The sequence below is a fragment of the Sphingomonas sp. URHD0057 genome (assembly GCF_000620665.1).
Taxonomy (GTDB): Bacteria; Pseudomonadota; Alphaproteobacteria; order Sphingomonadales; family Sphingomonadaceae; genus Sphingomicrobium.
Genome location: NZ_JIAU01000009.1, coordinates 1 through 57,671 on the forward strand (window position 1 = coordinate 1; position 57,671 = coordinate 57,671).

General features: G+C 64.7%; 44 protein-coding genes and 1 tRNA gene (1 of these 45 running past the window's edge). 31 read left to right on the top strand and 14 right to left on the bottom strand.

Features of this window, described 5'->3' with window-relative positions; translation table 11 throughout:
• The 4 genes from N539_RS16035 to N539_RS0107880 all read right to left on the bottom strand — a co-directional run.
• Positions 1–2,225, bottom strand: a 2,225-nt coding sequence (locus N539_RS16035; protein WP_197018374.1) for an Ig-like domain-containing protein, incomplete at its 3' end; no start/stop codon positions are given.
• 149 nt (positions 2,226–2,374) lie between these two features.
• Positions 2,375–3,109, bottom strand: coding sequence for a haloacid dehalogenase type II (locus tag N539_RS0107870; protein ID WP_028969835.1), 735 nt, complete (start codon positions 3,107–3,109; stop codon positions 2,375–2,377).
• A gap of 35 nt (positions 3,110–3,144) precedes the next feature.
• The gene (locus N539_RS0107875; RefSeq protein WP_028969836.1) at positions 3,145–4,227 is read right to left on the bottom strand and encodes a sulfotransferase family protein; all 1,083 of its coding nucleotides are present in this window, start codon (positions 4,225–4,227) and stop codon (positions 3,145–3,147) included.
• A 212-nt stretch (positions 4,228–4,439) separates the two neighbouring features.
• Positions 4,440–6,638, bottom strand: coding sequence for a TonB-dependent receptor (locus tag N539_RS0107880; RefSeq protein ID WP_051531625.1), 2,199 nt, complete (start codon positions 6,636–6,638; stop codon positions 4,440–4,442).
• 180 nt (positions 6,639–6,818) lie between these two features.
• On the opposite strand from N539_RS0107880, the gene N539_RS16040 reads away from it, so the two are divergent.
• Together N539_RS16040 and N539_RS0107890 are read left to right on the top strand one after the other, a co-directional pair.
• The gene (locus N539_RS16040; protein WP_081774260.1) at positions 6,819–7,454 is read left to right on the top strand and encodes a helix-turn-helix domain-containing protein; all 636 of its coding nucleotides are present in this window, start codon (positions 6,819–6,821) and stop codon (positions 7,452–7,454) included.
• Positions 7,455–7,553: 99 nt separating this feature from the next.
• Entirely contained in the window at positions 7,554–8,504 is a 951-nt protein-coding gene (locus N539_RS0107890; protein ID WP_231462964.1) for a dipeptide epimerase, read from the top strand.
• 31 nt (positions 8,505–8,535) lie between these two features.
• Here N539_RS0107890 and N539_RS0107895 read toward each other — a convergent pair.
• Positions 8,536–8,611: transfer RNA gene (locus N539_RS0107895), tRNA-Ala, on the bottom strand.
• Positions 8,612–8,838: 227 nt separating this feature from the next.
• On the opposite strand from N539_RS0107895, the gene N539_RS16045 reads away from it, so the two are divergent.
• Complete coding sequence (locus N539_RS16045; protein WP_051531627.1) at positions 8,839–9,831, top strand: DUF2171 domain-containing protein; 993 nt, start codon at positions 8,839–8,841, stop codon at positions 9,829–9,831.
• Between the two features lie 129 nt (positions 9,832–9,960).
• Positions 9,961–10,947: an NADP-dependent oxidoreductase gene (locus N539_RS0107905; RefSeq protein WP_028969839.1), complete on the top strand. Its 987-nt coding sequence runs from the start codon at positions 9,961–9,963 to the stop codon at positions 10,945–10,947.
• On the opposite strand, the gene ypfJ is transcribed toward N539_RS0107905, so the two are convergent.
• Positions 10,944–11,831 (bottom strand): KPN_02809 family neutral zinc metallopeptidase, encoded by an 888-nt coding sequence (gene ypfJ / locus N539_RS0107910; protein ID WP_028969840.1) that lies wholly within the window; start codon positions 11,829–11,831, stop codon positions 10,944–10,946. The genes N539_RS0107905 and ypfJ overlap by 4 nt on opposite strands.
• An 80-nt stretch (positions 11,832–11,911) precedes the next feature.
• Here ypfJ and N539_RS0107915 point away from each other — a divergent pair, with 80 nt between their 5' ends.
• Together N539_RS0107915 and N539_RS0107920 are read left to right on the top strand one after the other, a co-directional pair.
• Entirely contained in the window at positions 11,912–12,679 is a 768-nt protein-coding gene (locus N539_RS0107915) for a 3-hydroxybutyrate dehydrogenase (RefSeq protein ID WP_028969841.1), read from the top strand.
• Between the two features lie 10 nt (positions 12,680–12,689).
• A complete protein-coding gene (locus N539_RS0107920) occupies positions 12,690–13,310 on the top strand; it encodes a DUF4893 domain-containing protein (protein WP_037552641.1) in 621 nt (206 codons plus the stop codon).
• Between the two features lie 121 nt (positions 13,311–13,431).
• On the opposite strand, the gene N539_RS0107925 is transcribed toward N539_RS0107920, so the two are convergent.
• Complete coding sequence (locus N539_RS0107925; protein ID WP_028969843.1) at positions 13,432–14,394, bottom strand: aldo/keto reductase; 963 nt, start codon at positions 14,392–14,394, stop codon at positions 13,432–13,434.
• A gap of 123 nt (positions 14,395–14,517) precedes the next feature.
• Between N539_RS0107925 and prsK the strand changes: the two genes are divergently transcribed.
• From prsK to N539_RS16055, 4 genes are all read left to right on the top strand, one after another.
• A complete protein-coding gene (gene prsK / locus N539_RS16050) occupies positions 14,518–16,608 on the top strand; it encodes an XrtA/PEP-CTERM system histidine kinase PrsK (RefSeq protein ID WP_037552643.1) in 2,091 nt (696 codons plus the stop codon).
• Entirely contained in the window at positions 16,605–17,966 is a 1,362-nt protein-coding gene (gene prsR, locus N539_RS0107935) for a PEP-CTERM-box response regulator transcription factor (protein WP_028969844.1), read from the top strand. The genes prsK and prsR overlap by 4 nt, the downstream gene beginning before the upstream one ends.
• Before the next feature lie 80 nt (positions 17,967–18,046).
• Positions 18,047–19,894 carry a DUF885 domain-containing protein gene (locus N539_RS0107940; RefSeq protein WP_028969845.1) on the top strand — a complete coding sequence of 616 codons (1,848 nt, stop codon included), beginning with the start codon at positions 18,047–18,049 and terminating at the stop codon, positions 19,892–19,894.
• 77 nt (positions 19,895–19,971) lie between these two features.
• On the top strand, positions 19,972–21,828 hold the full coding sequence (locus N539_RS16055) for a DUF885 domain-containing protein (protein WP_051531628.1): 1,857 nt from the start codon (positions 19,972–19,974) through the stop codon (positions 21,826–21,828).
• On the opposite strand, the gene N539_RS0107950 is transcribed toward N539_RS16055, so the two are convergent.
• Complete coding sequence (locus N539_RS0107950; RefSeq protein ID WP_028969846.1) at positions 21,825–23,624, bottom strand: ABC-F family ATP-binding cassette domain-containing protein; 1,800 nt, start codon at positions 23,622–23,624, stop codon at positions 21,825–21,827. The genes N539_RS16055 and N539_RS0107950 overlap by 4 nt on opposite strands.
• A 124-nt stretch (positions 23,625–23,748) precedes the next feature.
• Between N539_RS0107950 and N539_RS0107955 the strand changes: the two genes are divergently transcribed.
• Positions 23,749–24,084, top strand: coding sequence for a hypothetical protein (locus N539_RS0107955; RefSeq protein WP_028969847.1), 336 nt, complete (start codon positions 23,749–23,751; stop codon positions 24,082–24,084).
• A 4-nt stretch (positions 24,085–24,088) separates the two neighbouring features.
• On the opposite strand, the gene N539_RS16060 is transcribed toward N539_RS0107955, so the two are convergent.
• The gene (locus tag N539_RS16060; RefSeq protein WP_051531640.1) at positions 24,089–25,450 is read right to left on the bottom strand and encodes a S41 family peptidase; all 1,362 of its coding nucleotides are present in this window, start codon (positions 25,448–25,450) and stop codon (positions 24,089–24,091) included.
• A 181-nt stretch (positions 25,451–25,631) separates the two neighbouring features.
• Here N539_RS16060 and N539_RS0107965 point away from each other — a divergent pair, with 181 nt between their 5' ends.
• From N539_RS0107965 to N539_RS0108015, 10 genes are all read left to right on the top strand, one after another.
• The gene (locus N539_RS0107965; protein WP_028969848.1) at positions 25,632–26,306 is read left to right on the top strand and encodes a response regulator transcription factor; all 675 of its coding nucleotides are present in this window, start codon (positions 25,632–25,634) and stop codon (positions 26,304–26,306) included.
• 98 nt (positions 26,307–26,404) lie between these two features.
• Positions 26,405–27,718, top strand: coding sequence for a sensor histidine kinase (locus N539_RS0107970; RefSeq protein WP_028969849.1), 1,314 nt, complete (start codon positions 26,405–26,407; stop codon positions 27,716–27,718).
• Between the two features lie 83 nt (positions 27,719–27,801).
• Positions 27,802–29,820: a M13 family metallopeptidase gene (locus N539_RS0107975; protein ID WP_028969850.1), complete on the top strand. Its 2,019-nt coding sequence runs from the start codon at positions 27,802–27,804 to the stop codon at positions 29,818–29,820.
• Between the two features lie 38 nt (positions 29,821–29,858).
• On the top strand, positions 29,859–30,872 hold the full coding sequence (locus N539_RS0107980; RefSeq protein ID WP_028969851.1) for a polyprenyl synthetase family protein: 1,014 nt from the start codon (positions 29,859–29,861) through the stop codon (positions 30,870–30,872).
• Between the two features lie 49 nt (positions 30,873–30,921).
• Positions 30,922–31,203: an ETC complex I subunit gene (locus N539_RS0107985; protein WP_028969852.1), complete on the top strand. Its 282-nt coding sequence runs from the start codon at positions 30,922–30,924 to the stop codon at positions 31,201–31,203.
• A 103-nt stretch (positions 31,204–31,306) separates the two neighbouring features.
• Entirely contained in the window at positions 31,307–32,380 is a 1,074-nt protein-coding gene (gene wecB / locus N539_RS16065; RefSeq protein WP_231462971.1) for a non-hydrolyzing UDP-N-acetylglucosamine 2-epimerase, read from the top strand.
• Positions 32,381–32,580: 200 nt separating this feature from the next.
• On the top strand, positions 32,581–37,965 hold the full coding sequence (locus N539_RS16070) for a HAMP domain-containing protein (RefSeq protein ID WP_197018375.1): 5,385 nt from the start codon (positions 32,581–32,583) through the stop codon (positions 37,963–37,965).
• A gap of 2 nt (positions 37,966–37,967) precedes the next feature.
• A complete protein-coding gene (locus N539_RS16075; RefSeq protein ID WP_081774267.1) occupies positions 37,968–40,040 on the top strand; it encodes a response regulator in 2,073 nt (690 codons plus the stop codon).
• A gap of 100 nt (positions 40,041–40,140) precedes the next feature.
• Positions 40,141–40,317 carry a hypothetical protein gene (locus tag N539_RS18460; RefSeq protein ID WP_156029832.1) on the top strand — a complete coding sequence of 59 codons (177 nt, stop codon included), beginning with the start codon at positions 40,141–40,143 and terminating at the stop codon, positions 40,315–40,317.
• 394 nt (positions 40,318–40,711) lie between these two features.
• The gene (locus tag N539_RS0108015; RefSeq protein WP_197018376.1) at positions 40,712–41,812 is read left to right on the top strand and encodes a tyrosine-type recombinase/integrase; all 1,101 of its coding nucleotides are present in this window, start codon (positions 40,712–40,714) and stop codon (positions 41,810–41,812) included.
• Positions 41,813–42,126: 314 nt separating this feature from the next.
• Here N539_RS0108015 and N539_RS0108020 read toward each other — a convergent pair whose 3' ends face one another.
• Positions 42,127–42,378 (bottom strand): CopG family ribbon-helix-helix protein, encoded by a 252-nt coding sequence (locus N539_RS0108020; RefSeq protein ID WP_028969855.1) that lies wholly within the window; start codon positions 42,376–42,378, stop codon positions 42,127–42,129.
• Positions 42,379–42,720: 342 nt separating this feature from the next.
• On the opposite strand from N539_RS0108020, the gene N539_RS0108025 reads away from it, so the two are divergent.
• Both N539_RS0108025 and N539_RS16080 read left to right on the top strand, forming a co-directional pair.
• Positions 42,721–43,245, top strand: coding sequence for a PilZ domain-containing protein (locus tag N539_RS0108025; protein ID WP_028969856.1), 525 nt, complete (start codon positions 42,721–42,723; stop codon positions 43,243–43,245).
• 202 nt (positions 43,246–43,447) lie between these two features.
• On the top strand, positions 43,448–44,974 hold the full coding sequence (locus N539_RS16080; protein ID WP_051531630.1) for a putative bifunctional diguanylate cyclase/phosphodiesterase: 1,527 nt from the start codon (positions 43,448–43,450) through the stop codon (positions 44,972–44,974).
• A 509-nt stretch (positions 44,975–45,483) separates the two neighbouring features.
• On the opposite strand, the gene N539_RS0108040 is transcribed toward N539_RS16080, so the two are convergent.
• Positions 45,484–45,909, bottom strand: coding sequence for a JAB domain-containing protein (locus N539_RS0108040; protein WP_197018378.1), 426 nt, complete (start codon positions 45,907–45,909; stop codon positions 45,484–45,486).
• Positions 45,910–46,117: 208 nt separating this feature from the next.
• On the opposite strand from N539_RS0108040, the gene N539_RS16085 reads away from it, so the two are divergent.
• Positions 46,118–48,073: a polysaccharide biosynthesis protein gene (locus N539_RS16085; RefSeq protein WP_081774262.1), complete on the top strand. Its 1,956-nt coding sequence runs from the start codon at positions 46,118–46,120 to the stop codon at positions 48,071–48,073.
• On the opposite strand, the gene N539_RS18465 is transcribed toward N539_RS16085, so the two are convergent.
• Entirely contained in the window at positions 48,038–48,271 is a 234-nt protein-coding gene (locus N539_RS18465; protein WP_156029833.1) for an NAD-dependent epimerase/dehydratase family protein, read from the bottom strand. The genes N539_RS16085 and N539_RS18465 overlap by 36 nt on opposite strands.
• Positions 48,272–48,424: 153 nt before the next feature.
• On the opposite strand from N539_RS18465, the gene N539_RS16090 reads away from it, so the two are divergent.
• Genes N539_RS16090 through N539_RS16105 form a run of 7 tightly spaced genes read left to right on the top strand, consistent with a single transcriptional unit; the run spans position 48,425 to position 56,067 of the window.
• A complete protein-coding gene (locus N539_RS16090) occupies positions 48,425–49,159 on the top strand; it encodes a TylF/MycF/NovP-related O-methyltransferase (RefSeq protein WP_051531632.1) in 735 nt (244 codons plus the stop codon).
• Positions 49,156–50,730: an O-antigen polymerase gene (locus N539_RS18760; protein ID WP_028969859.1), complete on the top strand. Its 1,575-nt coding sequence runs from the start codon at positions 49,156–49,158 to the stop codon at positions 50,728–50,730. Before N539_RS16090 ends, N539_RS18760 begins: the two co-directional genes overlap by 4 nt.
• Positions 50,727–51,914, top strand: coding sequence for a glycosyltransferase (locus tag N539_RS18765; protein WP_028969860.1), 1,188 nt, complete (start codon positions 50,727–50,729; stop codon positions 51,912–51,914). Before N539_RS18760 ends, N539_RS18765 begins: the two co-directional genes overlap by 4 nt.
• A complete protein-coding gene (locus N539_RS16095; protein ID WP_051531633.1) occupies positions 51,911–53,038 on the top strand; it encodes a glycosyltransferase family 4 protein in 1,128 nt (375 codons plus the stop codon). The genes N539_RS18765 and N539_RS16095 overlap by 4 nt, the downstream gene beginning before the upstream one ends.
• Positions 53,038–54,357: a lipopolysaccharide biosynthesis protein gene (locus N539_RS0108075; protein WP_028969861.1), complete on the top strand. Its 1,320-nt coding sequence runs from the start codon at positions 53,038–53,040 to the stop codon at positions 54,355–54,357. The genes N539_RS16095 and N539_RS0108075 overlap by 1 nt, the downstream gene beginning before the upstream one ends.
• Entirely contained in the window at positions 54,347–55,063 is a 717-nt protein-coding gene (locus N539_RS16100) for a hypothetical protein (protein ID WP_051531634.1), read from the top strand. The genes N539_RS0108075 and N539_RS16100 overlap by 11 nt, the downstream gene beginning before the upstream one ends.
• On the top strand, positions 55,060–56,067 hold the full coding sequence (locus tag N539_RS16105) for a class I SAM-dependent methyltransferase (protein WP_081774263.1): 1,008 nt from the start codon (positions 55,060–55,062) through the stop codon (positions 56,065–56,067). The genes N539_RS16100 and N539_RS16105 overlap by 4 nt, the downstream gene beginning before the upstream one ends.
• Here the strand turns inward: N539_RS16105 and N539_RS0108090 are convergent.
• Both N539_RS0108090 and N539_RS0108095 read right to left on the bottom strand, forming a co-directional pair.
• On the bottom strand, positions 56,048–56,770 hold the full coding sequence (locus tag N539_RS0108090; RefSeq protein ID WP_051531636.1) for a class I SAM-dependent methyltransferase: 723 nt from the start codon (positions 56,768–56,770) through the stop codon (positions 56,048–56,050). The two genes, N539_RS16105 and N539_RS0108090, sit on opposite strands and share 20 nt — an antisense overlap.
• On the bottom strand, positions 56,767–57,671 hold the 3' portion of the coding sequence (locus N539_RS0108095) for a hypothetical protein (protein ID WP_028969863.1). Its footprint extends 529 nt past the window's final position; only the last 905 of its 1,434 coding nucleotides appear in the window; its start codon lies off the right edge, out of view — the gene reads right to left on this strand; the stop codon is at positions 56,767–56,769. Before N539_RS0108095 ends, N539_RS0108090 begins: the two co-directional genes overlap by 4 nt.

Here is a 57,671-nt window from a genome sequence, read left to right on the forward strand (position 1 = left end):
ACCACATCGCCATCGACCGTGATCACCCGGCTCGCATCCGCATCGAGCGCGCTGAACGTCAGCGACCCGTCGTTGGTCAGAAGGTCGGCGCCATTCGCCCCGCTGTCGTTGCTCAGCGCCAGGCTCGCCGGGCTGATCGTCGTGTCGATCTCGATCGAAAGCGGTCCGGAAACCGCACTGACATTGCCGGCAGCATCGGTCGCGCTCGCCGTGAAATTGTAACTACCGTCGACCAAGTCCCCGCTGGTGAAGGCGAACACGCCCGGAGTGGAAGTCTCCACGGCGAACCCGACCGACACGCCACCCCGGAACACCTCCACCGTGGCGCCGTGCTCGGCGCTGATCGTCAGGCTCGGGCTCTTGTCGTTGGTGAGGTTGTCGGGCGTGACTCCGCTGTCGTCGGCGTAGCCGGTGATCAGTGGCGCATCAGGTTCCTTAGTGTCGATCGCGACCGAGTCGGTCGCGCCCGTCGCGCCCACGTTGAGGGCGAGATCGGTGTAGCTGCCGGTGACCGTCACCGAGCCATTGCCCTCAAAGCCGTCGGCGGCCGTGAACGTCCCCGTCCAGGTCACTCCGCCGTCGTTCGAGCTGAGTCCGCTCAAGGTCCCGCCAACCACCGTCACATCGGCGTTCGAGAATCCCGTCACCGCCTCACTGAACGTGATCGTCACTTCAGAGCTGGGGTCCGCGTCCGCCAGATTGGTATCCGCAATATCTACGCTCGCCGTCGGGTTCTTGGTGTCGATCGCGACCGAGTCCGTCGCACCCGTCACGCCCACGTTGAGCGCGAGATCGGTGTAGGCGCCGGTGACCGTCACCGAGCCCGAGACCTCGACCCCGTCGGTCGCCGTGAACGTCCCGGTCCAGGTCACCCCGCCGTCGCTCGAGCTGAGCGCGCCCAAGGTCCCGCCAACTACTGTCACATCGGCGTTCGAGAACCCCGTCACCGCCTCACTGAACGTGATCGTCACTTCAGAGCTGGGATCCGCGTCCGCCAGATTGGCATCCGTAATCGCCACGCTCGCCGTCGGGTTCTTGGTGTCGATGACAACGCTATCGCTGCCGCTGCCGCCAGCATTGCCCGCGGCGTCATTGTAGCCGCCCGCATTGACCGTAACCGAGCCGGTCGTCTCAACCCCGTTCGTGGCGGTGAACGTCCCCGTCCACGTGATCCCGCCGTCGCTAGAACTCAGCGCCGAGAGAGTCCCGCCCAGAACGGTCACGTCGGCATTGCTGAAGTTCTGAACGGCTTCGCTGAATGTGATCGTCACGACCGAGCTGTTGTCGCTGTCGGACAAATTCGCATCGACGATATTCACGGTTGACGTTGGGTTCTTGGTGTCGATTGCGACGCTGTCTGAAGCACCTGTCGCGCCGACGTTAAAAGCTGCATCCGTGTACGTACCGGTTACCTTCACGGACCCAGTGGTCTCGACCCCGTCCGTCGCGGTGAACATCCCGGTCCAGGTCACTCCGCCATCGCTGCTGGTCAGCGTGCCAAGTGTGCCCCCGACGACCGTAACGTCGGAGTTGTCGAACCCCGTAACAGCTTCACTGAACGTGATCGTGACGACCGAGCTGTTGTCGCCGTCGCTCAACGATGCGTCGACGATGTTCACCGCCGCGGTCGGGCGGACGATGTCCGAGTAACCGAACTCATTCTTGATCTGGAGGGTCTCGACCTGGGTAATCTGCAGGTTGAGCGTCTTGAAGGTATAGGTGGCGGTGCCCGCCTGGCCAGTGTTCGAGTTCAGCTGAGCGGCAACCCAGGCTTGGGCATATGCGATCTCGGCCATGATTGCCGGATCTGCGAGCTGATCGGCGTTCAGCCAGATCTGAACGACGTCCTTGTCGACCACGCTGTTGGTCTTCGAGCTAGCCGAACCCACGGCACCGGACCCGCCGTCGTAATTGTCGTAGCCGCTAAAACCGGACGTGCCGGCGTTTTGGTACGATCCGCCGGACACCGAAAAGGACGTTGAAGTCGAGGTTGCCGTGGCACCTACCCGCCACTGGTTCTCCCACGCCTTATAGATCAGTGTGTCGGCGCCAGAGCCGCCCAGGAGTTTGTCGATTCCGGACCCGCCATCCAGTACATCGTTGCCCGAGCCGCCGTTGAGCGTGTCGCTGCCGGCTCCTCCGCTTAGGAAGTCGTCGCCCGAACCGCCGACCAAATTATCGTTGCCACTGCCGCCATTAAGCGTCGTCGTACCACTCGCGCCCATGTCACATGCCCCCAACCGCCCTGACCCGCTCCCCGCGAGTCGTTAAAGAACCGTTTACCCTAACCAAAGTTAAGGTGGTCTGCCAAGGGTTTAGTAAAAGCCGCTGTCCCAAAGCGGGACAGCGGCTCAGAAGGGGACTGGACTTTTAGCTACGCCGACTCAGCGTCGGCCGAGTCCGCCAGCGCGACCAGCGTTGGGAAAGTGAAATCGGGACGGACCTCGGCTTTCGGCCTCAGGGTCGCGCCCCGGCCCTGCTGTCCGGCGCGGCGGTCGATCCATGCGGTGGCCAGGCCCATCGCCTTGGCCGGGACATGATCGTGGTAGAGGCTCTGGGCGACATGCAGCAGCTTGCCGCGCGGCACGCCCATCGCCTCGACGGCCTCGACCAGCGCTTCGAAGTTCCGGGGGTCGGGCTTGTACGAACCGAGGTCCTGCGCGGTGATGATGCGGTCGAACTCGATCCCCAGCCGCCGGTTGCTCTCGGCGAAACTCGCGCGGTCGACGTTCGACAGGATGACGAGCTGGTAGCGCGCCTTGAGCTGCCGCAGCGCGCCGGGGCTGTCGGGAAACGCCGGCCAGTCCCGGACCGATTGGCCGAAGCGCCGGCGTTCCTCAGGATCGTCGGCAACACCCCAGCGGGACGCGAGTGCGACCCAGGCCCGCGACAGGATCTCGGGATAAGGTTCGGCGGGATGCGCGGCTTCCGCGTCGCCCTCGGCCTCGGCATAGGCCTCGAGCGCGACCTGCGCGGTCGGCCGCGCCGACGCGCGGGCTAGCAGCGGCTCGAGCGCTTCGAGCAGCCCGGTCTCCCAGTCGATGAGGGTACCGTAGCAATCGAAACTCAAGGCTTCGAACTGTCCCAGCCTGGCTTGGGTCTCGGTCACTCGGCGCTCCACGAAACGGACGCGCGCGGCCTAGCTCACTGCGAGTAGGCGCGTCGATAGGGCTCCGCTCTCGCGCTCGCCGGTCCGCCGTTGGCCAGTTTCGCACCGAGGTCGCGGCTTGGCTGCAACCAGTGCGACAGGTCGCGCCCGACCAGTGCGCCGAGACGCTCGACCTCGCCCGTGAAATGACCGGCGATCTCGCGCTGCAGCGCCATCGGCATCGGATAAATGGGCGCCGACGTGCGGTTCCAGCGCAGCAGCCGGCGGCGCACCGCCATCAGCATTTCGAACGCGCCGTTCCCGGCGCCGTCCCGGGAATGGTGCTTGCGAAAGAACTCGGAGCCGAGGCGCTCCTTGATTGGTCCCGGCGGTTGCTTGAGAACCCGCTGCAGCCAGCGAAACTTGACCGACTGCCCCTCGCGGCTCGGTGAAAAGTCGACCGCGGGCTGGGGCTCGAGCCCGGCGAAGTCCATCAGTCGGCCATACTGCTCGGCCGGATTGGCAGCTAAATCGTCGAACACGAGCACCAGGCATCGCTCTCGCCCGACAGCTTTGAACAGTCGCTCGACATAGGTGCCGAAACGCGCCGCCTCGTCATAACGGAGGAGGCGCGCGTCCTGGCATGCGCGGGGCACTTTGCGTCCCTCCGCCCGGTCGGCCACCGCGGCCCATGCATTGGCGAAATCCGGGATTGTCTCCTGCCCTACATAGATCAGCCGGCGATGGAGCGAGGGGAGCATGGTGAGCGGATCGCGGACCGACACCACGAACCGGCTGTCGGGCCACAGGCGCAGGATAGGCTCGAGCCGCTCGGGCGAATAGAGGTAGGAGACCGAACCATCGACGCCGATCGAGCGATGCCCGTCGGCGCTGAAGAAGCGCCGCAAATAATCGCGCTCGACGCGCCGTTCCAGCTCCCGGTCCGGCAACCTCCTGAGGTCGTGCTGGGTGAAAAAGTGCGGTTCCTTGAGCGCCGGGAAGCGCACCGCCGGGTGGTCCTTGAGGAAGCGCGACAGGGTCGTGGTGCCGCACCGCGGGGCACCGGCGATGAACAGGAATCGCTCGAATCCGGCGGAGCTCGCCATCGGAAGCTTCAGGTCGTGCACTGCCATGTTCATGACCGAATATTACATTCCATTCATATTGGAAGCATCGCGGGAAAACCCGCGGCCAGCGGTTCCGATCCAACGGCTGAAAGGACGCCTAGGCACGCGCCAGGCTTAAAGCCCGTTAATCATCGGAGGATGGGGCTGGCGGAGCTGAGGGGAACCGAACCCCTGGCCTCTGCAGTGCGAACGTGTGCGACACACAAGGGTGGCGCATGATCAACTCAGTAGCGCGCGCCCAGCGACAGGCCGACGGTGCGCGGCATGATCACCGCTGCCGCTACATCGCCGTTCGTAGCCCCAAAGAAGCCGAGGTTCACAATACCCTTCGCGCCGGTGAGATTGCGCACAAATGCGTTGACCCGAAATTTGCCGACATCGACGCCGGCGTGGGCGTCGATCTGGCTGAATGAATCGAGCCGTCGTTGACCGGGAGGGGCGGGTGGCGGCGTAAAGTCGGAGGAGCGCCCGCCGGTATAATGCCAGCTGATCCCGGCCCGGCCAGTCAACGAACCGCTCAGCGGATGCTGATATTCGGCGCCGATCGTGCCCTGCCATTTCGGATTGTAGGGCAGCGGATCGCCCTTGAAGCCGCCAGCGAGCGGAGCGTCATCCGTGAGATAGGCGTCGACATAGGACCCGTTGGCATAAAGGGACAGGAAACGACTGGGGTTCGCACCGGCGGTGAACTCGATGCCCTTGCTGCGCGCGCCGTCGCCGTTCGCGTTCACGCCGATGCCTGCGATCTGGACAAGCAATTGGACGTCCTTCCAGTCGATCTGGAAGGCGGTCACCTCCAGCGACAGGAGATGGTCGGCGGTCTGGGTTTTCACCCCCACCTCGTAATTGGTCGTCGAGTCGGGGCCGAATTCGCGCGGAACCGCGTCAGGGGCTAACGGCGACACGGCATTCGGCCCGCCGGGCCGGTAACCCTTGGCGACCCGAGCATAGATCGTCGTGTTCCGGTTGGGCTTGAATTGCGGCGCAACCGAATAAGTGAAAGCACTGTCGGACGATTTGCCACCGAAGCTGATTGGGGGGCCCACAATGAAACCGCTCGTGTTCTGCTCCGAGCTTTGGCGATTGTGGCTGTAGCGGCCGCCGGCAGTCAGATCGAACCTCGGCGCAATATGCCAGGTCGCATTGGCGAATCCGGCGAGCTCACGATAACGCGACGGCAAGGCGGCAATGAGCAGCCCGTCGAGCGACGCGATGCGGTCGCCGCTGAGCGCGTCGATACCGAACAAATTCTGCGCGAGACGGTTGCTCTCATGCGTGTAGAAGCCGCCAAGCGTCCATTCGATCATTCTTCTATCCGTCGAGGCGAGCCGGACTTCCTCGGTGAACCGCCGCTGCCTCATTCCCTGGTCGAGTCCGGCGCCGAGCGGGACTCCCAATATCTGGGTGAGAAGCGCGCCATAGACGCCACTGGCATCCACCACTCCGGCCTGCTTCAGCGTTCCGTAGCTGGTGGCGGAGACCAGCGCGACGGGTCCGAAGTCATAGTCGATGGTCGCGTTGTATAGCCGATAGTCGATGTCGTTAGGCTCGTCGATCACGCGCTGGTGCGTGTATTTGCCGAGCGTCGGCTCGAGCGTGACCGGATCGAGGTCGACGATGTTCGTGCCGTTGCTGCGAATGTTCTGCATCAGTGCCGATGCGCGAATGCGAAGCGCCGGACTGGGCCGGGCCATGATTGACAGCCGTCCGCCGTAGGTCTTGCCGTCGTTGACGTCGGACCCATGCGCCGGGTCGTCGATATAGCCTGGATCGCTGCGATAGAAGCCGGTGGCGCGCATGGCGGCGTCGGTCCCAAACGGGATGTTCGCGGCGAGCCGGCCGTCATAGCCGATATCGCCGTGCGCCACGCTTTCGACGCCGATCTCGCCAGCGGCGGCGAACTCCCTCGGATTCGGAGTGACGGTCACGAACTTGACGAGACCGCCGAGCGAGTTGGCGCCATACAGCGTCCCCTGGGGGCCGCGCAGCACTTCGACGCGGTCAAGGTCGAACGGATCCAGGTCCGGCGCCAGCACTCCGCCGTTGGCCAAGGCGGTCGCCGATCCGAATGGCGCTTCGTCGATATACGTCGCGACCGTCGCACCGACGCCGCCCGTATTGATGCCACGGAGCACGATCCGGGACGAACCAGACTGGCTTTCGACGACGTTCGCGCTAGGGATTCGGGTCAGATAGTCCGACAATCGTTGAGCGTGCTGGTTCTCCAGCGTCTCGCTGGAGATCACCGACACGGATTGTGGCACGTCGAGCAGGCGTTGGCTGCGCTTCTGCGCGGTAATGATGATGTCGGGCTGGACCGCATCTTCGTTTGCAGCGGCCGGCGATTTCTCCGCGGATGTGGCTGCCGGCGCAACCGGCGGCTCGGCCGTCTGCGCAAACGCCGGAGCGCTGATCGCACTCAAGCAACAACTCGCTAACGACGCGGCGCCGCGGTATGTCATCGGTATGGCCCTCCTCGCCCAACGGTGACATCATGGCATTTGTTTCAAGAATGGCAACTGGTTTCTAATTTGGCGAAAGCCCGTCCTAACTCCGAGTTCGGCGCCGCCCCGGCGGCGGACCCTCCCTCGTCCAAGGGGCTGATGTCCGCGCCCAGCAGGGCACTGCGCAGCGCTCGCCTTGCGCAAGGTCTCAGCTTGCGCGCGCTCTCGGCCCGCGTCGGGATGCCTTATTCGACGCTGTCGAAGCTCGAAAACGGCAAGATGGCGCTCACCTATGACAAGCTCATCCGGCTCGCGCAGGCGCTCAACGTCGACATCAAGGACCTCGTGTCCGAAGGCGAGCAAGCGGCTACGCCGGCGGCGATCGGGCGCCGGAGCGTGACCCGTGCGGGTGAGGAACTCGACGCCGAATCCGAGCGCCACATTCATCATTATCCCGCCGCCGACCTCCTCGGGAAAATGATGATTCCGATCATCATCGACATTCAGGCGCGCAGCGTCGAGGAACTCGGCGGCCTCGTGCGGCACGCTGGCGAAGAATATCTCTATGTCCTGCGCGGCATGATGGAACTTCATTCGGATCTCTACGAGCCGCTTCGGCTCGGTCCTGGCGATTCCGTGTATTTCGACAGCGGAATGGCTCATGGCTACGTGCGCGTCAGTCCCGACTCGTGCACCGTTCTGACGGTGTGCGCAGGCGCCGGCATGCAGCAGCTCGCCGGCGCCGCCGGCAAGAGCTGGCGCTTTTCGACCGAAGGCGTCCAGCGCTCCAAATAATGTTTCGATATTTGAAACATAGTCTGTCTCTGCTATGCCAACGGAATGACATCGATCACCCACAGGCGAACGCTCGGCGTACAGCGAGCGGCGGCGCGAATGACGGAACCCTTTCGGATTTCCGGTTACGTTTTCGAGGCGATGCCTGCGGTGATCGCGGCCATAAGCGACGGACGGCACATCGGCCGCGGAGAGGCCGCGGGCGTCTATTATCTCGGTGACGATCAAGATCGCATGGTTTCGACGATCGAAGAGATGCAGCCGTATATCGAAGGCGGTCTCTCAAGGCTGGAATTGCAGCAGGCATTACCCCCGTGCGGCGCGCGCAACGCGCTCGATTGCGCTTTGTGGGAGCTTGAATCGAAGCTCGCCCGCATGCCCGTTTGGACGCTGGCGGGCGTTCCCGAGCCGAGGCCGTTGACATCGACCTTCACGCTGCCAGCAGACGATCCGCAAACATTGGCTGAAAAGATCCCGCGCCTGTCCTTCGCCAAGGCGATCAAACTGAAGCTCGAAGGCGACATTGCGATCGATCGAGAACGGATCGCAGTCGTCAGGAAGGCGAGGCCGGACGCATGGCTCGCGGTCGATGCCAATCAGGGGTTCGCGGCGAGCGATCTGGACGACCTTGCCCAAATCGCGAGCGAGTTCTCGGTCGCGCTCATTGAGCAGCCGGTCAGGCGGGGCGAGGAATCCGCTTTGGAGGGCTGGCGCCCGGGCGTCCCCGTCGCCGCCGATGAAAGCATCGTTGATCTCAATGAGTTTTACGAGCGAGCCGCCTATTTCGATGTCGTCAACATCAAGCTCGACAAGTGCGGCGGCCTGACCGAGGGCCTGAAGATGGCGGACGCTGCGCGATCCGCGGGGAAACAGATCATGGTCGGGAACATGGGCGGATCGACGCTCGCGATGGCGCCCGCCTTCGTCCTTGGCCAGCTCTGCCAGGTGGTGGATCTCGACGGACCGATCGCGCTTGCGGATGATCCGCTCGCGAGCGAGATCTACCGCGATGGCGAGATTTTCGTCAGCGAGGCAATCTGGGGCGGGTAGGCTAAGTGCCTGGTTTCACATAAGCTTAGGCTGGTGGAGCTGAGGGGAATCGAACCCCTGACCTCTGCAGTGCGATTGCAGCGCTCTCCCATCTGAGCTACAGCCCCGCGCCAGCCATTCAGGTAGACCCGACGTCATGTTCGGGCCCTGGGAGGCGGCTCCCTAGCCGCGATTTTCCACCCTTGCAATCGCTCGTCTCGCCAGGCGTTCGCCTTGCCGTTTTGGCGCAGCAGACGGCCTTCCGTGCAGGAACGTCTTCGAGCGCGCGATTGTTTTTCCTTCGGTTTCCAAAGCCGGCATCTGGCCGGCCGGTTCACGTACTGGAGGACGAACGATGGCATATGACCGCTACGATACACGCAACGAACGTGGGCGATGGTCGAACGACCGCACCGGCGAGCGCGGCCGCTTTCGCGATGACAATTACGGCCCCTGCGCCGGCGGGCCGTCCAGAAACGACCAGGACCGCGGCTTCTTCGAGCGGGCGGGCGACGAGATCGCCTCCTGGTTCGGCGACGACGATGCCGAGCGGCGCCGCGACCGCGACCGCCGCTTTGAGGAGCGCGGCTACGGCCCCTCACGTTTCGGCCGCGACGATGACCGCGGCCGCGACTGGGATCGCGGACGCGACGAGGACCGCGGCTTCCTGAGCTCGGGCGGCTACCGCGGGCATGGTGGCGGCGGCGCGCTTCGCGACCGTTCGCGCCAGGGCGACCTCAGCCACGCGCCCGGGTTCGAAGGTGGGTCGCAGCCGATATTCGGTGGTTACACCGCAGCGGAATCGCTCGGCGACCGCAGTCACGATTATCGGCCCATGACCGGCGACTACGGCCGGAACGAGAGCCAGCGCGAGCACGGCGGCTCAGGGCACATGGATCCGCACTATCATTCGTGGCGGCGCCGCCAGATCGACGAACTGGACAGCGACTACGAAGATTATCGCCGCGAGAACCAGTCGCGCTTCGACCAAGACTTCTCCGACTGGCGCACGCGCCGCCAGGCCAAGCGCGGCCTGCTCGTCCAGGTCCGCGAACATATGAAAGTCGTCGGCAATGACGATGAGCATGTCGGCACAGTCGACCGCGCCGCCGGCGACCGGATCATCCTCACCAAATCCGATCCGGAAAGCGGCGGCGCGCACCATTCGCTGAGCTGCGCGGACATCGACCGCGTCGAGGGCGATCGGGTGATCCTCGATTGCTCGGCCGACCAAGCCAAACAGCGCTGGCGCGACGAAAGCCGCAGCCGCGCATTGTTCGAGCGCGAGGACCAGGGCGAGATGGGCCCGCGGACGCTCGATCGCAGCTTCGAGGGCACCTACCGCTGACAAGACGGTAGTTGATCAGCCTCCCGTTCGAAGGGAGGCATTCCAGGCCCGGCCGGGCCGTCCCCTTCCCGGCCGGGCCTTTTTCGTGCGCCGCAAGCGGCCTATGCCAATGCCGGAAGGAGATCTCGCATGGTCCGTGCCTGGCATCTCAAGAGCCGCCCGCATGGCCTTCCCGCCGCCGACGATTTCGAGCTGAAAGACGTTGCGCTTCCCGAGCTCGGCGAGGGCATGGTTCGCGTGCGCAACCGCTGGCTGTCGGTCGACCCCTACATGCGCGGCCGGATGAATGACGCGAAGAGCTATATCGCGCCGTTCCAGCTCGGGGAGCCGATGGATGGCGGCGCGATCGGCGAGGTGCTCGAAAGCAGGGCCGACGGCTTCGCCCCCGGCGACCTCGTCCAGCATATGGCCGGCTGGCGCGATGAGGCCGTGGTGCCCGCGCGCGCGGTGAACAAACTGCCCGATTTCGCAGTCGAACCGCAGCAGTTCCTCGGTGTCCTTGGCGTTCCCGGCGCCACGGCATGGTTCGGCCTGCTCGACGTTGCTGCTGCCAAACCGGGAGAAACGGTATTCGTGTCGGCGGCGGCCGGCGCGGTCGGATCGGCGGTGGTCCAGATCGCCAAGGCCAAGGGGATGACGGTCGTCGGCTCGGCCGGAGCCGCGGACAAGTGCAACTATGTCCGGTCGCTCGGCGCTGATCACGTGCTCGATTATAAGGCCGGCCCGATCCGCAAGTCGCTCGCCGCCGCTGTGCCCGACGGGATCGACGTCTATTTCGACAATGTCGGCGGCGATCATTTCGACGCGGCGCTGGCCCTCGCCCGCAACCACGCTCGGTTCGCAATCTGCGGGATGATCGGGGACTATAACTCGGCTGAACCGCCGAGCTTCCGATTCATGACCCGGATCATCGCCGCGCGGATCCGCATCCGAGGCTTCCTCGTCATCGATTATATGGGCCGGATGGGGGAGTTCTACGCCGGCATGGCCCCGTTGGTCGCGAGCGGCGCGGTCACTTCACGCGACACGGTTTACGACGGGCTGGAGGCCGCGCCCGATGCTTTCCTCGGCCTGTTCAGCGGCGCGAACACGGGGAAAATGCTGGTCCGCCTCTAGAATTTGCAGACGCTCGGATTGCCGCTCTTATAGCCGCGCTGGAGCGCTTCCATGCGTTGCGCCGAGGTGCCGTGCGTAAAGCTGTCGGGCACGACCACACCCTGGCTCTGCTTCTGCAGCGTATCATCGCCGATCGCTTCCGCGGCACGCAAGCCTTCCTCGAAGTCGCCTGGCTCCATCACCGACCGGCCTTGCGAATCCTTCGCGTTCGCGGCCCATACCCCGGCGTAGCAATCGGCTTGCAGCTCGACCTTGACCTGAACGGCATTGCCTTCCGCCTCGCTCCCCCTCGCCTGTAGATTATGCGCCTGTTCCAGCGTGCCTTCGAGGTCCTGGACGTGATGGCCGACCTCGTGCGCGATCACATAGGCCTGCGCGAAGTCGCCGGGCGCCTGGAAGCGCTGCGACAGTTCATTGAAGAATTCGGTGTCGAGATAAATCTTGCCGTCCGTCGGACAATAGAAGGGGCCCATCGCCGACTGGGCCTGGCCGCAACCGGAAGGATATCCTTGGGAGTAAGCGACCAGAGTCGTCGGCTGATATTTGCCGCCGAGCAGCTTGCTCCACGTGTCCTCGGTCGAGGCAAGCACCTGTCGGACAAAATGCGCGGTGTTCGGATCGAGCGTGCTCTTGCCTGCCGGCGCGCTCTGCTGCGTGCCCGGGACCAGGCTTCCGCCACCCCCTCCGCCGAGGCCGCCGAGCGAGCTTAGCAGGAAGTAACCGATGACCAGCACGACCACGCCGCCGATCCCGAAACGGCTGGCGACCATCGGCAGCAGGCACCCCAGCGCATTGCCGCCACCGCCGCCCAAGCCGAACCCGCCGCCGCTTCGACCGGTGACATCCTCGAAATTGCTGCTTTCGCGCTCGTCGCCGAACCGCATGACTATCCTCCTGCTTCACCGCCCAATGCTCCGCTGCCGTTACGGTTGCAATTGTCCGCCCAGCCGCCATTGCAGCAGCCATGATTCTGACTGGAAAAGCGGCACTCGTGACCGGCTCGACCTCGGGCATTGGACTGGCCATCGCCAAGGCGCTTGCGGCCGAAGGCGCGAAGCTGATGATCAACGGCTTCGGCGATCCGGGGGAGATTGAGCGCGAGTGCGCGGAGCTCGGCGCCATCCACGACGGCGCCGATATGTCGAAACCCGACGAGATCGAACGCATGATGAAGCGCTGTGCCGACGAGCTCGGCGGGCCCGATATCCTCGTCAACAACGCCGGCATCCAGCACGTTGCGCCGGTCGAGGACTTCCCGCCGGAAAAGTGGGACGCGATCATCGCCATCAACCTGTCAGCCGCGTTCCACACGACGCGGCTCGCGATCCCGGCAATGAAGGCGAAAGGCTGGGGCCGGATCATCAACACGGCGAGCGCGCACAGCCTCGTCGCCTCGCCCAACAAATCGGCCTATGTCGCCGCCAAGCATGGTATCGCCGGCCTGACCAAGACGGTCGCGCTGGAGGCCGCGCGCGACGGAGTCACCGTCAACTGCATCTCGCCGGGCTATGTCTGGACGCCGCTGGTCGAGCAGCAGATCCCCGACACGATGAAGAGCCGCGGCCTGACGCGCGAGCAGGTGATGAACGACGTCCTCCTCGCCGCCCAGCCGACCAAGCGCTTTGTCACGCCGGAGGAGGTGGCCGCGCTGGCGGTCTTCCTGTGCCGGGACGAAGCGGCGTCGATCACCGGCGCAAATCTCAGCATGGACGGCGGCTGGACGGCTGCCTAGGCTGGCGCAGATGCGCTGTTCCGTTCTCCTCGCCGCAATCCTGTTGCCGGCCTGCAGCCTCATCGAGCAGCCGGCCACGATGATCCCGCGCTGGACCGTGGCGTGGCGCGAAGCTGCGAAACCGAGCGACGAGAAGCGGCTCCACGATTGGCGAAAAACGTTCGTCGCCGCGCTCGACGCCGCCCGCAAGTCGGGTCATTCGGCGGACATCGCGCGCGAAGGAGCGTTGCTCGACCCCGATGCGGCGCTCGGGCCGCCGCCGATCCCCGACGGGACCTACCGCTGCCGCGTCATCAAGCTTGGCACGAAGAGCCCCGGCATGCTCGATTACGTCTCCTACCCGGCCTTCACCTGTGTGGTTCGGGCCGAACGAAGCCTCCAGAGCTTCACCAAGACCGGCGGCTCGCAGCGCATCGTGGGGCTGATCTTCCCTGGCGATGCGATGCGGCAAGTCCTGCTCGGCACCTTGGTGCTCGGAGATGAAGAACGAGCGATGCAATATGGCCAGGACGAAACTCGCGATATCGCCGGCTATGTCGAACGCATCGGCCCGAGCCGGTGGCGGCTGGTGATGCCGCAGCCGCATTTCGAATCGCAGCTCGACGTGATCGAGTTGGTTCCCGCCGGCTGACGTTGCCAAACAGCATTGGGAACCCCGCCGTGCGATCTGGGTTTGGGGTGGCGCATCCCTCCCCCGGATGCCTGTGGAGCGGTCCGACCCCTTGCCCCTCCACAGAGCGGTCGGGCCGCTTCTAGCCTGGAATAGCCGGTTCGACCTCCACGCTCGCGGCGTCGAGCCGCGACATCTGACCGGCGGATAGCTTGAGATCGATCGCCGCGGTCAGTTCCGCGAGCTGATCGAGGCTGGTCGCGCTCGCCAGCGCGGCGGTGATTCCCGGCTGGGCCATGGTCCAGGCCAGCGCAACCGTCGCCAGCGGTTCGCCGGTCTCGCCTGAAACCGCGTCGAGCGCGTCGAGCACATGCTGGCCGCGCCCTTCGAGATAGGCGATGTTGCGGAGCCCCCGCGGGCTTTTGTCGAGATCGGCCTTGTTGCGATACTTGCCGGTCAGGAATCCGTTGGCGAGGCTGTAGAAAGGGAAAATGCCGAGGCCGTATCCGAGCGCGGTGTCGCGCAGCTCGCCTTCGAGCTTCCCGCGCTCGACCATATTGTACCAGGTCTGCAGGCAGCACGGCTTGTGCAAGCCGTTCGCGGCCGCCGTCTGCATCGCTTCCCGCAGCCGCGGCGCGGTGAATTGCGACAGGCCGATTTCACGGATCTTGCCGGCTTTGACGAGATCATCGAACACGCCGAGGCTGTCGGCGAGCGGCACGCTTTCGTCGTCCTTGTGCTGATAATAAAGGTCGATCGTGTCGATCCCGAGCCGCTGCAGCGAGGCGTCGCAAGCCGGTCCGATCGTCTCGGGCTTGAGACCCGCCATGAACCCGACCTTGGTGGCGATGACCACTTTATCGCGCTTTTCCGGGTTACGCTTAAGCCAGCGGCCGATCACGCTCTCGCTCTCGCCGCCCTGGTTGCCGGGCACCCACGCCGAATAGACATCGGCGGTGTCGATCATCGTCCCGCCCGCGTCGACAAAAGCGTCGAGGATCGCGAAGCTCGTGGTTTCGTCCGCGGTCCAGCGGAACACGTTGCCGCCGAGCGCGAGCGGCGCGATCTCGATCGGGCTGTCGCCGATCCTTCGCTTTTCGACCATTTCACGCCTCCTCGAGGATCCGGCGCTGCTGTGCTTTCCGCGCGATTTGCGCAAGCGTTCACCACTTATTTGTAAAATTTAGCGACACCCTTCACCCATGTCGGTCGATTTGACAGTGACGCGATGACCTCGCTCGCCTCCTTCTGGAGCTACGCGCTCGCCGCGTGCCTGTTCGCGTCGCTCATCCTGTGGCGGTTGCGCGGACGCGTCGAGGGCACCGCGCGCCTGCTGGTCGCGGGTTATTTCGCGACGGCGGTGTGGGCGTCGGTCAGCGCCATGCGTGGCCCGACGGACCTGCTGACCATGCCGGCCGAAACGCTGCGGAATCTCGTCTGGCTGGTGATGCTTCATGCGATGTGGAGCGACATCAAGGATGAAGCGCGATCGGCTCTGCGCCTGGTGTTCGGCGCGGTGGCGCTGGTGATCGGCACGCAATTGGCGCTCAACCTGCTGATGCTGCTGACGCCGCTCGGCGCGGACCTGTCGCAGGATGTGCTGATGAGCGAGCGACTGTTGCGCATCACCATGGCGTCGGGCGCGCTGGTCCTGCTCCACAATCTCTATGGCCAGGCGACCCCCGCCAGCCGGGTCGCGATCCGCGGGCCGATGCTCGGGCTCAGCCTGATGTGGGGTTACGACCTCAATCTTTACACGCTCGCGTACCTCCATGCCCCGGGGGCAGCGCAGCTGTTCGATTGGCGCGGCGTCGTCGTCGCGATTGCCGGGGCGCTGTTCGTCGTCAGCCAGCCGAGCCGCGACACGCTGCGCATCCGACTTTCGCGCGCCGCGACCTTCCAGTCGCTGTCGATGCTCGGCATCTGCATCTATTTCGCGGTGATGGCGCTGGTCGCGACCGCGCTTCGCCGCAGCCACCTCGACTGGGCGGCCATCGGCACCGCGATCGGACTTTGCGCGATGATCGTCGCCACCGCCGTGCTCGCGCTGTCGCATTGGGCGCGAGGCTGGGCGAAAGTGAAGATCGCCAAGCATCTCTTCGAGCATCGCTATGACTATCGCAGTGAGTGGCTGCGCTTCGCGGACACGGTCGGCCGCTCGGACGGCGACGCGCTGCCCATCGGCGAGCGGCTGATCAAGGCCTTCGCCGATATTCTCGAAGCGCCCGGTGGGCTGTTGCTGGTTCCCGACAGCAGCGGCGCATTGACCGCCGCGGCCGCGTGGAACTGGACCGGCCAGACGCCGGCGCAGTGCGGTCCGGATGAAAGCCGACCCTTTTGGTCGTCGGTCGAACATGCCGGCCGCATCCTCGACCTCGATGCCTATCGACGCGGCGTCCTGGGCGACACCGACCGGCAGGTTCTGATGCCTGAGTGGCTGGCCAATGACGGCAACGCCTGGGCGGGCGTGCCCCTAATCCACCACGAGCGCCTAATCGGCCTCGTGCTGCTCGGCGCGCCTGAATATCGCCGGCCGCTCGACTGGGAGGACTTCGATCTTCTGCGCACCGCCGGGCGCCAGGCGGCCAGTTCGCTCGCCGAATCGTTTAGCCAGGAAGCGCTTGCCGACGCGCGCCGGTTCGAGGAATTCAACCGCCGCTTCGCCTTCATCCTGCATGACGTGAAGAACCTCGTCAGCCAACTCTCGCTGCTCGCCCGCAACGCCGAGCGCCACGCCGACAACCCCGACTTCCGCGCCGACATGGTCGCGACGCTTCAGGGTTCGGTGGGCAAGATGAACGAGCTGCTCGCCCGCCTCGCTCCGCACTCTCCGGCGCGGGTCCAGCGCCTTGCGCCCGAGCCCTTGCGCGTCGTGCTGACGGCGGCGATTGCTGCACGCCGCGGCGACCATGACGTCCGCCTGCTCGGCGACACCAACCAATGGGCGCTGTTCGATGCCACTGCGCTCGAGCAAGCGATCGGGCACCTCCTGCAGAACGCCGTCGAAGCCTGCTCGCCCGCGCTGCCGGTCACGGTCCGGGTCGGCAATACCGCCGACAATGTCTCGATCGCCATCACCGACAAAGGCGTCGGCATGGATTCCGATTTCCTTCGCAACCGACTGTTCCAGCCTTTCGCCTCGAGCAAGCCGGGCGGCTTCGGCATCGGCGCCTTCGAGGCGCGCTCGCTGATCACCGCGATGGGCGGCCGTCTCACCGTCAACAGCCAGCCCGGGCGGGGCACAACCTTTACTATCATGCTGCCGACCGCAGAGGCGAACTCTGGGCCGGCCAAACAACCCGAACGGAAACGCGCATGACCGATAAAATCCCACTCCCCGTGCTGCTCGTCGTTGAGGATGACGAGGGTCTGCAGCGGCAGCTCAAATGGGCCTATGAAGGCTATGAGGTGGTCTGCGCCGGAGACCGCGAGGCGGCCATCGAAGCGCTTCGTGCCCATGAGCCCGCGGTCGTCACCCTCGACCTCGGCCTTCCGCCCGACCCCGACGGCACCACCGAGGGTTTCGGCACGCTCGAGGAGATTCTTCGTCTCAAGCCCGACACCAAGGTCATCGTGGCGACCGGACACGGCGCGCACGAAAGCGCGCTGAAGGCCATCGCGCTCGGCGCCTACGATTTCTACCGCAAGCCGGTCGACATCGACGCGCTCGGGATGATTGTCTCCCGTGCCTTCCACCTCCACGGCATCGAGACCGAGAACCGCCGGCTCGAAGGCAATTCCGCCAGCACGGTGCTTGGATCGATTGTCACCGCTGCCCCCGAAATGCTGACCGTCGGCCGCACGATCGAGCGCGTCGCCAGCGCCGACGTCTCGGTCATGCTGCTCGGCGCCAGCGGCACCGGCAAGGAGCTGCTCGCCCAGGCCGTGCACGAAAAGAGCGGCCGCAAGGGCGCCTTCGTTGCGATCAATTGCGCCGCGATCCCCGAGAACTTGCTCGAGGCCGAGCTGTTCGGCTATGAGCGCGGCGCCTTCACCGGCGCGGTCAAGTCGAACATCGGCAAGATTGAGCTGGCCCAAGGCGGGACCCTGTTCCTTGATGAGGTCGGCGACATCCCGCTGCCGCTCCAGGTCAAGCTGCTGCGCTTTCTCCAGGAGCGCGTGATCGAGCGCATCGGCGGGCGCCAGCCGATCGCCGTCGACACCCGGATCGTCTGCGCGACCCACCAGGACCTGGAGGCGATGATCGTCGACGGACGCTTCCGCGAAGACCTCTACTATCGCCTCGCCGAAATCGTCGTGAAGATCCCGTCGCTGGCCGAACGGTCGGGCGACGCCGTCCTGCTCGCCCGTCATTTCGTCAACCGCTTCAGCCGCGAGCTCAACCCGGCGGTGCAATCCCTGTCGCCCGACGCGCTCGCCGCGATCGATGCTTACGCCTGGCCGGGCAACGTCCGCGAGCTCGAAAACCGCATCAAGCGCGCGGTGATCATGGCCGATGGGCGCAGCATCGGCGCCGGCGATCTCGACCTCCGTCCGACCGCCGACGAGCAACCGGTGTTGATCAACCTGCGCGCCGCGCGCGAGACCGCCGACCGCAGGGCGATCCGCCAGGCGATGAGCCGCACCGACAACAACATTTCGGGCGCGGCGAAGCTGCTCGGGATCAGCCGCCCGACGCTCTACGACCTGCTCAAACAATATCGTCTGCAAGCGTAAGGCTGCCTTCGACGAACGTGCTTGCCGGGGTGCCGCCCGCCCCTATCGTTCCACGCCGCAATCAGCGCGAGGAGCGGGGAATGGATCGTCGCGAATTCATGGTCACCAGCGGTGCTGCGCTCAGCGCAACGCTGCTCAGCACGGTATCGGCGCGGGCCTTCGCCCAGGCGAGCGGCAATGACGCGGCGCTCAACGCGACGTTCGAGCGCATCTTTCAAGAGCAAGTCCGGACCAACCCGACCTACGCAACCTTTCTCGGGCTCGACAAAGGCGACCTCGCGCCGCTGCGCTCCAGGCTCGACATCCGGCCCACGGTTCAGGCCCGCGCCGAGGAGACGGCGCGCACCCGCAAGTTCATTTCATGGCTCGAAGCGGTGCCGGAGGCCGGGCTCACCGACTTCGCCAAGCTCAATCGCGAAGTCGTCATCTGGGACTTGAAGACCGGCATCATGGGCGCCGAGCGGTTCGACATCGCCGACCCGCAGCAGCCCTACGTGATCACGCAGCAGAACGGCATCTACTTCTCCCGGCCCGATTTCCTGAACAGCGCGCACCCGATCGGCGATGCGAGCGACGCCGAAGCCTATCTCTCGCGCCTCGCCCAATTCGCGACCGAGCTCGACAATGACACGGCGGAGCAGCGGCGGCAGGCGGCGCGCGGATTCCTCGCGCCGGGCTGGTCGCTCGATCTCGCGCTCAAGCAGATGGCGGAGCTGCGGTCGTCCGCGCCGGAGCAGAGTTCGATGGCGGACTCGGTCGCCAGCCGAGCTGCGGCCAAGTCGATCCCAGGCGACTGGCGCGGCCGGGCGGCGAAGATCCTCGCCGGCCAGGTGTATCCGGCGCTCGACCGGCAGATGGCGGCAATCCAGGCGCTTCGCCCGACCACCCCGGCTGGCGATGGCGAGTGGCGGGTGCCCAATGGCGACGCCATCTATTCCGCCGCGCTCGTCGAGGCGACGACCACCAACTACACGCCGGACGAAGTCCACGAGATCGGCTTGCAGCAAGTTGCCGACGTCACCGCCAGACTCGACAAGATCCTGCGCGGCGCCGGTTATACCTCCGGAACTGTCGGCGAGCGCCTGGTCGCCCTCAACAAGGCGCCCGATCAGCTTTACCCCAACACCGACGCCGGCCGCGCGCAACTGATCGCCGACCTCAACGCCGGCGTGCAGGCAATGACCGCCAAGCTGCCGCAGGCGTTCGCGACTCTGCCCAAGCAGCCGCTCGAAATTCGCCGCGTCCCGCCCGAAATCCAGGACGGCGCATCCAACGGCTATTACCGCCAGGCATCGCTCGACGGATCGCGGCCGGCGATCTACTTTATCAACCTCAAGAGCACCGAGGATTGGCCGAAATATACTCTGCCCTCGCTCACCTATCATGAGGGGGTGCCCGGGCATCACCTCCAGCTCAGCATCGCCCAGCTTTCGACCGAGTTGCCGATGCTCCGCCGCATCGCTTTCTATTCGGCCTATGGGGAAGGCTGGGCGCTTTACTCCGAGCAGCTGGCCGACGAGCTCGGCGGCTACAAGGGCATCGAAAGCGCCGGCTACCTTCAGAGCTTCCTGTTCCGCGCCGAGCGCCTCGTCGTCGACACCGGCCTGAACCACAAGCGCTGGAGCCGCGAGCAGGCGATCGATCACATGATGACGACCACCGGCTTCGCGCAGGGCCGCGTCCAACGCGAGATCGAGCGCTATTGCGCCTCGCCCGGCCAGGCCTGCAGCTACAAGATCGGCCACCTCGCCTGGCTTCGCGCCCGCGACGAAGCGCAAAAGGCGCTCGGTGCGAAGTTCGACCTGCGCCAGTTCCATGAAGTGCTGCGCGAAGGTGCGATGCCGCTGTCGATCCTCGAACGCCGCATCCGTGAACGCACCGCGGCGCAGCTGGCGGGTGGCGGCGCGAGGCCGGGCGAGCGCGGCTAACCGACGATCCGGTTTGCGGCTGCGCGACCGCGCGTTAAGGGCTCGCGTCCGTTCTTTTCGAAGCTTGGGGAATTTGCATGGACCGCCGCTCGTTCCTGACCGCCAGCGCCACCGTCGCGCTCCTTCCACTCACCGAAGTACCCGCCTTTGCCGCCGCGCCGGGAAGTGGGGACGCGCGGCTCAACCAGCTGTTCGAGGACATTTTCCAAGACCGGGTGCGGACCTCGCCCGAGCTCGCCTCACAGCTCGGGCTCGACAAGGGCCCGAACGCCGCCCTCAAGTCGAAACTCGACACCCGGCCCAATGCCGTCGCGCGGCAGCAGAATCTCGCGCGCGATCGCCGCGGCATCGCCCAGCTCAACGCGATCAGCCCGGCGACCCTGTCCGATGCGGCGAAGCTCAATCGCGAGGTGGTGCTCTATTCGCTCGACACCAACACCCACGCCCCGGCGCGCTGGGACATCGACAGTGCGCAGCGGCCGTATCCGATCTTCCAGCAGGGCGGCGCCTATTTCAGCACGCCGGACTTCCTCAACACTGCGCACACCGTTGAAACCGCGGCCGACGCCGAGGCCTATCTGTCGCGGCTCGGCCAATTCGCGACCACGCTCGACAACGACACCGCAGAGCAGCGCGCCCAGGCCGCGCGCGGTTTCCTTAGTCCCGGCTGGTCGATCGACCTGACGCTCGGCCAGATGCGCAAGCTGCGCAGTGTCGCACCCGAGCAGAGCACGATGGTCGACTCGATCGTTCGCCGAACCGCCGAAAAGGGCATCGCGGGCGATTGGGGACGGCGCGCCGCCGCGATCGTCGGCGGCAACGTCTATCCTGCCCTCGACCGGCAAATTGCCGCAATGGAGCAGCTCCGGCCGACGACGCGGCCGGGCGACGGCGCGCAGCGCTTGACCGAGGGCGACGCCATCTATGCCGAGGCACTTCACCAGGCGACGACCACCAACTTCACGCCCGCCGAAGTGCACCAGATGGGCCTCGCCCAAGTCGCGGAAATCTCGAGCCAGATCGATGTGATCCTCAAGAGCCAAGGCTACACCCAGGGCAGCGTCGGCGAACGCCTCGCCGCGTTGAACCGGGACCCGCGCCAGCTCTATGCGAACAGTGACGCCGGGCGCGCGGAGCTTCTCGCCAGCCTCAATACCGGCGTGAAGGACATGTACGCCCGTCTGCCGCAAGATTTCGCGACGCTGCCGAACTCGCCGCTCGAGATTCGCCGGGTGCCGCCGGAGATCCAGGACGGGGCATCGAATGGCTATTACCGCCGCGCATCGCTCGATGGCAGCCGGCCCGCGATCTACTTCATCAACTTGAAGGACGTCGGAGACTGGCCGAAATATTCGCTGCCGACGCTCAGCTATCACGAAGGCGTCCCGGGGCACCATTTGCAGATCAGCATCGCCCAGGAGTCGAAGGACATTCCGACGCTCCGCAAGGTCGGTGGATTCTCGGCCTATTCGGAAGGCTGGGCGCTCTACGCGGAACAGGTCGCGGATGAGCTTGGGGTCTACGCGAACGACCCGTTGGGCCGCGCCGGCTACCTGCAGTCGTTCCTGTTCCGCGCAGCCCGGCTGGTCGTCGATACCGGTCTCCACTCCAAGGGGTGGAGCCGCGAGCAGGCGACCGACTACATGGTTGCGACCACCGGCTATGCTCGCCCGCGTTCACAGCGCGAGGTCGAGCGCTATTGCACGCAGATCGGCCAGGCCTGCAGCTACAAGGTCGGGCATACGGCTTGGGTACGGGCCCGCGCGGAATCGCAACAGGCGCTCGGCCCGCGCTTCGATATCAAGGAGTTCCACGAAATCCTGCGCGAGGGCGCGATGCCGCTGTCGATCCTCGAGCGGCGGATTCGCGAGCGAACTGCGATGCTGGCCGGGGGAACGACATCGCCGGCACCCCGCCCCGGCGAACGGGGTTAGCGGGCCAGCGCTTCGGCCATCTCGGCAACATCCAGCCAGCGCAGCTCCGCGGCCTCGATCTCGGCGCGGTTGCGCGCGATGCGTTCGGTTAGCCGGGCGAAACGGTTCGGATCGCGCGCATAAAGGTCGGCATCGTGCAGCGCCGCCTCGTCGGCGGCGACCTCGGCCTCCAGCCGCTCGATCTCGCCGGGCAAGCGGTCGTAGTCGCGCTGGTCCTTGTAGGTGAGCTTGTTCCCCGGCGAAGCCCGAGGTCCAGGAGCGGCAGCTGACTTCGCCTGGACCCCTGCCTTCGCCGGGGAACGCGGGCGGTGATCCTGATATCTCTTCCTGACCCAATCCTCGTACCCACCGGCGACCACATCGACCCTGCCTGAGCCGTCGAGCCCGAGCGTGATCGTCACCGTCCGGTCGAGGAAGTCGCGGTCGTGGCTGACGATCAGCACCGTGCCCTCGTAATCGGCAATGACCTCCTGAAGCAGGTCGAGCGTCTCGAGGTCGAGATCGTTGGTCGGCTCGTCGAGCACCAGCAGGTTGGCTTCGCGCGCGAACTCGCGCGCCAGCAGCAGCCGCGACCGCTCGCCGCCCGACAGCGAACCGATCGGAGCGTCGGTTAGCCCGGGATCGAACAGGAACTCCTTCAGATAGCCCTTGATGTGCTTTTTGGATCCGCGGACGTCGATCCAGTCGCCGCCATTGGCGAGCACATCCTTCACCCGCTTTTGCGGCTCCATCAGCTTGCGTTGCTGGTCGATGATGATGCCGCTCAAGGTCTTCGCGATCGTGATCCTGCCGCTGTCCGGAGCGAGCTCACCGGTGAGGAGCCTGAGCAGGGTCGTCTTGCCCGCGCCGTTGGGCCCGACGAGACCGATCCGGTCGCCGCGCTGGATGCGCAGCGTGAAGTCGCGGATGATCCGCCGTTCGCCATAGCTCCTGGTCACGGCCTCGGCGTCAATCACCGTCTTCGAGCGGACGTCATCCTTGGCCAGCGCGAGCTTCGCTGTCCCCGCCGCCCCGAGCATGGCCGCACGTTGCGCGCGCATTTCGTGGAGCTTGGCGAGCCGGCCCTGGTTGCGGCGCCGCCGCGCCGTCACGCCGCGCTGAAGCCAGTGCAGCTCGAGCTTGAGCTTGGCGTCGAGCTTCTCCGCCGCCTTCGCTTCTTCGTCATAGACGCGCTCGGTCCACGCCTCGAACCCGCCAAAGCCGATCTCCGCGCGGCGGAGCTGGCCGCGATCGAGCCACAAGCAGCTGCGCGTCAGCCGCGTCAGGAAGGTGCGGTCATGGCTGATGACGATGAAGGCGCCGGTGAAGCGCTTGAGCCAGTCCTCGAGCCATTCGATCGCACCGAGGTCGAGGTGGTTGGTCGGCTCGTCGAGCAGCAGGACATCGGGGTTCTGCGCCAGCGCCCGGGCGATGGCCGCGCGCCGCCGCTCGCCGCCGCTTGCGGTTTCCACGGGCCGCGACAGGTCGATGCCAAGCTGGTCGGCAATCGCATCGGCCTCGTGCGCCTCCGGAGCGTCGGCTCCGCTCATCACCCAATCGCGGAGCGTGGCGTGCCCGTCCATCACCGGGTCTTGCTCCAGCAGCACGACGTGCGTTCCTGGAACGATGGTGCGCTTGCCCTCGTCGGTGTCGATCAGGTCGGCGAGGCATTTCAGCAACGTGGTTTTGCCCGCCCCGTTGCGGCCGATCAGCGCGAGCCGATCGCGCTCGCCGATGTAGAGGTCGAGCCCGCGAAACAACCAGCCTTCGCCTTGGATTAATCCAAGGTCTTCATAGGAGAGGGTCGGCGCAGCCATGGCGGGCAGGTAGCGACCCTGTGGCATTCGCGCCACTCGCCGTGACCTGAACGCCTGCTCTCTCCGGCATTCATAGCCTATTCAATGCGAAGGTGTAGAAAGCTGCCCTTACAGAGTCGCGTAAATGACCATGCTTCGTACCCTTCTCCTTGCCGCGGCGCTCGCCGCCGGCCTGACCAGCGCCCCGGCGCTGGCCGAGCGTCCGCGCGACCAGCAGCCGCGCAGCGAACGGCCCGCGGTGCGCGAGCAGCAAAGCGTGCGGGAAGCGACGCAGGAGGGCCGCGCCATTCCGCTGCCGATGCTCGAGCAGCGGGTTCTGCCGCGCATGGGCGGTGCCGACTATCTCGGTCCTGAATTCAACGGCGGCGTCTATCGTTTCAAGTTCATGCGCAACGGCCGCGTGATCTGGGTCGACGTCGACGGCCAGACCGGCCGCATCATCCGCCGCTCGCGCGACTAACAAGTCAGCCGTTCGGCGTCTTCGGCCCGCGCCGGTCGGCGATGTTCGTTGGCGGCGCCAGCCGGTTGAGGATGTTCAGCGCATAATCGAGCTGAAAGTCGGCGACGCCGCGGCTCTTGAGGCTCGCTTTCGTGACCGTGAAGCGCGCCGCGACCGGATCGCTGGCGATGAGGTCCGCATCCTCGACTGGGACGTCGGCAATGAGGTGCCGCCGAAGATCGGACTCGCGCACGTTGATCCGCCCCTTGAGGTCGCCATCGGACAATTGCGGGACGAGGATATCGGGATCGATGCCCTCTCCCTGGATCGAGCGACCCGACGGCAGGTAGTAGAGCTCGGTCGTCAGGCGCAGGGCGCGCTTGGATCCCATCGGATAGATCGACTGCACCGACCCCTTGCCGAAGCTCTGCTCGCCGACGATCAGCGCGCGGTGGTGGTCCTGCAAGGCACCGGCGACGATTTCCGAGGCCGAGGCGGTTCCCGAATCGACGAGGACGATCACCGGTCGCCCATGCGCAAGGTCGCCGGGCCGCGCGTAATAATGCTGGTTGGAATCGGACTCCCGCCCCCGCCGCGAGACAATCTCCCCGCTCTCGAGGAACAGATCGGCGATGTCGACCGCCTCGTCGACCACCCCTCCCCCGTTCGAGCGGAGGTCGAGGATGTAGCCGACCGCGGCGTCATGAGTGGCACTATTAATCGCCAGCAGCGCGTTGCGCGTCTCCTCGCCCGCTTTCCCGTTGAAGATGTTGAGATTGATGATGCCGACGTTCTTGCGAACCTCCCACTTGACCGGCTTCACCTCGATCACGTCGCGAGTGATCGTCATCGCGATCGGCTTGCTGACGCCGTCGCGGCGGACCGTCAGCTGGACCTTCGATCCCGGCATTCCCCGCAGCTTGCTCGTCGCTTCGTCGAGGGACAGGCCATAGAGCAGCTTGCCGTCGATATGGGTGATGAAATCCTTGGGTTTCACCCCCGCCTTCCACGCCGGCGCGTCCTCGGTCGTCGACACGACGCGGACGAAACCGCCGTCGATGGTCGTGACCAGTCCGAGACCGCCGTAATCCCCATCGGAAATCGTCTGAAGATCGTCGAAGTCGTTGCCTTCCGCATAGCTTGAATGCGGGTCGAGCGCCGCCAGCATGCCGTCGATCGCGCCCTTGACCAGAGTATGGGCATCGACGTCCTTCACGTAGCGCGCCTTCACCCGCTCATAGACGTCCATGAACGTATCGAGCTCTTCGATGTCGTTGTTCGTCGGCGCGGCGGCGGGAGATGCCGGCTGAACCGAGGCCAAGACGGGCGCTGGGACAGCGAGCGTGGCCGAAAGCAGCAACGCACTGGCAAGACCTGTTTTTTGCATGTTCGGATCCTTGGGCTCGGGCCGTGTCACCAAAGAGCGCGTTTCACGCCAGCGCAAGCACGATTCGACGGACGCAGATTGACTTTTCACGGATGTGTCCCAGTTGTTCGGCTCGTTGCGGACAAGCAACCGTTCAGCTTCGCGCGTGTTTGAACGGGCAAGTTGTGATCAGGGGATTTGGATGCGCGTTCTGATCGTCGAAGACGAACCTAACCTTGGGCGGCAGCTGCGCTCGACGCTCGAGGGCGCCGGCTACGCAGTCGATCTCGCGACCGACGGCGAGGACGGTCATTATCTCGGCTCGACCGAAAGCTATGACGCGGTGATCCTCGACCTCGGCCTGCCGGAGATCGACGGCCTCACCGTGCTCGATCGCTGGCGCAAGGAAGGGCGCAAAATGCCCGTCCTGGTGCTGACCGCGCGCGACAGCTGGTCGGACAAGGTCGCGGGCTTGGACGCGGGCGCCGATGACTATCTCGCCAAACCATTTCAGACCGAGGAGCTGATCGCGCGTCTTCGCGCCTTGATCCGCCGCTCATCGGGCAACGCGTCGTCTGAGCTCACCTCCGGCGACATCCGCCTCGACACGCGCTCGGGCAAGGTGACCAAGGACGGCGAGCCGGTGAAGCTCACCGCCCAGGAGTACAAGCTCCTCTCCTACCTCATGCACCACAAGGGCAAGGTGGTCAGCCGGACCGAGCTGATCGAGCATATCTACGATCAGGATTTCGACCGCGATTCGAACACCATCGAAGTGTTTGTGACGCGTATTCGCAAGAAGCTGGGGGCCGATGTCATCACGACCATCCGCGGCCTCGGCTACAGCCTCGAAGAGCCGGAGGAAAAACGGGCGTGAACAAGCACGCCCCCGCGGCTCCCGCCGCGGCGGCGGATCAGGCTGTCGCGGTTCGCAGGCGCGAGCGCAGGGCCCGCACCGGGTCGCTGACTCGGCGCATCATCGGCGTCGCCGCCTTGTGGATCGTCGCACTGCTTCTGATTGGCGGCTTTGCGCTCGATCGCGTCCTGTCGCGGGCTATCGTCGATACTTTCGATAACCAGCTCGTCCTTCTCCTAAATAAACCCCTGATTGCGGCCTCGGAAATAGGGCCTGCTGGCGAGGTGCGGTTCAATCGTCAGCCCGCCGACCAGCGCTTCATCGAACCTTATTCGGGGCTTTATTTCCAGATCAGCGGCAACGGCGTTGACACCTACGCCTCCCGTTCGCTGTGGGACCGCCGGCTGCGTGTCAACAATCTCCACAATGACGTGGAGCCCCACCTCTACGACAGTATGGAATTTGGCGCCGGCGAACCCCTTCGGATCGCCGAGCGCGATGCGATCTTGCCCGGTTCGAAAGTCCGATGGCGCTTCCAGGTCGCCCAGTCACGCGAGACGATCGATGATCAGATTCATCGTCTTCGCTCGACCCTGTTCTGGAGCTTTTTTGCTCTTGGAATTGGGCTTCTCGTCCTGACCGCCCTCCAAACGCTCTACGGACTGTGGCCGCTACGCCGCGTTCGGCAGGAGGTGGCCTCGATCCGCTCGGGCCAAAACACCCGGATCAGCCAGGAATTTCCGACCGAAGTCCGCCCGCTGACCGAGGAGATCAACCAACTGCTCGAGCATAACGAGGCGCAGGCCGAGGAGGCCCGCCGCCACGCCGGAAATCTCGCTCATGCGCTCAAGACTCCGTTGACGGTGATCACCAACGCCGCGACGGCGCGCTCGGCCGACCTCGCCGATACGGTGTGCCGCGAGGCGCTGGTTATGCGGCGCCAGGTCGACCACCATCTTGCCCGCGCCCGGGCCATCGGCCGCCGCGCCTCGGCGCAGGCGCGGGCCCGCGTGTGGGAAAGCCTCGAAGCGGTCCAGCGCGCGGTCGACCGATTGTACGAGAATGTCACCGTCGACATCGCCGGCAGCCGCCAGGCCGAAGTCCGGGTCGAGCGGCAGGATCTCGACGAGATGCTCGGCAACCTTGTCGAGAACGCCGCGAAATACGGCGGCGGCCGCGTCTTCGTCACGGTCGAGCCCAAGGACGGCGTGGTCGACGTCCTGGTCGAGGACGACGGGCCGGGAATCCCGGAAGCCAACCGCGGATCCTTGTTCACGCGCGGCGCGCGGCTGGACACCACGGGCAAGCCCGGCACCGGCCTCGGCCTCGCCATCGTCCGCGATGTCGCCGAAATCTACGGCGGATCGATCCGGCTCGAGGAAAGCGAGGACCTCGGCGGCCTGCTCGTCCGCCTGACACTGCCGGCCGGCTAGGCCGCCCTTGGTCGAAAGACCATTGTATGCGCGCCGGAGCGTATTAGGTATCGAACCGACGACTCTGGGCTGGGGGTTTTTCTATGCATTTCCGTTACTTGCTGCTCGCCGGCACACTGGCCGGCGCCGTTCCGGCACTGGCCGCGGCACCCCGATACGGCGGCTGGGGCCTGGAGCTTCAGGACATGGATCCGTCGGTGAGGCCGGGCGACGGCTTCTTCCAATATGCCGAGGGCACCTGGCTCAAGAACCACCCAATTCCGGCCGACAAGACAGCGGCCGGCTACAACTACGATTTGCCCGACGAGATCGAGCTGCAAGTAAAGAAAATGGTCGAGGATGCCGCCGCGCACCCGACCTCGCCGACCGCACAGAAGATCGGCGACGCTTATGCCGCGTGGATGGATCAGAGAGCGATCGATGCGCGTGGGCTTGCGCCGCTGAAGCCCTACCTCGACCGCATCGACGCGGTGTCCACCCCCACCGAGCTGGTCGAGCTTATGATGGACCCGTCATATGTGGGCCCGATCTATATCGGCATCGCCGCCGACCAAGACGATCCGACGCAGTATGAGGTGGTGTCGGGCCAAGCGCCGCTGGGCCTGCCCGTGCGGGATTATTATCTGCTCCAGGGCGCGAAGTACGACACGATCCGCAAGGCCTACCGCAATTACATCGTCGAGATTGGCAAATTGGTGGGCCTGTCAGATCCCGAGGGCCGCGCCGATCGAATCATGGCGCTCGAGACGCAGCTGTCTAAGGATCAATGGGAGCCCGAACGATTGCGCGACCCGGTCGCCACGCACAACGTCATGAATCGCGCGAACCTCCAGCAGCTCGCTCCGCAGTTTCATTGGGATGCCACGCTAGCGTCGATGGGTCTCGGCGCGGCGAAGACTGTCGACGTCGGCCCGCCCAGCGCGGTCGCGGCCGCCGGCAAGCGGATTCAAGACGTGTCGCTCTCGACGTGGAAGGAATACCTCACATTCCGCTTCATCAGCAATCACGCGTCGGCACTTCCGCATGCAATCGACCAGGCTAATTTCAACTTCTACGGCAAGACCCTGAGCACCGTTCCCGAGCAGCGTGCTCGGTGGAAGCGCGGCGTGGAGATGCTGGATGGCAGCCTCGGCGAAGCGGTCGGGCAGCTGTACGTTGCGGACCATTGGCCGGCGGAAACCCAGCGCCAGGCCCAGGAGCTGGTCGACGACATGCGCGCCGCCTACGCCGACAAGATTTCCAACACCTCGTGGATGGACGAAGCCACCCGCAAGACTGCGCTCGCAAAGTTGGCCGCCTTCGATCCCCGGATCGGCCACCCGGTCAAATGGATCGATTATTCGAAACTCGAGATTAGCGGCACGGATGCGCTTGCCAACGCGGTCGCCAGCGAACAGTTCGGCTGGCAAATCCAGCTTGAGCGCTTCCCCAAGCCGGTCGACCGCACCCTTTGGAGCATGACACCGCAGACGGTGAACGCGGAGTATACCCCGACATTGAACCAGATCACGGTACCAGCCGCGATCCTTCAACCCCCGTTTTTCGATGCGAACGCCGACCCAGCGGTCAACTACGCCGAGACTGGAGCCACCACTCTAGGCCATGAAATGGGCCACGGCTATGACGATGAGGGACGGCAATTCGATCCCCAGGGCCGCCTGCGCGACTGGTGGACCCCGGCGACCGCGGCCAAGTACAAGGTCAAAGCCGACCGCCTCGCAGCCCAGTTTGACCAATATGAGCCGATTCCTGGCGTGCACATCAAGGGCAAGCTGACGCTGGGCGAGAACCTTGCCGACCTCGGCGGCCTGGAAACCGCTTACGCTGCCTATCGCCGCTACGTCTCTCGTCACGGCGAGCCGGCCGTGATCGACGGCTTCACTGGCGACCAGCGCTTCTTCATCGCGTATGCCCAGGCGTGGCAGGGCAAGCGGCGCGAGGGTTCGCTGCGCCAGCAATTGCTCAGCAACCCGCACAGCCCCGAACAATATCGGGTCGACGGAATCGTCCGCAATTTCGATCCCTGGTACGCGGCCTTCAACGTTAAGGCGGGCGACAAGCTATATCTGCCGCCCGAACAGCGTGTCCGCATCTGGCAGTGAGCTAGGAATGAAGCCGCCGTCCAGCTAGGGGCAGCGCCGTGACTGCGACGATTCATCCGCTGAAATCCGAGCGCCAGCCCTCGCTCGACGCGCTGATGGCGCTCGTCGGCAATGACATGAATGGCGTGAACGCCGTCATCCTCGAGCGAATGCAGAGCAAGGTCGCGCTCATCCCCGAGCTTGCCGGCCACCTGATTGCCGGCGGCGGCAAGCGCATGCGGCCGATGCTGACGCTCGCCTGCGCGGCCCTGCTCGGCTACCCCGGAACGCGCCATCACAAGCTCGCCGCCGCGGTCGAGTTCATCCACACCGCGACCTTGTTGCACGACGACGTCGTCGACGGGTCGGGCATGCGCCGCGGCAAGCGCACTGCGAACCTCATCTGGGGCAATCCAGCGAGCGTGCTCGTCGGCGACTTCCTGTTCAGCCGTGCGTTCGAACTGATGGTCGAGGACGGCAGCCTCAAAGTCCTGCGCATCCTCAGCCACGCGTCTGCGGTGATCGCCGAGGGCGAGGTCGACCAGCTGACCGCGCAGCGGCGGATCGACACCGACGAGGAGCATTATCTGAGCATCATCGGCGCCAAGACTGCGGCCTTGTTCGCCGCGGCCTGCCGCGTCGCGCCAGTCGTTGCCGAAGCCGACGAAGACGCCGAGTTCGCGCTCGAAAGCTTCGGCAAGAACCTCGGCATCGCCTTCCAGTTGACCGACGACGTCATCGACTATGCGTCCGACGCCGCAACCATGGGCAAGGGCGTCGGCGACGACTTTCGCGACGGCAAGATGACCTTGCCGGTGATCCTCGCCTATGCGCGGGGCGATGCGGAGGAGCGCGATTTCTGGCGCGCGGCGATGGGCGGCGAGCGGCAATCCGACGCCGACCTCGCCCATGCGATCGCGCTGCTTCGCTCCAGCGGCGCGCTCGACGACACCATCGAGCATGCGCGACAGTACGGCCGCCGGGCGATCGACGCGCTCGCCAAATTCCCTGCCAGCAAGGCGCGCTCGGCGTTGGTCGAAGCCGCCGAATTCGCGGTCGCGCGAGCCTATTGAACGCGTCGGCCACCTTGATTTGCGGCGGGGAACTTGTCACTCGGCGTCGATGACCGTTGCCCGCATCTCCGAGCTCGATCGCAAGACCACGCAATCGGGCAACGCCAATGCCAACGGCTGGCAGCTCGAGTTCGAGCGGCAGCAGGCGCAACATGCCGACCCGCTGACCGGGTGGAACGGCTCGGGCGACACGAGGACGCAGGTCCGTATGAACTTCCCGGCCAAGGAAGCGGCGATCGCCTATTGCGAGCGCCACGGTCTGTCTTATCACGTCGTGCCCGCGCCGCCCGTGCGGCTCAAAATCCAGGCCTACGCCGACAATTTTCGTTGAGCTTGAGCCATAGTGGAGGCAAGTTCCCCCGGCCGAGCTAGGGGGATGGCTGCGTTTCGGAGAAGTCGGGCTGGTCATCGGGACTAGGCCTGAAGCGATCAAGCTGGCTCCTGTCGCCCGCGCCCTCGCCGACCGCGGGATCGCGCCGTCGCTGCTCGTCACCGGCCAGCACCCCGGCCTCGACCTCGACGAATACCGCCTTGGGCATTTCCCGGCGCGGCGGTTCGAGCTTCCCGGGGAGGAAGACCCCCATGCGCACGTTGCCCGGGTGACCGCGGCCATCGCGCCGCTGCTTGACGGCGGTCCAACTTTGCTCGTCGTGCAGGGCGATACTTCGAGCGCGCTTGGAGCGGCCCTCGCCGGTTTCACCGCCGGCGTTCTGGTGGCGCATGTCGAAGCTGGTCTGCGCACGGGCGACCCCGCGCTGCCGTGGCCCGAGGAGGAATATCGGACGGCGATCGACGCCGGTGCAGAGCTGCTGTTCGCCCCGACCGAAACGGCGGCGGCAAATCTCCGAGCGGAACAGGTTCAAGGTGCGATCCACGTCACCGGCAACACCGGCGTCGACGCCTTGCTCGAGATCGAATCGGCACTTCCTCCGCCGAGTTCCCGTGCTGGGCGCGCGAAAACGATCCTCGTCACCTGTCATCGCCGCGAGAGCTGGAGCGACGGTCTGGCGTCCATCGCCGCCGCGCTGGCCGATCTCGGCGCAATCACGGACGTCAGGATCAACTTTGTCCTCCACCCCAATCCGCACATCCGGAAGCGGATGGCCGAGCTTCTCGACGGGCAGCGCCACGTCACGTTGATCGAGCCGTGCAGTCATCCGGAGCTGATTGCGCGGATGCGCGCCGCCGCCCTCATATTGAGCGACTCCGGCGGCATCCAGGAGGAAGCGCCGGCGCTCGGCGTTCCGCTTCTGGTGCTGCGCGAGAAGACCGAGCGCCCCGAAGGCGTCGCGTGCGGCAATGCGCGGCTCGTCGGCACGTCGGCCGAAGCCATCGCAGCCGCTGCTTGCCGCATCCTCGCCGATCCTGCCGAGCACGCGCGGATGGCCCGGCGCGCCTTGCCGTACGGGGACGGCCGCGCCGCACCGCGGATCGCGGCGGTCATCGACGACTGGTTCTCGCTGTCCCGCTCTGGCGCAAAGAATTTGCGTTTACGGAACTCAACTTAAGTTCCGGAATTTTACTCTTTAGCCGCTGGTTCGGCCGCCGCGCGTTTGGGGCGCGGCGTGGGATTGGGGGGACGGCCTGCTTCACTTGCGTAAATTCAGGCATCCGCAAGGCAATTCCCCTGATAGACTAGGGACTTGCAACCGGGGGGCTGCGCGTGTTCAACCACGGGCGGGGGGAGTGTAGCCACCGGAGTAGCCAAGTGAACATCCAGGCCCCGCGCGACTTCATCGATCGCCGTCAGCTCGTCAGCGCTCTTCGTGCGCTCCGCCGAGGCGATTTCAGCGTCCGCCTTCCCGAAGACGTCGACGGCGTCGACGGCGAGATCGCGTCATTGTTCAACGAAGTCGTCGGCATGAACGATGCCATCACCCAGGAATTCGAGCGTCTGTCCCGCGTCGTCGGGAAGGAAGGCAAGATTACGCAGCGCGCTCGTGTCCGCGGCGCGCGCTGCGGCTGGGACACCAAGCTCCGCGCCGTCAACGAGCTGATCGACGACATGGTCCAGCCGACGACCGAAGTGTCACGGGTCATCGGCGCCGTCGCCAAGGGCGACCTCTCCCAAAGCATGATCGTCGAGATCGACGGCCGGCCGCTGCGCGGCGAGTTCCTGCGCATCGGCAAGGTCGTGAACACCATGGTCGAGCAATTGGGCTCGTTCGCCTCCGAAGTGACGCGCGTGGCCCGCGAGGTCGGCACCGAAGGCAAGCTCGGCGGCCAGGCCAAGGTCAAGGGCGTCGCCGGCACCTGGAAGGACCTCACCGACAACGTCAATGCGATGGCCACCAACCTCACCGGCCAGGTCCGCAATATCGCCGAGGTTACCACCGCGGTCGCCCGCGGCGATCTGTCCAAGAAGATCACCGTCGACGTGAAGGGCGAGATCCTCGAGCTGAAGGACACCATCAACACGATGGTCGATCAGCTCAACGGGTTCGCCTCCGAAGTGACCCGCGTCGCGCGCGAGGTCGGCACCGAAGGCAAGCTCGGCGGCCAGGCGCAAGTGCCGGGAGTCGCCGGGACCTGGGCCGACTTGACCGACAACGTGAACCAGCTCGCCAACAACCTCACCGGCCAGGTCCGCAACATCGCCGAGGTCACCACCGCGATCGCGAAGGGCGACCTGTCGAAAAAGATCACCGTCGACGTGAAGGGCGAGATCCTCGAGCTCAAGAACACCATCAACACGATGGTCGACCAGCTCAACGGCTTCGCCTCCGAAGTCACCCGCGTCGCCCGTGAAGTCGGCACCGAGGGCAAGCTCGGCGGGCAAGCGCAGGTGCCGGGCGTCGCGGGGACCTGGGCCGACTTGACCGACAACGTGAACCAGCTCGCCAACAACCTCACGGGCCAGGTGCGCAACATCGCGGAAGTGACGACCGCGATCGCGCGCGGCGACCTGTCCAAGAAGATCACCGTCGACGTGAAGGGCGAGATCCTCGAATTGAAGGACACCATCAATACGATGGTCGATCAGCTCAATTCGTTCGCTTCGGAAGTGACCCGCGTGGCGCGCGAAGTCGGCTCCGAAGGGAAGCTCGGCGGTCAGGCGCAGGTCGAGGGCGTCGCCGGCACCTGGGCCGATCTCACCGACAACGTGAACCTGATGGCCGCGAACTTGACCGGCCAGGTGCGCAACATCGCGGAAGTCACGACGGCGGTCGCCAAGGGCGACCTGTCGAAGAAGATCACCGTCGACGTGAAGGGCGAAATCCTCGCTCTGAAAAACACCATCAACACCATGGTCGACCAATTGAACGGCTTCGCTTCGGAGGTGACGCGCGTCGCCCGCGAGGTCGGCACCGAAGGCAAGCTCGGCGGTCAGGCGCGCGTCGAAGGCGTCGCCGGCACCTGGGCCGATTTGACCGACAATGTGAACCTGATGGCCGGCAATTTGACCGGTCAGGTGCGCAACATCGCCGAGGTGACGACGGCCGTGGCGCGCGGCGACTTGTCCAAAAAGATCACGGTCGACGTGAAGGGCGAGATCCTCGAGCTCAAGAACACCATCAACGTCATGGTCGATCAGCTGAACGGCTTCGCGTCGGAGGTGACCCGCGTCGCCCGCGAGGTCGGTACTGAAGGCCGTCTCGGCGGCCAGGCGCAGGTGCCCGGAGTCGGCGGCACGTGGAAGGACCTCACGGACAACGTGAACGCGATGGCGGCCAACCTCACCGGCCAGGTCCGCAACATCGCCGAAGTCACGACCGCAGTGGCGCTCGGAGATCTATCGAAGAAGATCACGGTCGACGTGAAGGGCGAAATCCTCGAGCTCAAGAACACCATCAACACGATGGTCGATCAGCTCAACGGCTTCGCCTCCGAGGTCACCCGCGTCGCGCGTGAAGTCGGCACCGAAGGAAAGCTCGGCGGCCAGGCGCAGGTGCGCGGCGTCGCGGGCACGTGGAAAGACCTCACCGACAACGTCAATTTGATGGCCGCGAACCTGACTGGCCAGGTCCGCAACATCGCCGACGTGACTACGGCCGTGGCGCGCGGCGACCTTTCCAAGAAGATCACCGTCGATGTGAAGGGCGAGATCCTCGCTCTGAAAAACACCATCAATACGATGGTCGATCAGCTGAACGCCTTTGCCTCCGAAGTGACGCGCGTGGCGCGCGAAGTCGGGACCGAAGGAAAGCTCGGCGGCCAGGCGCAGGTGCCGGGCGTCGGCGGCACGTGGAAGGACCTGACCGACAACGTCAATTTGATGGCGACCAACCTCACCAACCAGGTCCGCGGCATCGCCGAGGTCGTCACCGCGGTCGCGCAGGGCAATTTGAAGCGGAAGCTCAGCGTCGGCGCCAAGGGCGAGATCGCGGCGCTCGCTGACACCATCAACTTCATGATCGAGACGCTGTCGACCTTCGGCGACCAGGTGACGAACATGGCGCGCGAGGTCGGCATCGAAGGCAAGCTCGGCGGCCAAGCGCGCGTTCCCGGCGCTGCCGGTCTGTGGCGCGACCTCACCGATAACGTCAACCAGCTAGCAGCGAACCTTACCAATCAGGTTCGTTCGATCGCCGAAGTGGCGATTGCCGTGACCAAGGGCGACCTCACGCGGTCGATCGCGGTTGAGGCGTCGGGCGAGATCGCCGCCCTGAAAGATACCATCAACGAGATGATCTCGAACCTGAAGGAGCAGACGCTCAAGAATGCCGAGCAGGATTGGCTCAAGACCAACCTCGCGCGCTTCAGCCGCATGCTTCAGGGCGAGCGCGACCTCGCCACCGTCTCCAACCTCATCATGTCCGAGCTCGCGCCATTGGTGAACGCGCAATATGGCGTATTCTACGTCACCAATCGCGAGGAAGAGGAAACCAAGCTCGAGCTGGTCGCCAGCTACGGCGCCGAAAGCCCCGATCAGCTGAAGCAGGAATTCGCCCTGCGCGAGGGGCTGATCGGCCAGGCCGCGGCCGACCGCCGGCCGATCCTCTTGAAAGACGCGCCGCCCGACTTCATCCGCATCGGCTCAGGCCTCGGCCACGCCAAGGCGGCGAACGTGAACATCCTGCCGGCGCTGTTCGAGGACGAAGTCAAAGCCGTGATCGAGCTCGCCTCGTTCAACGAGTTCAACGAGACCCACCAGAGCTTCCTCGACCAGTTGATGGAATCGGTCGGCATCGTCTTGAACACGATCGCGGCGACGATGCGAACCGAGGGATTGCTCAAGCAGTCTCAGCTGCTGACGCAGGAGCTGCAAGCGCGGCAGACCGAACTCACTCGCAAGCAGCAGGAGCTGCATGCGACCAACGAGGAACTTCAGGAAAAGGCGCAGCTGCTCGAGAACGAGAAGCGCCAGGTCGAGGCCAAGAACCTCGAAATCGAAATGGCCCGCCGGGCGCTCGAGGAGAAAGCCGAGCAGCTCGCTCTGACCTCGAAGTATAAGTCCGAATTCCTTGCCAACATGAGCCACGAACTGCGCACCCCGCTCAACTCGCTGCTCATCCTGTCGAAGCTTCTGGCCGACAATGCCCAGGGCAATTTGAGCACCAAGCAGATCGAATTCGCTCGGACGATCAACTCGGCCGGCTCGGACCTGCTGAGCCTCATCAACGACATCCTCGACCTGTCGAAGATCGAATCCGGAACGGTGACGATCGAAGTCGGCGAGATGCCGATGGCGCATCTGAAGCAGCACATGGAGCGGACCTTCCGCCAGCTCGCCACGGACAAGCGCCTCGCCTTCAATGTCGAGTTCGACGGCAAGCTGCCGCAGACCATCCGCACCGACGAGAAGCGGCTTCAGCAGATTGTCCTCAACCTCCTCTCCAACGCATTCAAGTTCACCTCGAAAGGCAGCGTCACGCTCGGCGTCAGCTGCGCGACGAGCGGATGGAGCAAGAGCCACCCGGTGCTCCGCAACGCCGATCGCGCGATCGAGATTTCGGTCACCGACACCGGGATCGGCATTCCCGAGGACAAGCAGCGATTGATCTTCGAGCCATTCCTGCAGGCCGACGGCACCACCAGCCGCAAATATGGCGGCACCGGCCTCGGGCTCTCCATCAGCCGCGAGATTGCGCGGCTTCTCGGCGGTGAGCTGAAGGTGCGCTCGACGCCCGGTGAAGGCTCAACCTTCACTTTGTTCGTTCCGCTCGAAGCCGAATCCACCGCCGCGATCGGGCCCAGCGAAACCGCCGCGCGTTACGACAACAGCGGAGCGGTGGTGCCGACCGCGCTGCCGACCGGGTTCGAGGTCAACGACGATCGCGACGACCTCAGCAAGAGTCCGTTCGTGCTGATCGTCGAGGACGACCCGACCTTCGCTGCGATCCTGCTTGACGCCGCCCACGAGGCCGGACTGAAGGGCGTCGTTTCGACCGCCGGCGCCGGGACCCTGGGCATGGCGCGCAAGCTCCAGCCGAGTGCGATCACGCTCGATCTCGGACTCACCGACATCGAAGGGCTCGTCTTGCTCGATCTCTTGAAGCATGACCCGCAGACCAGCCACATGCCGATCCACGTCATCTCCGGAACCGAGCGGGCCCACGCGGCGGAGGGCCTCGGCGCCTTCGGGGTAACCGACAAGCCGGCCGAGCGCGCCGACCTGGTCCGGGTCTTCACGGCGCTGCGCGACGAGGCGAAAACCCAAAAGCCGCGCCGGCGGAAGCCGAAGGGCGACGGGGCGCCGCCGGCCATTCGCCCGGTGCCGGAGCTGGCCGGCGCCAAGGTGCTGATCGTCGATGACGACATCCGCAATATCTTCTCGCTGACCAGCGTGCTCGAGAGCCACGACGTCGAGGTTCTCCACGCCGAGCGCGGCAAGGACGGTGTCCTGATCCTCGAGCAAACGCCCGACGTCGATCTCGCGCTGATCGACATCATGATGCCCGACATGGACGGCTATGAAACCATGCGCGAGATCCGCAAGCGCTCGGAGCTTGCCGAGCTGCCGTTGATCGCGGTGACGGCCAAGGCGATGAAAGGCGACCGCCAGAAATGCCTCGATGCCGGTGCTTCGGATTATATCGCCAAGCCCGTCGACATCGAGCTTCTGCTGGCGCTGGTCCGGGTGTGGGTCGCGCGCTCGCGAGAGGCGGCCGCCGCGGCGGCTCGACCGGTGCCTCTGGAGGCGGCGGAATAGCCATGAACCGGCCCGTCGGGGAAATTCCGGTGGTTCCCGTGCCGGAGCAGCACTTGGAGCCTGCACCCGAGGTCGCGCAGCAGCCGCGCGTTCTCCTGGTCGACGACGATGAGCGCAACCTTCTCGCCGTCGCCAATGTCCTCGAGGATCTCGGCGAGGTGGTGCTCGCGCGCTCCGGCGAGGAGGCGCTCCGCCACCTCCTCAAAGGCGAGTTCGCGGTCATCCTGCTCGACGTCTACATGCCTGGCATGGACGGTTACGAGACCGCTCAGATCATCCGCAGCCGCGACCAGAGCAAGGGCATCCCGATCGTTTTCCTGTCGGCGGTCAACAAGGAAGCAGAGCACCTCCTGCGCGGCTATGCGATGGGCGCCGTCGACTATGTGTTCAAGCCGGTCGATCCCATCGTCCTTCGCTCCAAGGTCACCGTGTTCGTCGAGCTGTTCGCCAAGACCAAGGAGATCGAGCGCAAGGCCCGCGCCGAGCAGGCCCTGCTCGACGCCAACCTTCGCGCCAATGCCGAGCGGCTGCGCGCCGAACAGGAACTGCGCCGCGCCGAGCAGCGGGAAGCGGCAATCATCCAGTCACTCCCGATGGTGCTTTACCTGGAGCCGTTCGACGCCGAGCAACGGTGGCCGACCTACGTCAGCGGCAACCTCGAAGCGATCACCGGCTTCACTCATGACGATATCCGCAAAACGCCCCAGATCTGGGCCGAACGGCTGCATCCCGACGACCGCGAACGAGTGCTGGTAACAATCGAGAAGCGGCGCACGACCGGGCGGTCCGCGGTCGAATATCGCTGGCAGTGCCGCGACGGCAGCTTCCGCCATTTCCTCGACCAGGCCGTGCTCCTCAAGGACATCGACGGGAATCCGACGGAGTTCGCCGGAACGCTGACCGACGTCACTGATCAGCGCTCTCTGGAGAGCCAGCTGATCCAGGCTCAGAAGATGGACGCGATCGGCAAGCTTACCGGCGGCATCGCGCACGATTTCAACAACCTTCTCGCCGCGGTCATCGGTGGCTTGGGCTTGCTCGAGAGACGGACGAGTCTGGAGGAGGACCAGCAGAAGATTCTCAGCATGACCAAACGCGCGGCCGAGCAAGGCAGCGAGTTGGTCCGCCGCCTCCTCGCCTTCGCCCGCCGCCAGAAGCTGGAACCCCATGCGGTCGAGATCGAAAGCCTGCGCGACGCCGTGTCCGACCTCCTGACCCACACACTCGGCGGCCTCGTCAACCTTGAATGGCGCGCTCCGAAGGCGCCGTGGAACGCCTTCGCCGACCAGGCTCAGCTCGAGCTCGCGATGGTCAATTTGATCATCAACGCGCGCGACGCCATGCCGGCCGGCGGCACGGTCACCGTCAGCATCGAAAATCGCAGTGGCGCTCCGGCCCTCGACGACGGCGACTATGTACTGATCGCCATCTCCGACTCGGGGACCGGCATTTCCTCGGACGACCTCGAGCGGGTCATGGACCCCTTCTTCACCACCAAGGAAGTGGGCAAGGGCAGCGGCCTCGGGCTCAGCATGGTCTACGGCTTCGCTCAGCAGTCGAACGGGCTGTTCCGCCTCGACAGCGAGCTTGGCAAAGGCACGCGCGCGGAGCTGTGGCTGCCGCGCGCACCGCTCGACAGCGCGCCCGCGGCGCGGCCTCCGGCCGATGAGGTCCGGCGGAGCGCGGAGCGGCCGCTGAAGATCCTGCTGGTCGACGATCACGAGGAGGTTCGCACCACCACCGGGGCGATGCTGGAGGAGCTCGGTCACGAGGTCGTCTGCGCCGCGAACGGCAAAGCCGCCCTGGAATCATTGCGCACCGAGCGATGCGACTACGACCTGATGATCAGCGATTATGCCATGCCGCATTTGTCGGGCACCGAATTCCTGCGCGAGGCGCGCCAGCTGTGCCCCGGCGTCCCCGCCCTGATCATCACCGGCTATGCCGAAACCGACGCGATCAGCGACCGGCCCGAGGGAGTCGAAATCCTGCTCAAGCCGTTTACGCCCAAGGGTCTCGAAGCTGCCGTCGCGCGCGTCAGCGCCGCCCCCGCCGAGAGCCAACGCGCCGGCTAAGGAAAGTCACCAACCGCCGCGTCGCTGCGACGAACCGCGAAACTGCTTGCGGTCTTAAGGGTTGTGAGCGCGGGGACCCTCCGACCATCCGGGACAACAAGTGTCTGGCGAACGCGACTCGCGCACCGACATCTTCGAAGACGAAAGCCTGCGCCTGAAGGACGCGCTCAAATCGTGCCGCAAAGTGGTCGCGAACTACCGCGTGATGCTTTCGGGCGAGGAAAGCGAGGAGAATCCCGGCGACCCAGACGGCGAGGACGAGAAGCGGACCGACTAAGGCAGTCCGCCGAATTGGTGACCCCTACGGGACTCGAACCCGTGTTTTCGCCGTGAGAGATGTACCGATTTGGTTGTTTTATACAACCGTGGACACCCGTGGATCATTGAACTTATTGATCTTCTCTGGTACATTTCCTGAACCATCCGCGCGCGTCTGAGACCGTATATTTGGGACGCATTGGGGATGTTTTCGGAGATCTCCAATGGCCAGGACTGTCGACGACATTAGGCTACAGGACCGCGCCGCCCGAGCGCGACTGAAGCCGCGGCATCATCCGTACTGGCGATCGATCTCCGATGGGCGGCATCTCGGCTATTATCGGGGCAAGCGAGGGGGCTCCTGGGTTGGGCGGTGCCGGGCATCCGACGCGCGCGATTACGTAACGCGGCCGTTGGGCACGGCCGACGACCTGGTGGATGCTGACGGCGAAGCCGTTCTCGACTGGAAACAAGCTCTCGAGGCTGCGCTCGATTGGTTTAAGAAAGTGGAGAAGCCCGGGTATCTCAATGCGGCGGAGCTCACGGTTCAGACTGCAGTCGATGAATACTCTTCGATGCGGGATGCGCGTGACAGCGCACGTGCCGGAAGGCCGGTCCGATCCGACGGACGATCGCGCCTTACGCGATATGTAAAGGTTGACGAAAAGCTCGCTGGCACTTGCCTATGCGACCTTACGGAGTCGGATCTCAAAGCTTGGCAGGACCGAATCCAAGGGCTGAAGATCCTGACTCGGCAGAGGCTGGCCAACGACCTCAAGGCCGCGCTGAACTATTGCCATCAGAACCATCGACGATCTCTGCCGTCCGACTTTCCGATGACAGTGAAGTACGGCCTCAAGCCAGAGGAGCGCTATTGGGAGCATGGCGAAACGAGAGCGCGCGACAACCAGATCCTCGAGGACCAACAGGTCCGCAAAATCATTCGTCTGGCCAGGGAACTGGACGAGGACGGCGATTTTGCTCTGGTCGTCATTCTGCTGGCCGCCACCGGCGCGCGTTTCTCGCAACTGCGACGGATGACCGTGGGAGACGTTCAGCTCGATCACTCCCGGCTTTTGGTGCCGACGTCGTTCAAGGGGAAGGGCAGGTCCCCCGATCTGATCAAGGTTCCGGTAGGCGAGGACGTCCTGGGAACGCTGCGGCCGGCCATCGTCGGGCGGAAAGCAAGTGAGCCGCTGCTTCAGAGATGGCGGTACAAGCAGGTGAACGCCATCAAGTGGGTGAGAAATAGTCGTGGACCTTGGAAGACAGCGTCGGAAATGACGCGGGATTGGCGCTGCGTCGTCGCGGCTGCCGGCCTCGAGGGCGTCATCCCTTACGCCCTGCGCCACTCATCGATCGTGCGCGGTATTCGGGCGAACCTTCCAATCAGGCTTGTTGCGGCGGTTCACGATACCTCGGTGACGATGATCGAGCGGCATTATTCGCGCTGGATCACCGAAGGCCTTGAAGAGATGGCTGCCCGAGCGATCGTCCCCCTGCTCGCCGCTTGATTCAAGGCCGGTTCCGCTGGTCTGGACGGCGAGGTTCGTCCGGCCTTGCGGCGCACCTGCCTTTGGATAAACCGACGAAGACTCTCGACGAGGATCAGCGTCGAGCTTCCGACCACGAGGCAACCAGCTGAAAAACCCAACGCGGCGGGCTAGTCAGGCAACAGGATGCGAAGCTTTTCGAACCGCGATCACGGGCATTTCGAATGTCGGAATCTCGGGTTCTCCGGCCAAGATCGAACGGACCTAAGCGGCTGATGTCCGCAATGGGTGGAAGGCGTACGTTAGGCCCCTCTCTCGGCGACGGATGGGGTACTTTAGCCTCTTGCTCGTTTCCGCTGCTCCATCATAGCTAGCACTTCTTCATGAGGAATCGTCGACCCCTGGTCGACGGACTTAAGCGCTTCAAGCGTTAGCTCGTATCGTCTTTGCTCCTCCGCCAGCCATTCGGTCAGCGCCTGGCGCACAATCCAGCTCTTGCTCCGGTCGATTCGAAGCGCGATTTCGTCCAATCTCGAAACGAGTTTGGCCGGGAGATTCGCAGTGACTACACGATCGCGCGAATCCATCTCATTCCCCTTTTTTGGAGAGTCATCGTTAGCGGAGACGGTGCAGCACGTGCAAATGTCTGAAATCCGTCGGATTGCGGATAGCTTCGGGCGCGCGAGATCCTCAGGAGACCGGGCCCGAACGGAAGTGCTGATCGTATCGCCCTGCGCGCTCGAGCGCTGACCCTAAGCTGCCCCCGGGCCGTCCTTTGTTGGAGAACACGACCCGGCAACGAGCAAAAGCTAATTGCAAAATCGCGGCGAATTCCCGGGCTTTCGGTCACGGGTCGTTAACCATGGCGGGATAGGTTCGACCGGCGTCCGAAGGGGGGCGAACCCGTGCCGAGTGGTACCCAGCGAGCGATGAAAGAGCGCGTCGAGCCGCGAACGAACCTGTTCGTGCTCGCCACGCTTAGGTCGGCTTCGGGCGTTGCTCCAGTCAAGGTCCGCGACGTTTCGAGCACCGGCATGCTGCTCGAAGGCGCCGCCATTCCTTGCGTTGGCACGGAAGTTCAGATTGAACGCGCCTCGTCCGTCGCCAGCGGCTGCATCGTATGGACTGCGGGGGGACGAGCCGGTGTCAAATTCAATTCGAGCGCGGATGTCCAAGACTGGCTTCCAAATAGGTCCAATGGCCAGACGCGGGTCGATGCCATGGTCAAGACGATCCGGTCTGGAATGGCGCCGGCCCTGGCCCCACGCTCGGTCACTCCTGGTCCGACGCTGGAATGCGACCTTGCAGGACTCGCCGACGAGGTGGAGTTGGTTAGCGCTTCGCTCGCGAACGATCCGCGGGTCCTCAGCCACAGGCACGAGGAGCTCCAAAGACTCGACATCGTTGTGCAGCGCCTTCGGTTGATAGCGGAATCCTCACCAAAACGGATCTAAATTCAACCACTTTGAAGCCTGCCATCAGCCAAGATGCGCAGATGCTGACCTGCGCCCTCGCCATCCTTGCGGCCGCCGCCCGCCGAAGTCCCCCGCGAGTGCCGGGCCGCGCCGAACGACCGAGCTCGCGCGCGCGGCGGTTTCAGCGGCGTGGGCAAGACGGCAAGCGGCTTGTTAACCGAACCTCGTTAGCTGCCGCCCGATGAGCAACTCGAAAAGCCTGCTTGCGCTGATGGTTTCAGCTGCAGTCGCGCTGATCGTCGTGAGCAACTTTTGCATCATCTACATGCTCCACCGCTCGGCCAGCACCGCGGCGGAGCTCGCCGGATCGATCTGGCCGATCGCCCTTCCGACCACCGTCGCCATCGTCCTCGTCATGTCGATATTGCACCAGAGCCTAGTCGACGTGCTGTCGCGCCTCGAGCGGAAGGAGCGGGAAGCGAGCCAGCTTGCCCGGCACGATCCGCTGACCGGCCTCGCCAACAAGCGCCTGCTCGACGAGCGGATCGAGGCGGCGATCGGTTCGAAAAGCAGAAGCAGCGACGGCTTTGCCGTGTTGATGATCGACCTTGACCATTTCAAGCGAGTCAACGATCTCCTCGGGCACCAAAAAGGCGACGAGGTCCTGAAAGTCGCAGCTTCGAGGCTCGAGAGCCTGGTTCGCGCAGGCGATACGGTCGCGCGCTTCGGCGGCGACGAGTTCCTGATCCTGGCGCGGATATCGAAACCCCAGGAAGTCCCCAGATTATGCAACCGGATCGTCGCCGAGATGCAACGCCCTTATACGATCGGCGACAGAGAAGCGTCCCTGCCCGCAAGCATCGGCGCGGTTTCCGCGGCCAATGGCTTCGCCAGAGCCGAGGAATATGTGCGCGCGGCCGATGTAGCCCTTTACGCGGCCAAGGCCGATGGGCGGAATTGTTTCCGCATGTTCACCGACGATCTCGACGCAAGCATCAAACGGCGGAGCACCCTCGAGCTCGATCTCGGGCACTGCCTCGCGACGGGGGACCGCATCTGCATCCACTATCAGCCGCAGATCGACGTCACCGGGTCGGTCGTCGGCGTCGAATGCCTGTTCCGCTGGACCCACCCGGAATTTGGCGCAATTCCGGCCATTGAAGCGATCAATGTTGCCGAGGAAACACGCCAGATCGACGGGCTTGGCGATTTTGTGCTGAGGGAGGCGGCGCGCTTCGCAAAGGAGCATCCTCTGCTCTCGGTCGCGGTCAATGTGTCGCCGGCCCAATTCGGTTCGCGAAGCGGGCTGCTGCGACGCTTCCTCAAGATCCTCAAGGACGCCGGGGTCGACCCTCACCAGATCGAGCTTGAGGTTACCGAGCAACTGTTCATGCGCCAGAACGATCGCTGCGAGGAGCAGATCAGCGAGCTGCGGGAGGCCGGGTTCAGGCTTGCGCTCGACGATTTCGGGACAGGATATTCGTCGCTAAGCTATTTGCGCAGATTCAAGGTCGATCGCCTGAAGCTCGACCGCTCCTTCTCATGCGAAGGGCAAGCCGGCGATCGGATTGCAATTCTGAGGGCCGCGGTCACGCTCGCCCATGCAATCGGACTGGAAGTCGTCGCCGAAGGCATCGAGACTCTCGACCAGGAGGCGATTGCGCTCGAGGCGGGCTGCGATATCCTTCAGGGCAACCGCTATGCCGCGGCGATGGACCATGGAAGTTTCGAAAACTTCCTCGACGCGCGCAATCGCAAGGTCGCCTGACCCTCGTCACCCCAGTGCCGCTTCGCTTTCAAAGCGTCGCAACTGCGGCGGCCCATCGGGGTGCGATTCGCGCGCTCCCAAATATTCGGCGAACAGTTGTTTGCCGATCCCGCGTGGGACATTTTTCGAGCTCTTCGCGTCCACCTCGAAACGGCCACTTGACCCGATCCGAAAGGCCTCGACGCGGGCTCGGCGATTGTCCTATCGCGGCGGACGCGAGCAGCCGCTCCGCCAAGCGAGGCCAAACGCGACCAGATGAGCGATGACAAGACCCGACGCAGTCGCCAATCCGGACAGGCGCCGGGGCTTCGCCTCATCGACTGCAGGCCCGATCTCTACCAAATGCTTTCACGGGCGCCCTGTAATCCTGAGCCAAAATCGATGGGCCTGGGCCGCAATCCGCGGCTTATTCTACGGCTGGTCTGGGCTGCCTTCGGACTAGGCCTGCTTCTGTGTGCGGCGATCGCGCTCGCCCGATCCTAAGAACGTCGGATGCCGAATGATCCTCGCTAGGGGCTCCCGGTCTTTCGGAGAGCGGTCTTTGGCAAAGACAGGCCGCCGGCACTCGTGATGAGCTCGCCGCAAACCAGCAGATGATCGACCAAGCCGATGCCGGTTTCCTCAAGGGCGCGTTGAAGCGAGCTTGTCAGCTCGAGATCGGGGCGTCTTGGCACGGGGTCTGCCTCTCGCTCCTGAATGACGATCATGCCCTCGGCCTGCGCCTCGATTGCAAGGCGCACAGCGGCCCCGAGAGGGAAATTCTGGACGCCCTCGCCTGCCCTCGGCAAGCGATAGAGGTTGAGGAGATGCAGCTGCGCATCGACCAGAACCAAGAGAAAATCGGGACAGGGCACGCCGGCGAGCCTTGCCAAGGCGGCCGCGGACTTGCGCGAAGCGATCGGCTCGACGAGCGCGGCCGGAGAACGCGCGTTCAAAGCGTCCAAAAGCGATTTCGGAGCCATCCTGGCATGGCGCCCACCCCTGGCAGGTAGGCCCAGCGGACCACGCTCCTCGAAAACCTGCCTCACGCTGGGCCCCTTGGCCTCAAGCGCAGGCCATGACTAGAGGGGCGGAACTGATCCATTGCGCTAGAGTCGTAGCGCGCTGGGGCAAGGGCCCGCGGCGAAAGGAAGGCAAAGTCGAGTGAACGGGCTGTTGCAGGTCATTCGGCGCGCGGCCGAGCTGCCGCGGGGCGCAAGGGCCGCCCTCGTTGCCTTGATCGACGTCTTCGCCTGCATTGCGACCGCAATCCTCGCCTTCTGGCTACGCCTTGGCGAATGGTATCTTTTTGAGGACAATGTCTACACATTCCTGGCGATCGCCATTCCGTTGTGGCTGGCAATCGCTCTGCTCACACGCACCTATCGCTCCCTCGTCCGCTTCTCGGGCAAGGAGACGCTTCGCCAGCTCGCCCGGCGATGCCTGATCATGGCAGTTGGGCTTGGTGCGATCCTCGTCATCGCCCGGCCGGAGGGCATCCCGAGAACGCTCGCAGTCCTTCACCCACTGGTCTTTCTCCTGGCGCTTGCCGGCGCACGGCTTGGCTTAAGCTCGCTACTCCTCGAAGCGCTCGACGGCGCACCCGTTCGGCAGCGCCGCAAGCGGGTGCTCATTTATGGGGCAGGCTCGGCAGGCCAGCAGCTTGCACTTTCCGTCGAGCAGGACCGGCAGATCCGGGTCATTGGCTTTGTCGATGAAAACCCCGTGCTTTCCAACCGCTGGCTCGAGGGCAAGCCCATTTGGCACACCGACGATCTCGAGCGCGTGCTCACGATTGAGAATGTCGATGAAGTCTTCCTGGCCTTGTCGTCGGCGAGCCGGTCGCTTCGCCGCCGCATTGTCGAGCGGCTTCGCTCGCGCCGCCCGGACGTGCGGGTGCGAATGCTGCCGAGCATTTCCGAAATCGCCTTCGAGCGAGTCTCGGTCAACGACCTCCGCGATGTCCAGATCGAGGAGCTGCTCGGCCGCGATCCCGTCCACCCTGACCCGCAGCTGATGAGCCGCGACAGCGGCGGCAAGTGCGTGATGGTGACGGGGGCCGGCGGCTCGATCGGAAGCGAGCTTTGCCGGCAGATTCTCCGACAGGGCCCGACCCGGCTGGTGCTGGTCGAGCAGTCCGAGCATGCCCTTTATGTAATCGACTCCGAGCTCAACGAGCTCAAGCTGCGCGAAGGGATCAAGGCCGAGATTGTCCCCGAGCTTACCGACGTCGGGCAGCGGGCCGAGTGCAGACGGGCGATCCGGGCCTGGCGCCCCGACACCCTGTTTCATGCCGCCGCCTACAAGCATGTCCCGTTGCTTGAGGCCAACCCGCTGCCCGCGATCCGCAACAATGTACTTGGAACGCTCAATGCCTGCCTTGCCGCGGAGGAATCCGGAACGTCGACCTTCATCCTCGTCAGCACCGACAAGGCCGTCCGCCCTTCGAGCGTCATGGGCGCCTCGAAACGGATTTGCGAGTTGATCGTCCAGGCCCGCGCAGAGGCGCAGGTGGAAACGGTCTATAGCGGGGTCCGGTTCGGGAACGTCCTTGGCTCGAGCGGGTCGGTCGTTCCTCTGTTTCGCGAGCAGATCGAACGAGGCGGTCCGATCACCGTTACCCACCACGACGTCACCCGCTATTTCATGACGATCCCGGAAGCGGCCCAGCTGGTCATCCAGGCCGGCGCGATGGCGCAAGGCGGCGATATGTTCCTGCTGGACATGGGCGAGCCCCTCAAGGTTCGTGACCTCGCCCGCTCGATGGTCGAGCTCAGCGGTCTTTCGGTCCGCGATGACAGCAATCCCGACGGCGACATCGAGATCGTCGAAATCGGCCTCAGGCCCGGCGAGAAATTGCACGAAGAGCTGCTGCTCGAGGATACAGCGGAGCCGACGTCGCACCCGCGCATCGTTAGGGCCAAGGAGACGATGATTGCCTGGCCGCAGCTTCAATCGAAGCTCGAAGAGCTCGAAGCCGCGATCGCCGCCGGCGAGGGCAAGGCCGCGCTTCGCCTCGTCGCCTTGCTCGCGCCGCCCTATCAAGCCAATGGCGCCGACGCACAGCCCGCGCCAGCGCGCAAGTCAAAGCGGGGCAAGGCCGATAAGGTCCTCATCTAAGCGGTCGTGGCTAAGGAACTCGAAACTCGGCGCATCCCGAAGATGGGCGATGTTGCGCTTGGCGCCGGCGAACAATTTGTCGATGCACAGGACCTCATGGCCATCTCCCACCAGGCGATCGCAAAGGTGGGATCCAAGAAAGCCAGCACCGCGGGTGACCATCACCCGTTTACTGGGCGGATGCTTCAAACCCTGCATCGGCGAAAGACTCCAGGGCCGTTCGGCGAGCAGCTACGCGCAGCCGCGCCCGAAGGTCACATGGGTGGGAGGGCGACGTTGACAAGGCAAGCGGCCCGGCCAACAGAGCTTGCGACTTTTTCGCGTCATTTGAAGCTTGTGAGCCCCTAGCGCATGCGTGCCTATCTCGCCCGCTATCTTACCGCGCTCGGGGCCAAGCTCAGCGGAACTCCGCTGATCCCGGAGCTTGGCGCTTCCGACAGAGCGCTGCTTGGAGCGGTCGAGGGCCTCTCCATGACCTCGCCGATTGCGCAATGGGAGCTGATCCAGGCGATCCGCCATATCGAAGCGAACGGAATCTTGGGCGATATTGTCGAGTGCGGAGTGTGGCGCGGCGGCAATCTCGTCCTTGCGGGATTGCTCAGGAAAGAGCTCGGGTTCGAGCGCGCAATCTGGGCGTTCGATACCTTTTCCGGAATGACGGCGCCGACCGCAGCGGACTTCAAGCCAGCGGAATCCTTCGACGTTCCCAGGAAGCACGCAAAGCTCCAGCGCCGCGACCGCAACCAATGGTGCCTGGCGTCCGAGGCGGAGGTCCTTGGAAACTTCAAGGCGCGCGTCGGAAATGACCGTCTCAAGATGATCAAGGGCCCAGTCGAAGAGACGCTTGGGCATCCCGAAAATCTGCCTGGCAGGATCGCCATCCTCCGCCTCGACACCGATTTTTACGAAAGCACCAAAACGGAGCTTGAAGCGCTCTATCCCAGGCTCTCCAGTGGAGGCGTCCTGATCATCGACGATTATGGCGAATGGGCTGGAGCGCGCAAAGCCGTCGACGAATATTTCGCGGAGCAAAAACCCTGGCTCCATTATGTGACTCACACCGTGCGCCTGATGATAAAGCCATGAGCGAGGCTCCAATGCCGCATGAAGCGGGCCCGCCCCCCTCGACAAGCGCCGGCCGGGCGCCGCCGGCGGTGCCGCGCGTGTTCCAAGCCCTGCTCATCGCCTACATTTTGCTGACCGGCGAGCTGGTCCGCGGCCTGCAAGCGGCGCTGTTCGGCCTGCAAGGCGGCGGCGATGCGGCATTCACCATTGCCATCCTGCTTGCGATCGCGGTCGACATTGCCCGGATCGCGCCGCTCGTCGCTTATGCGCGCCATCCGTTGGGCATCCTTCATCCGCTGATCCTGACGGTCCTGCTATGGCCGCTCCTCGTCGCCATGCCGCGCACCATCGACGAGCTGGGCGGTCTTGGCGGACTTCTCTTGGGCGAGCAGGTGACGCCGCCTTATTATGCTGGCCTGGGTTGGGCGCCCGGCCCCGATATCTGGGTGGCAGTTGCCTGGTCGAACCTTTGCGCGCTCCTTGCGCTGCTCGCGACCTATGCGGGCTTCGCCTTCGCACGCGAGCGGACGCCCCCCAACGATCAACTGTGGCGACCCCGCATCGCGTTCGACGGCAAGCGCCTGCGCGCGCTCGCGGTCGGGCTCATTGCGGCCAGCCTTGCCATCCTCCTCCTTCTGATTGCGATGCGGGGCGGGCTTGCCCTCCACTTCGCCGACATGGCGCGCGGCCGGTTCCGCTCGATGGCCGGCCTTGGCCCGCTGGTGGCGGCGGTCGATCTTGGCCTGGTTGCGATCATCGTGTGGGTCGCCGCCCGACCCGAGGATGCGCGACGGCCCTTGTTCATCGTCTCGATGCTGCTCGTCGCGGCGGCGCAATTCATGAGCAATGGGGCGCGCAGCGCTGCGTTTGCCGCGTTCATCATGGTCGGCCTCGCGTGGGCGTTGAGGACGCGCCGGATCCCGTGGCGGCTGGCGCTGATCATGGTCCCGGCCTTCTTCCTTGCGTTCGGCGCGCTCAACATCATCCGCACCGCCGGCTTCGGCGGCGAAGGCGCCGGGCAAGCGATCGAGGCGGCCGATACGAGCGACATGCTAAGCCGCGTCGAAGAGGAGATCGAGCTCCGCCGCTCGCTCGAGTCGACCGTTCCGGTCATCTCGCAAGGCCAGGAGCTCATGGGCGGCCCGCTCCTCGGCAGTTCTTACGCCGCCGCCGTCTTCGCGTTTGTTCCGCGTTGGATCTGGCCGGAAAAGCCGCGCGGCGCGGGCTCGCTCTATGCGCAGAATTTCCTGGGCGAGGTCCGCGAAGGTCTGACGGTGCCTGTCAACTCCGTGGCCGAAGCCCACTGGAATTTCGGGATCCTCGGCGTGATCCTCTTGTTCCTGCTCTATGGCGCGATCATTCGCCGGGCCCATCATTTCTATATCGTGCGCCACGACAATCCGTTCGCGATCGCGGCATTCGTGCTGTTCGTCACCGCCTTCCATCTGTCGACCGACGACCTTGTGCTGTTCCAGCAGCAAACTGCGTTGCTATTGCTCACCCTCGGACTGGCGATCCCTTTCGCAGCGCGGGCGCGTCGGGCACCGGAGATACGGCCGGCGACGCCAAGCCGTATCGTGGGACCGGCGTGAGCAGAACGCCCGCGCCAGCTAACGGGGGCAGCGTCGCGGATGCGGCGAAGCCCAGGGTCCTCCACGTCCTCAAGAGCCTCCCGCTGGGCGGGATCGAGAGCTGGCTGATGCATGTGCTGCGGCACGATCGCGCGTCCGTTGTCGCCCACGAGCTCTTGCTGATGGTCGAGAAACCAGGCGCCTATGAGGCAGAAGCGCGGTCGCTCGGGGTCCGGATCCACAAGGTCGTGAAGGGGCGAAGCTGGTTCTCCTGGCTTCCCCGCTTTTATCACTTCCTGAGGCGTGAAGGGCCCTTTGCCGCCGTTCATTCCCATTCGTCGCGCATTGGCGGAGCAATCCTTGCCGTCGCAGCGCTTGCCCGTGTCCCGGCCCGCATCGCCCATCAGCACGATGCGCGAAGCGCCGGCCCTGATTTCACGGGCGGCCGGGAAGCGTTCCTCCGGCGCGCGAATATGGTCCTCACGAAATTGACGGCAACGCGCCGCATCGGGATTACCGAGACCGCGATCGAGGACATCGCCGGCCCCGGGTGGCAGAGGCATAAGGATTGCTCGATCCTTCTTTACGGATTCGATTTTTCAAGCTTCGACGGCGCCGAAGCCCGCGCCGCGGCGCTTCGCCGGAGTCTCGACCTTCGGCCGGGGAACCGGGTCGTCGGGCATGTCGGGCGTTTCGATCCGGTCAAGAACCACGACTTCCTCCTCAAGGTCTTCGCGCGCCTCGCGCGTGCAGATCCCGAGGCGCGGCTGGTGATGGTTGGGCGGGGTTCACTCGAGCCGGAGGTACGCAAGCTCGGCGAAGCGCTGGGCGTCGCCGACCGGCTTCGGTTCGCCGGATCGACCCGGGATATTGCGGCCTATATGGCTCTGTTCGATCTTTTCCTCTTCCCATCGTTCAGCGAGGGCCTTGGCATCGTTTGCGTCGAAGCGCAGGCGGCTGGAACGCCGGTCCTCGCATCCGATACGGTGCCGCGGGAGGCGGCGGTGGTGAAGGAGGGTTTCCATGTCCTCCCGCTCGGGGCGGGCGAAGACCTTTGGGCAAGGCGCAGCGCCGAGCTCCTCGCAATGCCGAAGAGTGATGCGCAAGCGTGGCGCAATCAGGTCGACCAAAGCGCCTTCGGCATCGAGCGCTGCGTCCGCGACCTCCACGGCGTCTATCGCGAAGAGCTTGCGCTCAAGGGATGAAGGAGCCGGTCCTGTTTCTCATTCTCCAGGGCGAGGCTCGCGCCAACGGGGGCCTTGAGAGCATTTCGCAAGTGATGGCGCGGCTCAAGCACTACCGGCCAATCGTGCTCACCAACCTTGAGACTTCATTCTCGCACAGGTGGCGCGAGGCGGGGATCGAGGTCCATGTCGTTGCCGAGCAGGCCTCGCAAGGATTGTTGCGCAACCCCGCGGCGATCTTGTCGACCTATCGCCGCTACCATCGGCAAGTGTGGACCATCCTTCAAGCGAGCGGCGCGCGCATCGTTCACTTCAATGACCCGCTGGCGTTCCAGCTCGGGCTCTTGCCGGCAAAGCTCTGCGGCGCCGCTCTTGTCCTCAACCTTCGCGACACGCTCGAACCGGCAAGGAAGCCACCAAGACTCAGATACCGCCTGATCTTCGCTGCGGCCGATCATGTCCTTTATCTGTCGGAAGACATGGCGGAACGCTGGCGCGGAATCGCTCCCAACGCCGCTTCATCGTTCAGCGTCACATATTCCATCGTCGATCCTGAGCGTTTTGCGCCGGCGCCGGCCGGGGAGCGTGACGACCCGCCGGTGGTCCTCGTGCCCTCGATATTCTGGCCCAAGAAAGGCCAGCTCGAATTTATCCGACACGCCGTTCCAGCACTGGCGAGCCGCGGCATCGAGACCTGGTTTGCGGGCGATTTTGAGCCCGCGACAGAGCCTTATGCAAGGAAGTGCGCCGTCGCCGCGGCGCCTTTTTCAGGTCATGTCCGCTTCCTTGGTTATCAGGCCGGCATGGCCGATCTTTATGCGCGTGCGGCCGTCATTGCCGTCCCCTCGCGCCATGAAGGCCTCATGCGCGGAATGATTGAGGCGATGAGCTGCGGGCGGGCTGTGGTCAGCTTCGATGTCTGCTCGGCCCGCGAGCTCCTCGAAGAAAAGTCGCGGGGTGCGGGCGAGGTCGTAAACCAGGGGAATTATGCGGGGATGGCCGAAGCGCTCATCCGCTTCGCGATGGATCCCCTCGCCCGGGCAGCTGCGGGCGCTGCGGGAGTCGCCGCGGCGCGGGAGCTGTTCGATCCCGACAGGGTCATCGAGCGCCATGAGCGCGCTTACCGCCATTCGAGGGACCGTTGATGCCCGGCGAGGTCCGCTCCCCCTCGAACCTTGATGACGGCTCAATCTATCGCCGCCTTGTCCGCAATTTCGCCTATCTTGGAACCGGGACGATCGCCTCGGCGATGTTCATGATGCTCGCACTCGTCTTGAGCGCTCGAGCACTCTCCCCGGCCGCGTTCGGCGTTCTCATCCTTTTCCAGTCGGCAACCCTCATGGTCGCGGCATTCATGTCGTTCGCAACCCAGCAACCAATCCTGAAGCTTGGCGCAACAGCCTTGGCCGACGGCGACAAGGCGCGATTGGGGCGGATCATCGGGCTTGGGCTATTGTTGGATGCGCTTGCAGCGCTTGCCGCCGCGATTGGCTCCTTCGCCTTTCTGGCCCTTGCTGGGCCGTGGCTCGCGATCGAGCTCGAGCAGTGGCAGAACGCAGCTCCTTTCGCCGCCTCGCTGCTGTTTAGCGGCTATCTGACGGCCAACGGCATCTTCCGGCTGCTGGACCGGTTCGGCCTCTTGAGCCTCATTCAGGCGGGGTGCGCGGCCGCGCTGTTGGGCGCGATGGCTTGCCTCACGGCGACCCGTGCGCCGTTCGGGGCTTATTGCTGGACCTGGGCGATCTTTTACGTGCTCAATAGCCAGCTTCCGCTGATTGCGGCGCTCCACCTCGCACGCCGGGCTCGAATTCCGGTGGCGCTCCACTTAGGCCGGATGAAGCCCGGCGAAGTCAGAACCTTCCTTGCTTATTGCTGGACGACCTGGGGCATGGCCAGCATCGAGGCCATTCGCATCAACGGCGATTCCCTCCTCGTCGGGGCCGCAGTTTCGATCGAAGCGGCGGGCGCCTATAATGTCGCAAAGCAACTCGCCGGCGTCCTTCGCAAGTTCAACGCGGTCTATGCCTCGGCCGCCTTCCCCGAAATCTCGGCCATGTCCGCTCATGGCGAGGAAGATGGAGCAAGGCGGATCCGCCGGCGGATCTTGCGGCTGAGCGCAGCCCTCGGGACCATTGCCGTAGTCGCTGCCTTGCTCCTTGGCCGGCCGGCCTTGAGATTATTGTTCGGTGTCCATTTCGAAAGCGCCTGGATGCCGCTGGTGATTCTGACCGGGGCCGCCGCGGCGCAGCTCGTCAGCCACACGCTTTCCATGTACGTCCAGGTGGCAATCGGGCCCAAACATTTGTTTCACCTCTATGTCCTCGCGCTTCTTCCCTTCCTCATCGCCGTCGTCCCACTAACGTGGGCGCTGACTACGACCGGAACCGCGCTTGCCCAGCTCCTGTTCGCCCTGCTCTTGATCTTCCATTGCCAGCGGGCGCTAGGGGCTCGCGATGCGCAATGACGAAGCTGAAACGCTCGCCCGCTGGATCCGCGACCTCGGACTTCCTCCAGGCGCCGTCTGCCTCAACATCGGCTCTTCGACGAGGATGTTCCGGGAGGAGCAGCAACCGCATATTGCCCAGCGGCTGATAAGGCCGCTCGAGGCCGAGGGCATGCGGTTCGTCCATTGCGACATGAAGAGCGCCGAGGGCGTCGATGAAGTGGGCGACCTACTCGATCCCGCCTTTCGCGAGCGTCTCCGGGAATATCGAGCCTCGCTTCTCTTGTGCAGCAACCTTTTGGAGCATCTCGCCGAGCCTGCGCCCTTCGCCCGAGCTTGCGCCGACCTTGCAGAGGATGGCGGCTTCGGCATCTTCTCCGTCCCATCATCCTATCCCTATCATCCCGACCCGATCGACACGATGCTCCGTCTCAACCCCGAAGAGCTTGCCGCCATGCTGCCCGATTGGACGGTCGTCCGATCCGCCGAGATCGAGGCGGGCAGCTATTGGCGCGACCTTGGCGAAACCGGCGCGCGCTGGTCTCGACTCTTCCGCCAGGCGGCGCGGGTTGCAGTTCCGCTCTACCGGCCGGGCCAGTGGAGGGCCAACGCGAGCCGGCTCCTATGGCTCTTCCGGTCCTATCGGGTCAGCCTGGTTCTGCTCCGCAAGCCGACACGGCGTTCGCCTCAGAAGCCGCGCGACAGCCGGGCGACGGTCCGGCCATGACGAGCCCGCCGGAGGCGAGCCCTGCGAACCTCGTGCCGCCCGATTCCATTCTCGCGGACTTCGTCTGCCCACGCTGCCGCGCGCCGCTCGAGGCCTCCCGGATAGGTCTTTGCTGCACCGACTGCCTGCACAACTATCCGATGATCGAGGGCCAGCCGGTGCTGGTCGACTTCGCGACCAGCATCCTTGACGAGGACGAAGTCAGGGCCAGCGGCGGCGCGAGCAACATTCGAAGAGGAAGCGGCGGCCTCAAGCGCCGCCTTGTCCAAGCCCTGCTGCCGCAAAACCGGCGTGCCGAAACCAACGCGCAAGCGTTCCTGAAGCTTGCTGGCCGGCTCGCCGCGAAGCCCCGCATCCTGATCGTCGGAGGTGGATCGCAGGGCGAGGGCACCGCCTCGCTCTACGCGGCCAGGAACATCGAGCTGATTGCGTTCGACATCTATGCATCGACGCTTACCCAATTCATCGCCGATGCGCACCGGATCCCGCTCGCCGACGCAAGCGTCGATGCGGTCTGGATCCAGGCCGTGTTGGAGCATGTTCTCGATCCCTGGGCCGTCGTTGGGGAGATCGATCGCGTGCTGAAGCCCGCTGGCATTGTCTATGCCGAAACGCCGTTCCTGCAGCACGTCCATGAAGGCGCCTATGACTTCACGCGTTTCACCGAGAGCGGGCATCGCTGGTTGTTCAGAAAGTTTGAGCTGATCGATTCAGGAGTCGTCCTCGGCGCCGCGAGCCAGCTCTTGTGGTCGATCGAGCATGTGGTTCGCGGCGTTACACGCTCGGTCGGCGCAGGCATCGCCGCGAAGATGGCCTTCTTCTGGCTCCGCTATCTCGACCGGCTCATCCCGCCTGCATATGCGAGCGACGCGGCATCGGCGGTCTTCTTCCTCGGTCGCAAGAGCGGGCAGCCGATCGGGCCCAGGGACATGCTTTCCTTTTACAGAGGCGCGCATCCCCGGCGGGCCAGCCAACGGGACAAGCTCACCTCGCCAGGACCATGAGCGAATAGCCGCCAAGCAGACGCGCGGACAAATCCTCGCTGAAGAGTTGGACGAGCCTTCTTGGAACATTGGCGATTTTCGTCTTGAGGCCCTTGCCGGGAAGCTCCTGGGAGCTTCTCGTATAGGTCCAGTCGAGGATCTCATACCCACAGTCGCGAAGGGTCGCGAGGGCGGTATATTTGAAGAAATAGTGGAGATGGCCGGTCTGGTTGCGGAGGATCGGGTAGCTGGTGGCGCGAAGCAGCGCCTGGACCGAAAGGTCCAGAGGGATATGGAACAGCGTATGGCCCCCTTTGCCTTTCAACTCCCGGAGGAAGCCGAGATAATCGGGAACATGCTCGAAGACATCGATCGCCATTACAAGGTCGAACGGGCCGGCGCTGGCGCTGATCAGGTTTTCGAGCCTGAACTCGAGGCCTTCGGCCTGCTTGGCCGAGCATATCGCATAGGCCTGGGACGAAATTTCAAAACCGGTGATCTGCGCGCGCGGCCGCCGCGCCTTCAACTCGACCAGAAGCTCGCCCGACCCGCATCCGATTTCGGCGATCGTCATGGGTTCAAGCCCGTTACGCTTAAGGATGGCGTCGATCCAGCGCGCCTTCATCGCCCCATGTTCGGCGTGCCAACCGGGATTGTGAGCGAGATAGGAGCCGTCTGAATAACGCTGGCTGAGGTCCACGATCAATCCTGATCCCGCGCTCATGGGCGGCGCCCGCCGGCTAGAGCATGGCCGCCAAAGCGCGGCAAGATGGGCGAATCGACCCGAATGTCGCCAAGCCGCAACCTAGACTCGCTCCAAATCCCGCCGCCGCCGACGGAGGCCGGCGGATGCAAGCCGACGCGCGACAGGTGCGCGCGCCGGAGCGTTATGGCATCGTCAAGGCCTGCACCGATGTAGACGCCACCGAACCGCGAACCGCGCCCCTCGACATCAAGGGCGATGTTGCGCATCGACCCGGCCCGCGGGTCGGTCTTTTCGATCCGGACAATGTGATCGACCGGATAACCCGGAGCCTCCGGCCCGTGCGGCGCCCCGGCATAAGGATCGGTGAACCGCATTTGAAGGTCGACGCCGTCAAATCGCGCGTCCGCTCGATCGAGCAGCGACAGGTCGATCGCCGCCGTCGGCTGCACGCCCTGGTTTTTGGCCCTCGCCCGCACCTCGAGCAGTTTTCCCGTGACGTTCCGGATCGTCGCTCCGCGCGCCGCGATCATTCGTACCCCGCAGGTGAAGCGCTCGCCCCGTTCGTCGGTCAGCCGAAGCCGCTCGAGGCGCACATCCTCGATCAAGCCATTGCGCCAGTCGTAGATGAGCGCCCCCGGCTTGAAAAAGACCAGCGAACCGCAGCTTTTGGCTTCGACGTCGCTGATTGCAACGTTGCGGAGATAAATGTGGCTGTCGGGTAGCGCGCCCTCGGTGCCGACCTCGGACCCGAAAGAAGCGATCGCCGCGAAGCCGCGGACGATCCCGTTGCGGATCGTCAAATTGTACGTCGACCGGCCCGGCGCCTTGATCGCAAAGGCGTCGTCACCGCCGACCCGGTTGGACATGGTCGATCGGAGGTCGAACCGCTCGAACAGATGATCGTGGCCCGCAACCATGA

Excerpts from the sequence above, each read along its gene's own strand:
- N539_RS0108025 (WP_028969856.1), top strand. The coding sequence starts at position 42,721 with ATGAAAGAGCGCGTCGAGCCGCGAACGAACCTGTTCGTGCTCGCCACG.
- N539_RS0107955 (WP_028969847.1), top strand. The coding sequence starts at position 23,749 with ATGACCATGCTTCGTACCCTTCTCCTTGCCGCGGCGCTCGCCGCCGGC.
- N539_RS0107965 (WP_028969848.1), top strand. The coding sequence starts at position 25,632 with ATGCGCGTTCTGATCGTCGAAGACGAACCTAACCTTGGGCGGCAGCTG.
- N539_RS16060 (WP_051531640.1), bottom strand. The coding sequence starts at position 25,450 with ATGCAAAAAACAGGTCTTGCCAGTGCGTTGCTGCTTTCGGCCACGCTC.
- N539_RS0107985 (WP_028969852.1), top strand. The coding sequence starts at position 30,922 with ATGACCGTTGCCCGCATCTCCGAGCTCGATCGCAAGACCACGCAATCG.
- N539_RS0107925 (WP_028969843.1), bottom strand. The coding sequence starts at position 14,394 with ATGGTCGAAAAGCGAAGGATCGGCGACAGCCCGATCGAGATCGCGCCG.
- N539_RS0107950 (WP_028969846.1), bottom strand. The coding sequence starts at position 23,624 with ATGGCTGCGCCGACCCTCTCCTATGAAGACCTTGGATTAATCCAAGGC.
- prsK (WP_037552643.1), top strand. The coding sequence starts at position 14,518 with ATGACCTCGCTCGCCTCCTTCTGGAGCTACGCGCTCGCCGCGTGCCTG.
- N539_RS18760 (WP_028969859.1), top strand. The coding sequence starts at position 49,156 with ATGAGCGAGGCTCCAATGCCGCATGAAGCGGGCCCGCCCCCCTCGACA.
- N539_RS16080 (WP_051531630.1), top strand. The coding sequence starts at position 43,448 with ATGAGCAACTCGAAAAGCCTGCTTGCGCTGATGGTTTCAGCTGCAGTC.
- N539_RS0108075 (WP_028969861.1), top strand. The coding sequence starts at position 53,038 with ATGCCCGGCGAGGTCCGCTCCCCCTCGAACCTTGATGACGGCTCAATC.
- N539_RS16105 (WP_081774263.1), top strand. The coding sequence starts at position 55,060 with ATGACGAGCCCGCCGGAGGCGAGCCCTGCGAACCTCGTGCCGCCCGAT.
- N539_RS16090 (WP_051531632.1), top strand. The coding sequence starts at position 48,425 with ATGCGTGCCTATCTCGCCCGCTATCTTACCGCGCTCGGGGCCAAGCTC.
- prsR (WP_028969844.1), top strand. The coding sequence starts at position 16,605 with ATGACCGATAAAATCCCACTCCCCGTGCTGCTCGTCGTTGAGGATGAC.
- N539_RS0107905 (WP_028969839.1), top strand. The coding sequence starts at position 9,961 with ATGGTCCGTGCCTGGCATCTCAAGAGCCGCCCGCATGGCCTTCCCGCC.
- N539_RS16100 (WP_051531634.1), top strand. The coding sequence starts at position 54,347 with ATGCGCAATGACGAAGCTGAAACGCTCGCCCGCTGGATCCGCGACCTC.
- N539_RS18465 (WP_156029833.1), bottom strand. The coding sequence starts at position 48,271 with ATGCAGGGTTTGAAGCATCCGCCCAGTAAACGGGTGATGGTCACCCGC.
- ypfJ (WP_028969840.1), bottom strand. The coding sequence starts at position 11,831 with ATGCGGTTCGGCGACGAGCGCGAAAGCAGCAATTTCGAGGATGTCACC.
- N539_RS0108020 (WP_028969855.1), bottom strand. The coding sequence starts at position 42,378 with ATGGATTCGCGCGATCGTGTAGTCACTGCGAATCTCCCGGCCAAACTC.
- N539_RS16055 (WP_051531628.1), top strand. The coding sequence starts at position 19,972 with ATGGACCGCCGCTCGTTCCTGACCGCCAGCGCCACCGTCGCGCTCCTT.
- N539_RS16075 (WP_081774267.1), top strand. The coding sequence starts at position 37,968 with ATGAACCGGCCCGTCGGGGAAATTCCGGTGGTTCCCGTGCCGGAGCAG.
- N539_RS0107915 (WP_028969841.1), top strand. The coding sequence starts at position 11,912 with ATGATTCTGACTGGAAAAGCGGCACTCGTGACCGGCTCGACCTCGGGC.
- N539_RS0107975 (WP_028969850.1), top strand. The coding sequence starts at position 27,802 with ATGCATTTCCGTTACTTGCTGCTCGCCGGCACACTGGCCGGCGCCGTT.
- N539_RS16040 (WP_081774260.1), top strand. The coding sequence starts at position 6,819 with ATGTCCGCGCCCAGCAGGGCACTGCGCAGCGCTCGCCTTGCGCAAGGT.
- N539_RS16045 (WP_051531627.1), top strand. The coding sequence starts at position 8,839 with ATGGCATATGACCGCTACGATACACGCAACGAACGTGGGCGATGGTCG.
- N539_RS0108090 (WP_051531636.1), bottom strand. The coding sequence starts at position 56,770 with ATGAGCGCGGGATCAGGATTGATCGTGGACCTCAGCCAGCGTTATTCA.
- N539_RS0107875 (WP_028969836.1), bottom strand. The coding sequence starts at position 4,227 with ATGAACATGGCAGTGCACGACCTGAAGCTTCCGATGGCGAGCTCCGCC.
- N539_RS0107920 (WP_037552641.1), top strand. The coding sequence starts at position 12,690 with ATGCGCTGTTCCGTTCTCCTCGCCGCAATCCTGTTGCCGGCCTGCAGC.
- N539_RS0107890 (WP_231462964.1), top strand. The coding sequence starts at position 7,554 with ATGACGGAACCCTTTCGGATTTCCGGTTACGTTTTCGAGGCGATGCCT.
- N539_RS0107940 (WP_028969845.1), top strand. The coding sequence starts at position 18,047 with ATGGATCGTCGCGAATTCATGGTCACCAGCGGTGCTGCGCTCAGCGCA.
- N539_RS16095 (WP_051531633.1), top strand. The coding sequence starts at position 51,911 with ATGAAGGAGCCGGTCCTGTTTCTCATTCTCCAGGGCGAGGCTCGCGCC.